General features: G+C 61.1%; 53 protein-coding genes and 3 pseudogenes (1 of these 56 cut by a window edge). 34 read left to right on the top strand and 22 right to left on the bottom strand.

The genetic code is table 11. The annotated features are described in order from the left end of the window. Positions 1-737, top strand: partial view of an aldehyde dehydrogenase gene (locus AC1RAC_RS09465; protein ID WP_003195472.1) — the 3' portion only. It extends 757 nt beyond the left edge of the window; the window shows 737 of its 1,494 coding nt (coding positions 758-1,494); its start codon lies off the left edge, out of view; it ends in the stop codon at positions 735-737. 158 nt (positions 738-895) lie between these two features. Continuing rightward, positions 896-2,038 (top strand): MFS transporter, encoded by a 1,143-nt coding sequence (locus AC1RAC_RS09460; protein ID WP_019819806.1) that lies wholly within the window; start codon positions 896-898, stop codon positions 2,036-2,038. A 127-nt stretch (positions 2,039-2,165) separates the two neighbouring features. On the opposite strand, the gene AC1RAC_RS09455 is transcribed toward AC1RAC_RS09460, so the two are convergent. Continuing rightward, on the bottom strand, positions 2,166-3,734 hold the full coding sequence (locus AC1RAC_RS09455; protein ID WP_492616517.1) for a phospholipase D family protein: 1,569 nt from the start codon (positions 3,732-3,734) through the stop codon (positions 2,166-2,168). 61 nt (positions 3,735-3,795) lie between these two features. Next, positions 3,796-5,220: an aminotransferase-like domain-containing protein gene (locus tag AC1RAC_RS09450; protein ID WP_054896025.1), complete on the bottom strand. Its 1,425-nt coding sequence runs from the start codon at positions 5,218-5,220 to the stop codon at positions 3,796-3,798. 166 nt (positions 5,221-5,386) lie between these two features. On the opposite strand from AC1RAC_RS09450, the gene AC1RAC_RS09445 reads away from it, so the two are divergent. Next, complete coding sequence (locus AC1RAC_RS09445) at positions 5,387-5,611, top strand: DUF1127 domain-containing protein (RefSeq protein ID WP_034129086.1); 225 nt, start codon at positions 5,387-5,389, stop codon at positions 5,609-5,611. On the opposite strand, the gene AC1RAC_RS09440 is transcribed toward AC1RAC_RS09445, so the two are convergent. Then, positions 5,612-6,904 carry an NAD(P)/FAD-dependent oxidoreductase gene (locus tag AC1RAC_RS09440; RefSeq protein ID WP_492616516.1) on the bottom strand — a complete coding sequence of 431 codons (1,293 nt, stop codon included), beginning with the start codon at positions 6,902-6,904 and terminating at the stop codon, positions 5,612-5,614. 115 nt (positions 6,905-7,019) lie between these two features. Between AC1RAC_RS09440 and AC1RAC_RS09435 the strand changes: the two genes are divergently transcribed. After that, complete coding sequence (locus tag AC1RAC_RS09435; RefSeq protein WP_060763902.1) at positions 7,020-7,373, top strand: YkgJ family cysteine cluster protein; 354 nt, start codon at positions 7,020-7,022, stop codon at positions 7,371-7,373. A 71-nt stretch (positions 7,374-7,444) separates the two neighbouring features. On the opposite strand, the gene AC1RAC_RS09430 is transcribed toward AC1RAC_RS09435, so the two are convergent. Beyond that, positions 7,445-7,933: an Lrp/AsnC ligand binding domain-containing protein gene (locus AC1RAC_RS09430; protein ID WP_003176896.1), complete on the bottom strand. Its 489-nt coding sequence runs from the start codon at positions 7,931-7,933 to the stop codon at positions 7,445-7,447. A gap of 156 nt (positions 7,934-8,089) precedes the next feature. Here AC1RAC_RS09430 and dadA point away from each other — a divergent pair, with 156 nt between their 5' ends. From dadA to AC1RAC_RS09400, 6 genes are all read left to right on the top strand, one after another. Further along, positions 8,090-9,391 carry a D-amino acid dehydrogenase gene (gene dadA, locus AC1RAC_RS09425; RefSeq protein WP_054896021.1) on the top strand — a complete coding sequence of 434 codons (1,302 nt, stop codon included), beginning with the start codon at positions 8,090-8,092 and terminating at the stop codon, positions 9,389-9,391. Then, a complete protein-coding gene (locus AC1RAC_RS09420; RefSeq protein ID WP_003195456.1) occupies positions 9,363-9,716 on the top strand; it encodes a RidA family protein in 354 nt (117 codons plus the stop codon). The genes dadA and AC1RAC_RS09420 overlap by 29 nt, the downstream gene beginning before the upstream one ends. Positions 9,717-9,795: 79 nt before the next feature. After that, entirely contained in the window at positions 9,796-10,869 is a 1,074-nt protein-coding gene (alr, locus tag AC1RAC_RS09415) for an alanine racemase (protein WP_034129082.1), read from the top strand. A gap of 116 nt (positions 10,870-10,985) precedes the next feature. Continuing rightward, positions 10,986-11,534: a cupin domain-containing protein gene (locus tag AC1RAC_RS09410; protein WP_014720470.1), complete on the top strand. Its 549-nt coding sequence runs from the start codon at positions 10,986-10,988 to the stop codon at positions 11,532-11,534. A gap of 182 nt (positions 11,535-11,716) precedes the next feature. Then, positions 11,717-12,127 (top strand): c-type cytochrome, encoded by a 411-nt coding sequence (locus tag AC1RAC_RS09405; RefSeq protein WP_034129081.1) that lies wholly within the window; start codon positions 11,717-11,719, stop codon positions 12,125-12,127. A gap of 138 nt (positions 12,128-12,265) precedes the next feature. Further along, complete coding sequence (locus AC1RAC_RS09400) at positions 12,266-14,188, top strand: acetyl-CoA hydrolase/transferase C-terminal domain-containing protein (protein WP_252949221.1); 1,923 nt, start codon at positions 12,266-12,268, stop codon at positions 14,186-14,188. A 54-nt stretch (positions 14,189-14,242) separates the two neighbouring features. Here the strand turns inward: AC1RAC_RS09400 and AC1RAC_RS09395 are convergent, their stop codons facing one another. Together AC1RAC_RS09395 and rep are read right to left on the bottom strand one after the other, a co-directional pair. Further along, positions 14,243-14,815 carry a xanthine phosphoribosyltransferase gene (locus AC1RAC_RS09395; protein ID WP_003195447.1) on the bottom strand — a complete coding sequence of 191 codons (573 nt, stop codon included), beginning with the start codon at positions 14,813-14,815 and terminating at the stop codon, positions 14,243-14,245. Positions 14,816-14,873: 58 nt separating this feature from the next. Beyond that, positions 14,874-16,883 carry a DNA helicase Rep gene (gene rep / locus AC1RAC_RS09390; protein ID WP_492616515.1) on the bottom strand — a complete coding sequence of 670 codons (2,010 nt, stop codon included), beginning with the start codon at positions 16,881-16,883 and terminating at the stop codon, positions 14,874-14,876. 266 nt (positions 16,884-17,149) lie between these two features. On the opposite strand from rep, the gene AC1RAC_RS09385 reads away from it, so the two are divergent. Then, positions 17,150-18,814, top strand: coding sequence for a putative bifunctional diguanylate cyclase/phosphodiesterase (locus tag AC1RAC_RS09385; RefSeq protein WP_054896019.1), 1,665 nt, complete (start codon positions 17,150-17,152; stop codon positions 18,812-18,814). A gap of 125 nt (positions 18,815-18,939) precedes the next feature. Here AC1RAC_RS09385 and AC1RAC_RS09380 read toward each other — a convergent pair whose 3' ends face one another. Further along, entirely contained in the window at positions 18,940-20,343 is a 1,404-nt protein-coding gene (locus tag AC1RAC_RS09380; protein ID WP_054917116.1) for a NorM family multidrug efflux MATE transporter, read from the bottom strand. 152 nt (positions 20,344-20,495) lie between these two features. Between AC1RAC_RS09380 and AC1RAC_RS09375 the strand changes: the two genes are divergently transcribed. From AC1RAC_RS09375 to AC1RAC_RS09365, 3 genes and pseudogenes are all read left to right on the top strand, one after another. Next, the gene (locus AC1RAC_RS09375) at positions 20,496-21,416 is read left to right on the top strand and encodes a LysR substrate-binding domain-containing protein (RefSeq protein WP_014720465.1); all 921 of its coding nucleotides are present in this window, start codon (positions 20,496-20,498) and stop codon (positions 21,414-21,416) included. Between the two features lie 176 nt (positions 21,417-21,592). Next, positions 21,593-22,666: pseudogene (locus AC1RAC_RS09370) on the top strand (Cache 3/Cache 2 fusion domain-containing protein); the annotation flags it as partial. 42 nt (positions 22,667-22,708) lie between these two features. Next, positions 22,709-23,569 carry a methyl-accepting chemotaxis protein gene (locus AC1RAC_RS09365; protein WP_430459260.1) on the top strand — a complete coding sequence of 287 codons (861 nt, stop codon included), beginning with the start codon at positions 22,709-22,711 and terminating at the stop codon, positions 23,567-23,569. A 3-nt stretch (positions 23,570-23,572) separates the two neighbouring features. Here the strand turns inward: AC1RAC_RS09365 and AC1RAC_RS09360 are convergent, their stop codons facing one another. Further along, positions 23,573-24,487, bottom strand: coding sequence for an ABC transporter six-transmembrane domain-containing protein (locus AC1RAC_RS09360; RefSeq protein WP_034129060.1), 915 nt, complete (start codon positions 24,485-24,487; stop codon positions 23,573-23,575). 112 nt (positions 24,488-24,599) lie between these two features. Between AC1RAC_RS09360 and AC1RAC_RS09355 the strand changes: the two genes are divergently transcribed. Beyond that, complete coding sequence (locus AC1RAC_RS09355; protein ID WP_034129059.1) at positions 24,600-25,175, top strand: TetR/AcrR family transcriptional regulator; 576 nt, start codon at positions 24,600-24,602, stop codon at positions 25,173-25,175. A 6-nt stretch (positions 25,176-25,181) separates the two neighbouring features. On the opposite strand, the gene AC1RAC_RS09350 is transcribed toward AC1RAC_RS09355, so the two are convergent. Both AC1RAC_RS09350 and AC1RAC_RS09345 read right to left on the bottom strand, forming a co-directional pair. Beyond that, the gene (locus tag AC1RAC_RS09350) at positions 25,182-26,678 is read right to left on the bottom strand and encodes a YifB family Mg chelatase-like AAA ATPase (protein ID WP_034129058.1); all 1,497 of its coding nucleotides are present in this window, start codon (positions 26,676-26,678) and stop codon (positions 25,182-25,184) included. A gap of 216 nt (positions 26,679-26,894) precedes the next feature. Beyond that, positions 26,895-27,158, bottom strand: a complete 264-nt coding sequence (locus AC1RAC_RS09345) for an accessory factor UbiK family protein (protein ID WP_003195432.1) — start codon at positions 27,156-27,158, stop codon at positions 26,895-26,897. Positions 27,159-27,581: 423 nt separating this feature from the next. Here AC1RAC_RS09345 and glnK point away from each other — a divergent pair, with 423 nt between their 5' ends. From glnK to sutA, 4 genes are all read left to right on the top strand, one after another. Then, on the top strand, positions 27,582-27,920 hold the full coding sequence (glnK, locus tag AC1RAC_RS09340; protein ID WP_002555808.1) for a P-II family nitrogen regulator: 339 nt from the start codon (positions 27,582-27,584) through the stop codon (positions 27,918-27,920). Positions 27,921-27,954: 34 nt separating this feature from the next. After that, positions 27,955-29,292 (top strand): ammonium transporter, encoded by a 1,338-nt coding sequence (locus AC1RAC_RS09335; protein WP_020302863.1) that lies wholly within the window; start codon positions 27,955-27,957, stop codon positions 29,290-29,292. 209 nt (positions 29,293-29,501) lie between these two features. Continuing rightward, entirely contained in the window at positions 29,502-29,927 is a 426-nt protein-coding gene (locus AC1RAC_RS09330; protein ID WP_034129056.1) for a secondary thiamine-phosphate synthase enzyme YjbQ, read from the top strand. Positions 29,928-30,029: 102 nt separating this feature from the next. Further along, a complete protein-coding gene (gene sutA, locus AC1RAC_RS09325) occupies positions 30,030-30,362 on the top strand; it encodes a dormancy-specific transcriptional regulator SutA (protein ID WP_014720461.1) in 333 nt (110 codons plus the stop codon). A 188-nt stretch (positions 30,363-30,550) separates the two neighbouring features. Here the strand turns inward: sutA and AC1RAC_RS09320 are convergent, their stop codons facing one another. From AC1RAC_RS09320 to lptM, 6 genes are read right to left on the bottom strand one after another with little or no spacing between them, the layout of a single operon-like run. Beyond that, positions 30,551-31,246 carry an HAD family hydrolase gene (locus AC1RAC_RS09320; RefSeq protein ID WP_014720460.1) on the bottom strand — a complete coding sequence of 232 codons (696 nt, stop codon included), beginning with the start codon at positions 31,244-31,246 and terminating at the stop codon, positions 30,551-30,553. Next, the gene (gene xerC, locus AC1RAC_RS09315) at positions 31,243-32,142 is read right to left on the bottom strand and encodes a tyrosine recombinase XerC (protein WP_034129054.1); all 900 of its coding nucleotides are present in this window, start codon (positions 32,140-32,142) and stop codon (positions 31,243-31,245) included. The genes AC1RAC_RS09320 and xerC overlap by 4 nt, the downstream gene beginning before the upstream one ends. 2 nt (positions 32,143-32,144) lie before the next feature. Beyond that, a complete protein-coding gene (locus AC1RAC_RS09310; RefSeq protein ID WP_014720458.1) occupies positions 32,145-32,861 on the bottom strand; it encodes a DUF484 family protein in 717 nt (238 codons plus the stop codon). Positions 32,862-32,874: 13 nt separating this feature from the next. Continuing rightward, the gene (dapF, locus tag AC1RAC_RS09305; protein ID WP_034129052.1) at positions 32,875-33,705 is read right to left on the bottom strand and encodes a diaminopimelate epimerase; all 831 of its coding nucleotides are present in this window, start codon (positions 33,703-33,705) and stop codon (positions 32,875-32,877) included. Positions 33,706-33,708: 3 nt separating this feature from the next. Beyond that, positions 33,709-34,956, bottom strand: coding sequence for a diaminopimelate decarboxylase (gene lysA / locus AC1RAC_RS09300; RefSeq protein ID WP_034129051.1), 1,248 nt, complete (start codon positions 34,954-34,956; stop codon positions 33,709-33,711). Between the two features lie 14 nt (positions 34,957-34,970). Next, complete coding sequence (gene lptM, locus AC1RAC_RS09295; RefSeq protein ID WP_003195417.1) at positions 34,971-35,138, bottom strand: LPS translocon maturation chaperone LptM; 168 nt, start codon at positions 35,136-35,138, stop codon at positions 34,971-34,973. A 238-nt stretch (positions 35,139-35,376) separates the two neighbouring features. On the opposite strand from lptM, the gene cyaY reads away from it, so the two are divergent. From cyaY to rnk, 3 genes are all read left to right on the top strand, one after another. Then, entirely contained in the window at positions 35,377-35,709 is a 333-nt protein-coding gene (gene cyaY, locus AC1RAC_RS09290; RefSeq protein WP_034129050.1) for an iron donor protein CyaY, read from the top strand. Next, a complete protein-coding gene (locus AC1RAC_RS09285; RefSeq protein ID WP_215908744.1) occupies positions 35,709-35,930 on the top strand; it encodes a DUF1289 domain-containing protein in 222 nt (73 codons plus the stop codon). The genes cyaY and AC1RAC_RS09285 overlap by 1 nt, the downstream gene beginning before the upstream one ends. Before the next feature lie 131 nt (positions 35,931-36,061). Next, positions 36,062-36,475, top strand: coding sequence for a nucleoside diphosphate kinase regulator (rnk, locus tag AC1RAC_RS09280; protein WP_034129049.1), 414 nt, complete (start codon positions 36,062-36,064; stop codon positions 36,473-36,475). Here the strand turns inward: rnk and AC1RAC_RS09275 are convergent. The 3 genes from AC1RAC_RS09275 to AC1RAC_RS09265 form a co-directional block, all read right to left on the bottom strand. Beyond that, a complete protein-coding gene (locus tag AC1RAC_RS09275) occupies positions 36,472-39,312 on the bottom strand; it encodes a class I adenylate cyclase (protein WP_314547578.1) in 2,841 nt (946 codons plus the stop codon). The genes rnk and AC1RAC_RS09275 overlap by 4 nt on opposite strands. 169 nt (positions 39,313-39,481) lie before the next feature. After that, positions 39,482-39,736, bottom strand: coding sequence for a TIGR02647 family protein (locus AC1RAC_RS09270; RefSeq protein WP_003195403.1), 255 nt, complete (start codon positions 39,734-39,736; stop codon positions 39,482-39,484). 95 nt (positions 39,737-39,831) lie between these two features. Continuing rightward, positions 39,832-40,116, bottom strand: coding sequence for a hypothetical protein (locus AC1RAC_RS09265; RefSeq protein WP_014720450.1), 285 nt, complete (start codon positions 40,114-40,116; stop codon positions 39,832-39,834). A gap of 125 nt (positions 40,117-40,241) precedes the next feature. On the opposite strand from AC1RAC_RS09265, the pseudogene AC1RAC_RS09260 reads away from it, so the two are divergent. Next, positions 40,242-40,900, top strand: a pseudogene (locus tag AC1RAC_RS09260) (glutathione S-transferase family protein). 106 nt (positions 40,901-41,006) lie between these two features. Here AC1RAC_RS09260 and argH read toward each other — a convergent pair. Continuing rightward, positions 41,007-42,401, bottom strand: a complete 1,395-nt coding sequence (gene argH, locus AC1RAC_RS09255) for an argininosuccinate lyase (RefSeq protein WP_003195396.1) — start codon at positions 42,399-42,401, stop codon at positions 41,007-41,009. 500 nt (positions 42,402-42,901) lie between these two features. On the opposite strand from argH, the gene AC1RAC_RS09250 reads away from it, so the two are divergent. The 7 genes from AC1RAC_RS09250 (at position 42,902) to AC1RAC_RS09220 (ending at position 49,290) form a co-directional block, all read left to right on the top strand. Further along, positions 42,902-43,648 (top strand): LytR/AlgR family response regulator transcription factor, encoded by a 747-nt coding sequence (locus AC1RAC_RS09250; RefSeq protein WP_034129045.1) that lies wholly within the window; start codon positions 42,902-42,904, stop codon positions 43,646-43,648. Between the two features lie 138 nt (positions 43,649-43,786). Then, a complete protein-coding gene (gene hemC / locus AC1RAC_RS09245) occupies positions 43,787-44,728 on the top strand; it encodes a hydroxymethylbilane synthase (protein WP_197900507.1) in 942 nt (313 codons plus the stop codon). Next, positions 44,725-45,483: a uroporphyrinogen-III synthase gene (locus AC1RAC_RS09240; RefSeq protein WP_054896010.1), complete on the top strand. Its 759-nt coding sequence runs from the start codon at positions 44,725-44,727 to the stop codon at positions 45,481-45,483. The genes hemC and AC1RAC_RS09240 overlap by 4 nt, the downstream gene beginning before the upstream one ends. A gap of 18 nt (positions 45,484-45,501) precedes the next feature. After that, on the top strand, positions 45,502-46,617 hold the full coding sequence (locus AC1RAC_RS09235) for a uroporphyrinogen-III C-methyltransferase (RefSeq protein WP_127880360.1): 1,116 nt from the start codon (positions 45,502-45,504) through the stop codon (positions 46,615-46,617). 5 nt (positions 46,618-46,622) lie between these two features. After that, a complete protein-coding gene (locus AC1RAC_RS09230; protein WP_034129041.1) occupies positions 46,623-47,864 on the top strand; it encodes a heme biosynthesis protein HemY in 1,242 nt (413 codons plus the stop codon). A 236-nt stretch (positions 47,865-48,100) separates the two neighbouring features. Further along, positions 48,101-48,622: a disulfide bond formation protein B gene (locus tag AC1RAC_RS09225; protein WP_034129040.1), complete on the top strand. Its 522-nt coding sequence runs from the start codon at positions 48,101-48,103 to the stop codon at positions 48,620-48,622. Between the two features lie 209 nt (positions 48,623-48,831). Next, positions 48,832-49,290: an Rsd/AlgQ family anti-sigma factor gene (locus AC1RAC_RS09220; protein ID WP_034129039.1), complete on the top strand. Its 459-nt coding sequence runs from the start codon at positions 48,832-48,834 to the stop codon at positions 49,288-49,290. A 53-nt stretch (positions 49,291-49,343) separates the two neighbouring features. On the opposite strand, the gene AC1RAC_RS09215 is transcribed toward AC1RAC_RS09220, so the two are convergent. Beyond that, the gene (locus AC1RAC_RS09215; protein WP_181124097.1) at positions 49,344-50,021 is read right to left on the bottom strand and encodes an FKBP-type peptidyl-prolyl cis-trans isomerase; all 678 of its coding nucleotides are present in this window, start codon (positions 50,019-50,021) and stop codon (positions 49,344-49,346) included. A 192-nt stretch (positions 50,022-50,213) separates the two neighbouring features. Between AC1RAC_RS09215 and AC1RAC_RS09210 the strand changes: the two are divergent. After that, positions 50,214-51,305, top strand: a pseudogene (locus tag AC1RAC_RS09210) (AlgP family protein); the annotation flags it as partial. 80 nt (positions 51,306-51,385) lie between these two features. On the opposite strand, the gene AC1RAC_RS09205 reads toward AC1RAC_RS09210, so the two are convergent. Continuing rightward, positions 51,386-51,850, bottom strand: a complete 465-nt coding sequence (locus AC1RAC_RS09205; RefSeq protein ID WP_034129036.1) for a TIGR02444 family protein — start codon at positions 51,848-51,850, stop codon at positions 51,386-51,388. A 50-nt stretch (positions 51,851-51,900) separates the two neighbouring features. Here AC1RAC_RS09205 and abc-f point away from each other — a divergent pair, with 50 nt between their 5' ends. The 3 genes from abc-f to AC1RAC_RS09190 all read left to right on the top strand — a co-directional run bounded on the left by abc-f (position 51,901) and on the right by AC1RAC_RS09190 (position 55,179). Continuing rightward, the gene (abc-f, locus tag AC1RAC_RS09200; protein WP_014720438.1) at positions 51,901-53,811 is read left to right on the top strand and encodes a ribosomal protection-like ABC-F family protein; all 1,911 of its coding nucleotides are present in this window, start codon (positions 51,901-51,903) and stop codon (positions 53,809-53,811) included. After that, positions 53,811-54,377 (top strand): mechanosensitive ion channel family protein, encoded by a 567-nt coding sequence (locus tag AC1RAC_RS09195; RefSeq protein ID WP_034129034.1) that lies wholly within the window; start codon positions 53,811-53,813, stop codon positions 54,375-54,377. Before abc-f ends, AC1RAC_RS09195 begins: the two co-directional genes overlap by 1 nt. 169 nt (positions 54,378-54,546) lie before the next feature. Then, a complete protein-coding gene (locus AC1RAC_RS09190; protein ID WP_005792425.1) occupies positions 54,547-55,179 on the top strand; it encodes a LysE family transporter in 633 nt (210 codons plus the stop codon). Positions 55,180-55,273 lie beyond the last annotated feature (94 nt).

Genomic DNA, 55,273 nt, shown 5'->3' with positions numbered 1-55,273 from the left:
TGATCCGCTCCGGCGAGTCGAACATGAAGCGTGTATGGCTGGAAGCCGGTGGCAAGAGCCCGAACATCGTGTTTGCCGACGCGCCGAACCTGCAAGCGGCGGCCGAATCCGCCGCCAGCGCCATTGCCTTCAACCAGGGCGAAGTCTGCACTGCCGGCTCGCGCCTGCTGGTCGAGCGTTCGATCAAAGACACCTTCCTGCCGCTGGTGATCGAGGCCCTCAAGGGCTGGAAACCCGGCAATCCACTGGACCCAGCCACCACTGTGGGTGCATTGGTGGATACGCAGCAGATGAACACCGTGCTTTCGTACATTGAAGCCGGCCACGCCGACGGCGCCAAGCTGGTCGCGGGTGGCAAGCGCACCCTGGAAGAGTCCGGCGGCACCTACGTCGAGCCGACGATTTTCGACGGCGTGACCAATGCCATGAAGATCGCCCAGGAAGAGATCTTTGGCCCGGTCCTGTCGGTGATCACTTTCGACAGCGCCGAAGAAGCCATCGCCATCGCCAACGACACCCAATACGGCCTGGCTGCGGCGGTGTGGACGGCGGACATCTCCAAGGCACACCTGACGGCCAAGGCGCTGCGCGCCGGCAGCGTGTGGGTTAACCAGTACGACGGCGGCGACATGACTGCACCGTTCGGTGGTTTCAAGCAGTCGGGTAATGGCCGCGACAAGTCGCTGCATGCATTCGACAAGTACACCGAGCTGAAGGCGACCTGGATCAAGCTCTAAGCAACACTGCTGATCCCCCTGTAGGAGCGAGCTTGCTCGCGAAGAACCTGAAGGCGCCGCGTTTATCCAGCATGAACGCGTCATCGTTAACGTTTTTCGCGAGCAAGCTCGCTCCTACAGTCGTTTTGCGAAGCAGAATTATTCACAGGAGCGTGGCAATGCGTTGGGCGACATATTTCGCCGTGCTGGCGTCGGTACTCAGCGTTGGCCTGGCTCTGGGTGTCAGCATGCCGTTGGTATCCCTGCGTCTTGAAGGCTGGGGTTATGGCAGTTTCGCTATTGGCGTGATGGCGGCGATGCCGGCATTCGGCGTACTGCTAGGTGCCAAGGTCTCCAGCCGCATGGCGTCCTGGCTCGGCACTGCCAACCTGATGCGCCTGTGCCTGTGGGCCGGTGCGGTGTCCATCGGCTTGCTGGCGATCCTGCCCAGCTACCCGGTGTGGCTGGTGCTCAGGCTGATGATCGGGGTGATCCTGACCATCGTATTTATCCTGGGTGAAAGCTGGATCAACCAATTGGTGGTCGAGCAGTGGCGTGGCCGCCTGGTGGCGCTGTATGGCTGCAGCTATGCCTTGAGCCAGCTGTCGGGGCCGTTGCTGTTGGGCCTGATTGGCACCGACCATGACTACGGCTTCTGGGTCGGCGCGGGCCTTTTGGTGGTGGCGCCGCTGCTGTTGCTGGGACGTACCGGGGCGCCGACGGCGGATTCGTTCAGCGTGACCTTTGGCGACCTGTGGCGCTTTTGCCTGGGCCTGCCGGCGATTGCCTGGGCCGTGGCGTTGTTTGCTGCGTTCGAAGCGATGATCCTGACGCTGTTGCCGGTGTACTGCCTGCAACAGGGTTTTACTGCCGAGATCGCCTTGGCGATGGTCAGCACGGTGGTGGTGGGCGATGCGTTGCTGCAATTGCCCATTGGCGCGCTGGCCGACTATCTGCCGCGACGTACCCTGTTTCTGGCCTGTGCACTGCTGTTGCTGGCGTCGAGCCTTGCGGTGCCGTTATTGATGCACACGTTGCTGATCTGGCCGGTGTGGGTGCTGTTCGGTGCCAGTGCCGGTGGGTTGTTCACCTTGTCGCTGATTTTGATTGGCGAGCGCTACCGCGACGATGCGTTGGTGCGTGCCAACGCTCACGTGGCGCAGCTGTGGGGTATTGGCTGTCTGATCGGGCCGCTGGTGGCGGGGGCGGGCAGCCAGTGGATCAGTGGGCATGCGCTGCCGCTGTTGATGGCGGCCGGGGCGCTGGGGTTGGTGGTGCTGTTGCTGCGTCAGGGGGCTTTCGGCGCTACGCAGCCGGCCTGACCTCGAAATGCAATCAATTGTGGGAGCCGGGCTTGCCTGCGATAACGGTTTGCCAGTCGCTTATGTGTTGCCTGGCACACCGTTATCGCGGGCAAGCCCGGCTCCCACAGGTGATGTGCAGTGTTTTTTAGAGCATGCGTTCCAGGCCAACACTGGTGGCGAACCAGGCATTGAACCGTCGCCACCAACTGCCCGGTTCGCGGGTCAGGGTGTGCATCTGGCCGTTGTCTTCTGTCACCCACACCACCTGGCTGTCCTGCAGTTTGGCCTCATAGCTCAACGCCGGCGCCATACCTTCCAGCGCCAGGTTGCGCACGTGTTCGGCCAGCTCTGGGCTGTCCACCAGTACGCCGACTTCGGTATTCCACAACACTGAGCGCGGGTCGAAATTGAACGAGCCGATAAACGACTTTTCTCGGTCGAAGATCATCGCCTTGCTGTGCAGGCTGGAGTCCGAGCCGCGCCAGCTGCCATGCCGAAACAGGTGCGGGCCGCTGCTTGCGCTGGGGTCGCCCGGTTGCCGGCGCAGCTCATAGAGCTTTACCCCGTGCTCCAGCAGCGCCTTGCGATACGGCGCATAACCGCCGTGCACGGCCGGTACGTCGGTGGCTTCGAGGGCGTTGGTCAGCAGGCGCACCGAAACACCCGCATCGGCACGCCCTGTGAGGTAGACCAGCCCAGGTTGGCCCGGTACGAAGTAAGCCGAAATCATGATCAGCTCATGGCTGACACCCGCCAGCTCTGGCGCCAGCTGAGTGGTCAGCAGCAGTCGAGGGTCGGGGTCGGCCTTGGCCAGTACCTTGCTCGGCGCGTCCCACAGCGCCTGGTTCCAGGCCCAGATCAACTCGCGGCGCCAGATGTCCATGCGGGGCTGGGTCTGGTAAGTGCGCAGGCGGTTATACAGCGCGTGGTTCTGTTGACGGGACTGATCCAGGGAGGCTTCAAGGCGCCCGCGGGCGACGGCGAGGTCGACCTTGGAGGGTTTGTTCGAGACGAAGTCATCGATAGGCTTGCTCAAGGCGCTGTTCCAGTACTGGTCGAAGCTGTGACCCAATTGCTCGGCCACCGGCCCGACGCTGAGCATGTCGATATCGGTGAAATTCAGGTTCGGTTCGGCGTCGAAATACTCGTCGCCCAGATTGCGCCCGCCAACGATGGCCGCGCTGTTATCGGCCAGCCACAGCTTGTTATGCATGCGCCGGTGTTGCAGTGACAGGTTGAATACACGGCCCATGGCGCGCGTGACGCCGGTGCTACGGCCCAGATGCAGCGGGTTGAACAGGCGTATATGCACCTTGGGATGGGCGGCGAGGGTGGCGATGATCTGGTCGAGGCCATCGCTGGTGGTGTCGTCCAGCAAAATCCGCACGCGCACCCCGCGGTCGGCGGCCTTGAGCAGTTCGTCCACAAGCATGCGTGTACTGATGCCGTCGTGCACGATGTAGTACTGCAAGTCGAGGCTGGTCTGGGCGTTGCGGATCAACTCGGCACGTGCCATGAAGGCTTCACTGCTGTTGGGCAGCAAGCGGAAGCCCGAGCGTCCTTGGTAGGGGGCGGCCTGGGCCTGGATCGAGCGACCGAACGAGGAGTCCTTCGCCGGCAGGGCATCGCTGGGGATGCGCGGGGTGTCGACCGTGGCGCAGCCGCCCAGGGCCAGGGCGGCCAGCAGGCAAAACGGTAAAAGCCGTCGAATCATCAAGGAAACTGCTTCCAGGTCAGGGCGGTTGTGGCATATGACGGCATTTGCTCGGGAAAGGTCAGTCCGCCGTCTCTTGCAGCATCTTGCGTGCAGCGGCACCTACCTTGCGCACGGCCTCTTCAATCTGCGTCGTTGGCTTGGCAGCGTAGTTCATGCGCAAGCAGTTACGGTACTTGCCGGAGGCGGAGAAGATGCTGCCTACCGCCACCTGTACACCTTGTTCCACCAGCACGCGGTTGAGCTTCAAGGTGTCGAAGCCCTCCGGCAGCTCAATCCATAGCATGAAGCTGCCTTGGGGCCGGCTGGCGCGCGTGCCAGCGGGGAAATAACGGCTGACCCAATCGAGCATCAAGTCGCGATTACGCTGGTATTGGGTACGCATCCTACGTAAATGAGGCTCGAAATGACCGCCTTTGAGGAATTCGGCAATGGCAATCTGCGGCTGCGTGGCCGTAGAGCCGGTGCTGATGTATTTCATGTGCAGCACCCGCTCCAGATAGCGTCCCGGTGCGACCCAACCAATGCGCAGGCCGGGCGCCAGAGTTTTGGAGAACGAGCTGCACAGCAGCACACGGCCGTCTTCGTCGAAGGATTTGATGGTGCGCGGGCGTGGGTAGCTGTAGGCCAACTCGCCATACACATCGTCTTCGATAATCGCCACGTCAAAGCGCTGGGCCAGGGTCAGCAAGGCGCGTTTGCGCGCTTCCGGCATGATGTAGCCCAAGGGGTTGTTGCAGTTTGGGGTGAGCTGGATGACTTTGATCGGCCACTGTTCCAGCGCCAGCTCCAGGGCCTCCAGGCTGATGCCGGTGAGCGGGTCGGTGGGGATTTCCAGGGCTTTCATGCCCAGGCCCTTGAGGGTCTGCATGGCACCGTGGAAGCTGGGCGAATCCACCGCGACGATATCGCCGGGCTCACAAATCGCGTGAATGCTGGCGGAGAGGGCTTCGTGGCAACCGGTGGTGATCACGATGTCTTCGGCGCTCAGTTGGCAGCCGGAGTCCAATGACAGCCGGGCGATTTGCTCACGCAGTTCCATACAGCCGAGGATATTGTCGTAATACAGCCCCGGCAGGTCTTGGCGCCGGCTGACACGGGCGAGGCTACGCAGCAACGGCTTCAAGGTAGGCGACAATACATCCGGCATGCCTCGGCCCATCTGTATGACGTCTTTGCGCGGCACCGCACGAATCAGTTCCAGCACCAGGTCCCACTGGGAGATTTCCACTGGCCGTTGGGCCGGGCGGCCTATCTCGGGCAGTGCCGGCAGTTCACGGCCCACCGGAACAAAATAGCCCGACTTGGGCTTGGGCATCGCCAGGCCGTTGTCTTCGAGCAACCGATACGCCTGCTGCACGGTGCTCAGGCTCACCCCATGTTCCACACTCAAGGCCCGCACCGAGGGCAGTCGATCGCCCGGACGATAGAAGCCCTGTTCAATACGGGTGCCGAGCAATTCGGCGAGGTTGACGTAAAGGGTCATGGTGGTCGCTCCCGAGGGACCAGTACAGATAGGGGGAAAATACAGGATTCAGCCACGCAGAGGCAGCATCTGTATGTATTTATTAAAAGTTGGCTGAATCTGTAATGGTACTGGCCGCCCGCGCATGCTGATCACTCAAGACAACAGGCCAATGAGGGGCAGTCAAATGAGCGGCATGAGCGATGTACGGCTGGCGCTACGCAGTCAGGAACTGGACGTGGCGCAGGAGCAGGTGATCACTGCCTCGGCGCCTGGCCGCTGGAATCTGTTCTGGCGCCGTCGCCATACGCGCAAGGCCCTGCTGGACCTGAGCCGCGAGCAGTTACGCGACATCGGGCTGACCGCCGAGCAGGCGCGCCGTGAGGGTTTGAAACCCTTCTGGCGCGATTGATCAGAGCAGTTCTTTGAGGCGGTGCCAGAGCATCCCCAGGGCCAGCAACGGCGAACGCAGGTGTTTGCCGCCGGGGAAGGTGATGTGTGGCACCTGGGCGAACAGATCGAAGCGCCCCTGTTGCTGGCCGCTGATGGCCTCGGCCAGCAGCTTGCCCGCCAGGTGCGTGGCGTTGAGGCCATGGCCGGCATAGGCCTGGGCGTAATACACGTTGGGTTGATCGGCCAGGCGGCCGATCTGCGGCAGGCGGTTGGCGCCGATGCCGATCATGCCGCCCCATTGGTAGTCGATTTTCACGTCTGCCAATTGGGGGAATACCTGCAGCATCTTCGGTCGCATGTAGGCGCCGATGTCCTTGGGGTCTCGACCGGAGTAGTGGCAGGCGCCGCCGAACAACAGGCGGCGGTCGGCGGACAGGCGGAAGTAGTCCACCGTCACGCGCTGGTCACACACGGCCATGTTCTGCGGTAACAGGCGGGTGGCTTGCGCTTCGCTCAAGGGCTCGGTGGCAATGATGTAGCTGCCGGCGGGCAGCACCTTGCCGCTCAGTTGCGGGTTGAGCCCGTTCAGGTAGGCATTGCAGGCCAGTACCAGGGTCTTGGCGCGCACAGTGCCTTGGGCGGTATGCACCTTGACCTCAGGGCCATAGTCGATACGGGTCACTGGGGATTGCTCGTACAGCGCCACGCCCAACTGCTGGGCAACGGCAGCCTCACCCAGTGCCAGGTTCAGCGGGTGCAGATGGCCGGAACCCATGTCGATCATGCCGCCTACATAGCGATCAGAGCCGATTACGGTGCCCATCTCGCTGGCTTGCAACAGGCGCACTTCGTGGCGGTAGCCCAGGCTGCGCAGCTCTTCGGCATCCTCGGCCAGGCCCCGTAGGTCGCGGGGTTTGTTGGCCAGGTCGCAGTAGCCCCAGGTCAGGTCACAGGGGATCTGGAAGCGCTCCACACGCTCGCGCACGATCTCCACGGCTTCCAGGCCCATCAGCTTCATCTGGCGCACGCCGTCGCTGCCGATCACCTGGGTGAACTGACCCAGCCCGTGGCCGACACCGCGAATCAACTGGCCGCCATTGCGCCCGCTGGCGCCCCAACCGATTTTGCGCGCCTCCAGCAACACCACGCGAAAGCCGCGCTCGGCCAATTCCAGGGCGGTGTTGAGCCCAGAGAAACCCCCGCCGATCACACAGACATCGGCGTTCACCTCACCGGTCAGCGTCGGGTAATCCGGTTGCGGGACGCTGCTGGCGGCGTAGTAGGAAGCGGTGTGCCGGGCGCTGGCGGTCATGGGGAACCTCCCTGTCTGGAAAATTTGACGCAGGATACAGTGGTCGCACGACGCTGTCTGCGCGGGGCTTTTTGCGTCAGAATCCACGTCTATTCGCCGTTCGGTATGGGTTTCGATGAGTTGCAACAGTCAGAAAATCAGCGCGCTGCGTCGCCAGATTCCTTCGTTCGAGTGCGTCCCCGGTTGCCACGACTGCTGTGGGCCGGTGACCACCTCGCCCGAGGAAATGTCGCGCCTGCCGCGCAAGACCGCTGCCGAGCAAGAGGCGGCGATGGACGAGCTGAACTGCGTGCACCTTGGGCCCAAGGGTTGCACGGTGTATGACGAGCGGCCGCTGATCTGTCGCCTGTTCGGCACTACCAAGACCTTGCCGTGCCCTAATGGCCGCCGGCCAGTGGAGCTGATTCATCCGCAGGTGGAGAAGCAGATTCATGAGTACATGGCGAGTACCCGGCAGGTGTTGGTCTAGCGGATGTACTCGGTTAAAACCAAGGGAGCAGGCAAGCCAGCTCCCACATTTGGCCGTGTTGTGTCAGTGGGTCAGTCAGGGATCGGCAGGTTCAGGCTCTCTTTCACCTCTTCCATCACGATATAGCTCTTGGATTCCCGCACATGGGGGAGTTTGAGCAGGATATCGCCCAGCAATTTGCGGTACGAAGCCATCTCCGAGATCCGCGCTTTCACCAGGTAGTCGAAATCACCCGACACCAGATGGCACTCCAGCACGTGAGGCAGTTTCAGCACGGCTCGGCGAAATTCTTCAAAGGTGTCACCCGACTTGTAATCCAGGCTGATCTCGACAAATACCAGCAAACTTCCCTTCAAATGCTGGGGGTTGAGCCGTGCGTTGTAGCCCATGATGATCCCTTCGCGCTCCAGGCGCCGCACGCGCTCGGTGCAGGGCGTGGTGGACAGCCCGACCTTTTCCCCCAGCTCCGTGAACGAGATGCGCCCGTCGGTTTGCAGGATGCGCAGGATATTGCGGTCGATCTTGTCCAGCTCCCGCTTGGTCTGGGTGTTGGTACGCATAGGGGATACGCCTCTGTCAAAAGGGTTTTTGCCAAGAATTGTCGCCAAATATAGGCATTTATATAGTGAAATGCACTGCCGATTGTTTTTTACACTGCGCCCATCATTGCTCGAATAACACACGTCAGCGGCTGAGCCCGCGATGAGGATATAAAAATGCGCGTTCTGGTCTTGGGTAGCGGCGTCATTGGGGTGACCAGTGCCTACTATTTGGCGCGGGCCGGCTTCGACGTTGTGGTGGTTGATCGTCAGCCTGCCGCTGCCATGGAAACCAGTTTCGCTAATGCCGGTCAGGTGTCCCCTGGCTACGCGTCGCCATGGGCCGCGCCGGGTGTGCCGCTCAAGGCCATCAAATGGCTGCTTCAGCGCCACGCGCCGCTGGCGATCAAGGCCACCGCCGATATCGACCAATACCTGTGGATGGCGCAGATGCTGCGCAACTGCACGGCTAGCCGCTACGCGGTGAACAAGGAACGCATGGTGCGCCTGTCCGAGTACAGCCGCGACTGCCTTGACGAATTGCGCGCCGAGACCGGCATTGCCTACGAAGGGCGCAGCCTCGGGACTACCCAACTGTTCCGCACCCAGGCCCAGCTCGATGGCGCCGCCAAGGACATCGCCGTGCTGAAAGAGTCCGGCGTGCCATTCGAATTGCTCGACCGAGCCGGCATTGCCCGGGTTGAACCGGCCCTGGCCAGCGTCACCGATATCCTCGCGGGTGCCTTGCGCCTGCCCAACGACCAGACGGGCGATTGCCAGATGTTCACCACGCGCCTGGTCGAAATGTGCAAACAATTGGGCGTGGAATTCCGCTTCGAACAAGACATCCAGCGCCTGGACTACGCAGGCGACCGCATCAATGGTGTGCTGATCGACGGCAAGCTGGAAACCGCCGACCGTTATGTCCTGGCCCTCGGCAGTTACTCGCCCAAGTTGCTCAAGCCATTGGGGATCAAGGCGCCGGTGTACCCGCTCAAGGGTTATTCGCTGACTGTGCCGATCACTAACCCGGCAATGGCGCCGACCTCGACCATTCTCGATGAAACCTACAAAGTCGCGATCACGCGTTTCGACAACCGTATTCGCGTCGGTGGCATGGCTGAAATAGCCGGTTTTGACCTGTCGCTGAACCCGCGGCGACGTGAAACCCTGGAGATGATCGTCAACGACCTTTATCCTCAGGGCGGCGATCTGGCCCAGGCCAGTTTCTGGACCGGCCTGCGCCCGACCACCCCGGACGGTACACCGATTGTGGGTGCCACGCCGTTCAAGAACCTGTTCCTGAATACAGGCCACGGTACCCTCGGTTGGACCATGGCCTGTGGTTCGGGTCGCTTGCTGGCCGACCTGATGGCGAAGAAAACGCCGCAGATCAGCGCCGCAGGCCTCGATATTTCCCGTTATGGCAACCACCAGGAGTCCGCACAACATGTCAATCCAGCGCCAGCTCACCAATGAGCGCATGAGCCAGATCGTTGTCCACAGCGGTACCGTGTACCTGGCAGGGCAAGTTGGCGACGACATGAGCGCCGGGATTGAGCAGCAGACCCGTGAAACCCTGGTCAATATCGAGCGCTTGCTGGACCTTGCCGGTACCGACAAATCCAGGTTGCTGTCGGTAACGATCTACCTGAAGGACATCGACGCCGACTTCGCTTTGATGAACGCGGTATGGGACAAATGGCTGCCCAAAGGCGTCGCCCCGGCCCGCGCCACTGTGCAAGCCAAGCTGTGCGAACCCGAGATTCTGGTAGAGCTGTCTGTCGTGGCTGCGCTGCCTTAACAATGATCCCTCTCCCGGTGCCGGCGTTGTTGGTCGGCACCGGTTTTTTATTGACTTTGCTGCCTAGAAGCCTGCCGCCATGCGTCCAGCCCGTGCCCTGATCGATCTCCAAGCCCTGCGCCATAACTACCAATTGGCCCGAGAAGTCACCGGGGCCAAGGCCCTCGCCGTGATCAAGGCCGATGCCTACGGCCATGGCGCGGTGCCCGTGGCCCAGGCACTGGAGGCGCAAGCCGACGGGTTCGCGGTGGCGTGCATCGAGGAAGCGCTGGAACTGCGCGCCGCCGGCATTCGTGCGCCGGTGTTGCTGCTGGAAGGTTTTTTCGAAGCCGACGAGTTGCCGCTGATCATCGAGCAGGATTTGTGGTGCGTGGTGCATTCGCTGTGGCAGTTGGACGCCATCGAGCAAGCTCGTTTGAGCAAGCCGCTGACAGTGTGGCTGAAGCTGGACTCGGGCATGCACCGTGTGGGCCTGCACCCCAAGGATTACCAGGAGGCGTATCAGCGCCTGCTGGCGAGTGGCAAAGTGGCGAAAATCGTGCTGATGAGCCATTTTGCCCGCGCCGATGAGCTCGATTGCGTCAGCAGCAACGAACAAGTAACGGTGTTTGAGGCGGCGCGCCAGGGGCTGGCGGCTGAGGTCAGCCTGCGCAACTCACCGTCTGTATTGGGCTGGCCAAGCGTGTCCAGCGACTGGGTGCGCCCCGGTATCATGCTTTACGGCGCAACGCCCTTTGGCGAAGACCAGGCCCTCGCCGCGCGCTTGCAGCCTGTGATGACCCTGGAGTCCAAAGTCATCTGCGTGCGCGAGTTGCCGGCCGGTGAGCCGGTGGGCTACGGCGCCAGGTTCGTCACGCCCAAGCCGATGCGCATCGGCGTGGTTGCCATGGGTTATGCCGACGGTTACCCACGTCATGCGCCGACCGGTACCCCGGTGCTGGTCGCTGGCCAGCGCAGCCGGCTGCTGGGGCGCGTGTCCATGGACATGCTGTGTGTCGACCTCACCGACTTGCCCCAGGCGGGCCTTGGTTCCACCGTAGAGTTGTGGGGCAAGCACATCCTCGCCAGTGATGTTGCCGTGGCCGCCGAGACCATCCCCTATCAGATTTTCTGCAATCTGCGCCGAGTGCCAAGGCTCTATAGCGGCGCTTAGCCGCCGGCAACGAACCGAGCACACCGGGATTTAGGCCCAAGTGTTGTAAATACTGAACGCTGTCGCCATGATAACGCTCAATTACAACAAAGCCTGAATCCTAGGAGGCTCCTGCATTGGACGTCGGCGAACGACTGCAATCCATCCGTAAACTCAAAGGTCTTTCCCAGCGTGAGCTCGCCAAGCGTGCGGGCGTCACCAACAGCACCATTTCGATGATCGAGAAAAACAGCGTCAGCCCCTCGATCAGCTCCCTGCGCAAGGTGTTGGGCGGTATTCCCATGTCCATGGTCGAGTTCTTCTCCGAAGAAGTGCTCCAGGAAATACCGACGCAGATCGTCTATAAAGCCAATGAGCTGATCGACATCTCTGACGGTGCCGTCACCATGAAACTGGTGGGCCGGGCGCGCCCAAGCCGGGCCATCGCATTTCTCAATGAAATCTACCCTCCGGGTGCCGACACGGGCGAAGAAATGCTCACCCATGAAGGCGAAGAAACCGGAATTCTGGTGGAAGGGCGCCTGGAATTGGTGGTCGGTCTTGAAACTTTTGTGCTCGAAGCGGGCGATAGCTACTACTTTGAAAGCACCAGGCCTCATCGTTTTCGCAATCCGTTCGACGTGCCGGCGCGACTAATCAGCGCAGCCACACCCGCGAACTTTTAAGAATAGAGGCGCCCTGCCAGCGTTGCAGAGGTTCCCGCAGCTGTACACCGTGAGGCCGAATCTCCCTTTATTTAATAGGGTTGTTTCGGCCAGGCGGGCTAACCGTTATACTTTCGCCGCCTGCGAAACCGTGGCCGCAGGCGTGAATAGCCACCATTGAGGGTGAACGCGTGAACCTAATTATGAAAATGCTGGCTGCACCAGCAACCGTACTGGCCCTATGGGCTGTCAGCGCTCAAGCTGCGACCAATGATGACATTGCCAAGCGCCTGGAGCCTGTGGGCCAGGTTTGCGTCCAGGGCCAGGAATGCAAGGGCATGGAAGTTGCCGTGGCAGCCGGCGGCGGCGGCGCGAAAACCCCCGATGAGATCATCGCCAAGCACTGTAATGCGTGCCACGGCAGCGGCCTTTTGGGTGCGCCAAAAATTGGCGACACCGCCGCATGGAAAGAACGCGCCGACCATCAAGGTGGCCTCGATGGCATCCTGGCCAAGGCCATCACCGGTATCAACGCCATGCCGCCCAAAGGCACCTGCGCTGATTGTTCGGATGACGACCTCAAGGGGGCGATCAAGAAGATGTCCGGGCTGTAATCGGCCGATCTTCGTCAAAAATGCCGCTTACCAGCGGCTTTTTTGTGCCCGCGATTTGGTATTCAGGCTGTTCATTGCAGCAAAGACCCGGCAAGCTCGGTCCAACCCCTAATTCATGGAATGTTCGGGAGCAGTCGGATGGTGCAGTTGTGTTCAATCGAGCAAGCAGTTGACGACGTACTGGAGCGCCTGCCGGCGCATATCCACATGGGCATGCCGCTGGGGCTGGGCAAGCCCAATCTGTTCGTCAACGCGCTATACCGGCGCATCGCAAAATTGCCCGAACGGGCGCTGACGCTCTATACGGCCTTGAGCCTGGGCCGTCCTACGCAGGGTGACGGTCTTCAAAAGCGCTTTATCGAACCTTTCATCGAACGAGTGTTTGGTGACTACCCCGAGCTGGATTTCCTCGCGGACCTGCACAAGGGCAGCCTGCCGAAGAATATCCGTGTGCAGCAATTCTTTATGCAGCCCGGCAGCTTGCTCCACAGCGCCGCGGCGCAACAGGATTACGTCAGCAGCAACTACAGCCATGCGGCCCGCGACATCAATGCCGCCGGCCTGAACCTGGTGGCGCAATTGGTTGCCAGTAGCAGCGAGCATCCCGACCGCCTGAGCCTGAGCTGCAACCCGGATATCACCCTCGACCTGATGCCCATGATCGCCAAGCGCCGCGCGGCTGGGGAGACCATCCTGGTCGTCGGCCAGGTCCATAGCGATTTGCCCTACATGCCTGGCGATGCCGAGTTGGGCATGGATGAGTTCGACTACCTGCTGGATGAAAAAGACAGCACCACGCTGTTCTCCACTCCGAACATGCCGGTGGGCATTCAGGATCATTTTATCGGCCTGCATGCCAGCACCCTGGTGCGTGATGGCGGTACGTTGCAGATTGGCATCGGCTCCATGGGCGATGCACTGACGGCTGCCTTGCTGGCGCGCCAGGCCGACAACGAAGCCTATCGCCTGTTGCTCACCGACTTGGATGTGTACCAGTGGGCGCCGTTGATCAGCCGCGAAGGCGGCGTCGAGCCGTTTGCCCGTGGCCTTTACGGTTGCAGCGAGATGTTCGTCAACGGCCTGCTGGTATTGGCGGATGCCGGGATCGTGCGGCGCAAGGTCTACCCGGATGTGGCGACCCAGATGCAGGCCAACGCGGGCACCCTGGACGACGCGGCGCAACCCGATGGCGTGTCGATCCATGGCGGTTTCTTCCTGGGGCCTCGCAGTTTTTACCAGCGCTTGCAGGAAATGACCCATGCCAAGCGCCAGGCATTCAACATGACCCGCATCAGCTACATCAACGAGCTGTACGGCCAGGAAGAACTCAAGCGCTTGCAGCGCCTGGATGCGCGGTTTATCAACAGCGCCATCATGGTCACCTTGCTCGGCGCGGGCGTGGCCGATCAGTTGGAAGACGGTCGCGTGCTCAGTGGCGTGGGTGGGCAATACAATTTCGTGGCCCAGGGGCATGCGCTGGAAGGTGCACGCTCAATCCTGATTTTGCGCAGCTGGCGCGAGTCGGCGGGTGAGGTCAGTTCCAATATCGTCTGGGAGTACGGCCACTGCACCATTCCCCGGCACCTGCGGGATATCGTCATTACCGAATACGGTATTGCCGACTTGCGCGGTCAGACGGATGCCAAGGTGATCGAAGCGTTGCTGAACATCACTGACTCAAGGTTCCAGCACGACTTGATTGAGCAGGCGCAAAAGGCCGGCAAACTGCCCAAGGATTTCCAGTTGGATCCGCGTTTTGCCGACAACACGCCGCAGCGGCTCCAGGCGATTCAGGCCAGGCACCGTCGCTTGTTTCCCGAATACCCCCTGGGCAGTGACTTCACGGATGAGGAGCGGGACTTGTTGCGGGCGCTGAACTGGCTCAAGAGCAAATTCAAGCTCACGGAAATTCTGGAGTTGGGCAAGGCGGCACTCGACGCGCCGGAGCCGGAGGCGTTTCCCGAGCATTTGCAGCGGATGCGCTTGGATAAGCCGGAGGGCATCAAGGAAGACCTGTATCAACGCTTGCTGCTGGCCGGACTGCAGGCCACCGCCCACTGACAGCGCAACGCAAAACCTAATGTGGGAGCAGGCAAGCCAGCTCCCACACAGTGATTACTCGATAAAGGTCACGACACCACCGGCCAGCGACTTCACCCGCGCCAGCGACTCAACCCGATAACCCTGTGCATCCAGTTCTGCACGCCCACCCTGGAACGACTTCTCGATCACAATGCCCAAGCCGGCTACGGTCGCGCCGGCCTGCTTGATGATCGAGATCAGCGCCTGGGACGCCTTGCCGTTGGCCAAAAAGTCATCGATCACCAGCACGCGGTCGCTGCTGGTCAGGTGGCGCGGGGAGATCGCCACGGTGCTTTCGGTTTTCTTGGTGAAGGAATACACCGTGGCCGACAGCAGGTTTTCCGTGAGCGTCAAGGATTGCTGCTTGCGGGCGAAGATCACCGGCACACCCAGGTTCAGCCCGGTCATGATCGCCGGGGCAATGCCCGACGCTTCGATGGTGACGATCTTGGTGATGCCCGAATCCTTGAACAGTGCGGCGAACTCGTCGCCGATCAGTTTCATCAGTGCCGGGTCGATCTGGTGGTTCAGAAAGGCGTCAACCTTGAGGACCTGATCGGAAAGCACGATGCCTTCTTCGCGAATTTTCTTGTGCAGTGCTTCCACGGAAAGCTTCCTCTAATGGCGCGTTGTGCGCCGAAAGTAGATTAAAAAGTAGTCGATTCTAGCGCTTTAACATCGCGCGTATATCCGCCAAGGCGGTGTTGCCGCGAACGGCCTTCACCTCGGTGGGAGTGTCGTCATTGCCTTCCCAGGCCAGGTCGTCCGGCGGCAGTTCATCCAGGAACCGGCTGGGGGCACAATCGATGATTTCACCGTATTGCTTGCGCTTGGCTGCAAAGGTGAAGGCCAGGGTCTGACGTGCGCGGGTAATGCCCACGTAGGCCAGGCGGCGTTCTTCCTCGATGGTGTCGGCTTCGATGCTGGAGCGGTGCGGGAGGATTTCCTCTTCCATGCCCATGATGAACACGTAGGGAAATTCCAGGCCCTTGGACGCATGCAAGGTCATCATCTGCACGCCTTCGGCACCGTCTTCCTCTTCTTGCTGGCGCTCGAGCATGTCGCGCAACACCAGCTTGCCGATGGCGTCCTCGACGGTCATCTCGCCGTCTTCGTCTTTTTCCAGGGTGTTCTTCAGCGCCTCGATCAGGAACCAGACGTTGCCCATGCGGTAATCGGCGGCCTTGTCGCTAGAGCTGTTGGTGCGCAGCCAGTTTTCATAGTCGATGTCCATGACCATGCTGCGCAGGGCGCTGATCGGGTCTTCGCCGGCGCACTGCTCGCGGACCTTGTCCATGAAGCGCTTGAAGCGTGACAGGCGATCAGTGAAGCGCGTGTCCAGGTGTTCGCCCAGGCCGATTTCGTCGGTGGCGGCGTACATCGAGATCTTGCGTTCGGTGGCGTAGTTGCCGAGCTTTTCCAGGGTGGTGGAGCCGATTTCCCGGCGCGGCACGTTGATCACGCGCAGGAAGGCGTTGTCGTCGTCCGGGTTCACGATCAGCCGGAAGTAGGCCATCAGGTCTTTGACTTCCTGGCGTCCGAAAAAGCTGTTGCCGCCCGACAGGCGATACGGCACCTGGTGATGCTGCAGCTTCAGCTCAATCAGTTTGGCCTGGTAGTTGCCGCGATACAGGATCGCAAAGTCGCTGTAGGGCCGGTCGGTGCGCAAGTGCAGGCTGAGGATTTCCACGGCGACGCGCTCGGCTTCGGCGTCTTCGTTGCGGCAGCGGATCACACGGATCTCGTCGCCATGGCCCATCTCGCTCCACAGTTGTTTTTCGAACTCGTGGGGGTTGTTGGAGATCAGCACGTTGGCGCAACGCAGGATGCGGCTGGTGGAGCGGTAGTTCTGCTCCAGCATCACCACTTTCAAGGAGGGGTAGTCTTCCTTGAGCAGCATCAGGTTTTCCGGGCGGGCGCCGCGCCAGGCGTAGATCGACTGGTCGTCGTCGCCCACCACGGTGAACTGGTTGCGCGTGCCGATCAGTAATTTCACCAGCAGGTATTGGCTGGCGTTGGTGTCCTGATATTCGTCCACCAGCAGGTAGCGCACCTTGTTTTGCCACTTCTCAAGGATGTCCTTGTGCTTCTGGAACAGCTTGACCGGCAGCAGGATCAGGTCGTCGAAGTCCACCGCGTTGAACGCCTTGAGCGTGCGCTGGTAGTGGGTGTAGACGATGGCAGCGGTCTGCTCCTTGGGGTTGCGTGCAGCTTCCAGGGCTTCGGCGGGCAGGATCAGGTCGTTTTTCCACGAGCCGATCATGTTCTTGATTTCGTCGACGCCGTCGTCGCCCGCGTATTCCTTCTGCATGATGTCGGTCATCAGGGCCTTGACGTCGGTCTCGTCGAAGATCGAGAAGCCGGGCTTGTAGCCCAGTCGCACATGCTCCTTGCGGATGATGTTCAGGCCCAGGTTGTGGAAGGTGCACACGGTGAGGCCGCGGCCTTCGCCGCCTTTGAGCAGGGTGCCGACCCGCTCTTTCATTTCCCGTGCCGCCTTGTTGGTGAAGGTCATGGCGACGATGTACTGGGCGCGGATGCCGCAGTTCTGGATCAAGTGCGCGATCTTGCGCGTGATCACGCTGGTCTTGCCGGAGCCTGCACCGGCGAGCACCAATAGAGGGCCGCCGACGTAGTTCACGGCTTCTTGCTGCCGGGGATTGAGTCGGGACATACGGAATTTCAGGGGTCGTTGTTCAAAAGGGCGGGCATTTTAACAGGCTGGAAAGATTCTGCTGCCATAGAACGACGGTGTGACGTACCACTCGATCTAAATTTGCCGGTTTTGCTACTTTGCCGCAGGATGTTAAGGATTATTCGAGACTAATATTTACAGTCTGCGTGTTTGATAACACCTATCATTTGTCATCCTTTGTCATTGTCAGGCCGCACGTCATAATGGCACCGCTAATGAAATTTTGCAGAGTCTAGGGAGTTAGCGTGTCTACGCCTGTCGAACCCTTGCGTTTGCTGCTGCTGGCCGATGAGCCCGAGTGGGCAGCGTTGTTGCGCGAGTGCCTGGAGCCGATGGGCGAAGGGGCTGTGCTGATCAGTGCGCCCAACTGGGACTCGGTAAGCCGCCTGTTCGATGACGACCAGGGTGCTGTGTTATTGACCACGCCCAGCCTGCAGCCCGGCCCCGGCCGGTGCAGCCTGCCGTGTGTATTGCTGCTGGAGCAGGAGCCACTGGTGTCGCCGCTGGGTGTCAGCGATTGGTTGGTGTCGGATGCATTGGACGCCGACACCTTGCGCCGCTGCCTGCGCCATGTGCGCGAGCGCGGCGTGCTGGAAAACACCTTGCAGCGCCTGGCCGAGCAAGACCCGCTCACCGGTATTGCCAACCGTCAGGGCTTCCAGACCTTGCTGGCCGCCCGGCTGGCAGAAAACGAAGGCCGTGGCCTGGCCCTCGGCCATCTGGACCTGGACAATTTTCGTCATGCCAACGATGCCCTCGGCCATCAGGCGGGCGACCGTTTGATCCTGCAAGTGGTGTCGCGGCTCAAGAGTCAGCTCGAAGCCGGGGACCAACTGGCGCGCCTGGGCAGCGATGAGTTTGCCTTGTTGATCGATACCCGCCGGGCGCCCCAGCGCGCCGAATGGATGGCCGAGCGCATCACCGAAGTGATGGCCGAACCCTATTGGGTGGATGGCGAAAGCCTGTTGATCGGTTGCAGCCTGGGCATGGCCCATGCTCGAGCCCGCGCTGGCGCCGACCCGTTGATGTGGCATGCCCATATCGCCATGCAGCAGGCCAAAAGCACCCAAGGCTGTACCTTTCATATCTTCAATGAACGCATCAACCGCAACGCGCGCAGCCTGGCCGACCTGGAAAGTGAACTGCGCCGGGCTTTGCGTCGCGATGAGTTGGAGCTGCATTACCAGCCGCGACTGGACCTGGACGATGGTCATATCGTTGGCCTCGAAGCTCTGGTGCGCTGGCGCCACGGTGAACGCGGCTTGTTGCCGCCTAGCGAATTCGTGCCGCTGGCCGAACAGAGTGGTCTGATCGTGCCATTGGGCTACTGGGTGATCTCCCGAGCTCTGCGCGACATGCAAGACCTGCGTGAACGCGGCCTGCCGCCGCTGCACATGGCGGTCAACCTGTCGTTTCGCCAGTTCCAGGACAGTCAGTTGCTGTCTACCCTCAGCCGCCTGATTGCCGAGCGCGGCGTGGAAGCGCAATGGCTGGAGTTCGAATTGACCGAAACCGCCGTGATGCGCCGCAGCGACCTGGTCAAGCAGACCATGGACGCCCTTGGCCGGCTGGGTGTGCGGTTTTCCCTGGATGATTTCGGCACCGGTTTTTCGTCGTTTGTGCACCTCAACAGCCTGCCGATTGCCTTGTTGAAGATCGACAAGAGCTTTGTCGGCGGCATGGAAGAGCGCGAAGAAAACCGCAAGCTGGTGCACGCCATGATCAACCTGGCCCACAACCTCAACCTGGAAGTGGTCGCCGAAGGCGTGGAAACCCCTGAGCAGCTTGAGCTTTTGCGCTTGTTTGGGTGCGACCAGGTCCAGGGTTACCTGATCAGCAAGCCGTTGCCGCTGCCCGAGCTGGTGGAATACCTGATGTTCGGGCAAAGCCAGCAGGCGCTGTTGGGTTAAGCCTTCAAAGTGGTTCAAATGTGGGAGCTGGCTTGCCTGCGATAGCGGTCGTTCAGCTAATAATGATTAGCCTGACACACCGCTATCGCAGGCAAGCCAGCTCCCACATGTGCCGCGTGTACTCGCTAGTCAGGCAGGGCCGCTCGGAATCCAACAGGAGCATCCGGCTCCTGCCGAATCATCCGCTTCATTTTCGCCTCAAATGCCCAGGTCAGGCTCACCGCCGCACACGCCAGGCCCAGTGCCAGGCCCCACCAGACGCCTGTTGGCCCCCAGCCCAGGGTGAACGCCATCAACCAGGCTGACGGTGCGCCAATCAGCCAATAGCAACCCAGGCCCACCAGGAAGGTGGTCTTGGCGTCCTTCAGGCCACGGATACAACCCATGGCGATGGTCTGCACGCCATCGAACAATTCAAACCAGGCGGCGACGGCCAGCAGGCTCACCGCCAGCACGATGACGTCATGGAACGCCGGGTCGTCATGGTCGAGGAACAGTCCGATCAGCGGGTCGGAAAACAGCCACAGTACCGCCGCAAACCCCAACATCACCATGGCGCCGAATCCTATGCCCACTCGTCCGGCCAGGCGTGCCTGCAGCAACTGCCCGGCGCCGTAATGCTGGCCGATGCGCATGGTCACCGCGTAGGACATCCCCGCCGGCACCATGAAGGCCACCGAGACAATCTGCAGGGCGATCTGGTGTGCCGCCAACTGCGTGCTGCCCATGGTGCCCATGCACAACGCCGCAAAGGCAAACAACCCGACCTCTACCGCATAGGTGCCGCCAATCGGCAGGCCCAGGCGCCACAGCTCGCGCAGGTAGTGGGTATTCAGGCGCAGCAGGCCTGTGCCCAGCGGGTAGGCGGCGTAGGTGCGGTTGCTGCGGATGTACCACATCAGTGCCAGCGCCATGCCATTGGCGACGATGGCGGTCACCAGGCCGATGCCCATCAGGCCCAGTTTCGGCAGGCCGAACATGCCTTCGATCAGCGCATGGTTGAGCAGGTAGTTGACCACGGTGCCGCACAGGCTGATCACCATCACCGGGGTGGCCTTGCCGATGGCGCTGGTAAAGCCGCGCAGGGCCATGAAGCTCAGGTAGCCGGGCAGGGCAAAGGGCAGGATCGTCAGGAATTGCCCGGCCGCATGCACGTTGGTTTCGGTCTGGCCGAACATCAGCAGCACCGGCTTCAAGTTCCATAACAGCAACGCCGCCGCCAGGGCCATCAGCCACGCCAGCCACAGCCCGGCCTGGGTCAGGCGAGTGGCGCCGTCGATATCGCCCGCGCCATGGCGAATGGCGACCAGGGTGCCCACGGCTGCGATCACGCCGATGCAGAAGATCGCCACGAACGAATAGCTCGCCGCGCCCAGGCCTCCGCCGGCCAGTGCCTCGGGGCTCAAGCGCGCCATCATCAAGGTGTCGGTCAGCACCATCAGCATGTGCGCCAACTGTGAGGCAATCAACGGCCCCGATAGCCGCAGAATGGCCCAGAGTTCGGTACGTGCCGGATGTTGCATGATCATCACACTCGAATGGTCAGGAAGGTGGGGAAGGGTTGATTCTCGGCGCATTCAGCGCATTGCACAAAAGGATAAAAGCGATCGTTGGCATGATTAAAACTCATGCATGAGCGATTCTGGTAGGGTTTCCAGATTGCGCAGTCGGAGCTTTCAGCATGTCTCGTCGTCTTCCTCCTCTTTATGCCTTGCGGGCATTTGAAGCCGCCTCCCGTCACCACTCGTTTACCCGTGCGGCTGAGGAATTGTCGATTACCCAGAGTGCGATCAGCCGGCATATCCGTACGCTCGAAGATTATTTCGCCTGCCGATTGTTCCAGCGCAGCGGGCGCACGTTGCAGCTCACGGAAGCGGCGCGTTTGTTGCTGCCAGGCGTACGGGAAGGCTTCGCTGCCCTGGAGCGTGCTTGCCATACTTTGAATGCCGAAGATGACATCCTGCGTATGAAGGCGCCGTCCACCTTGACCATGCGCTGGCTGCTGGCGCGGTTGAGTCGCTTCCGCGCGTTGCAGCCAGGCAATGAGGTGCAACTCACCAGTGCGTGGATGAGCATTGATGAAGTGGACTTCAACCAAGAGCCATTCGACTGCGCGGTGTTGCTCAGCAACGGGCACTTTCCGGCGGACTGGGAGGCCAGTTATCTGTTTGCGGAAATGCTTATCCCGGTGGGAGCGCCGAATCTGTTGGACGACGGTCCCTGGGACGTGACGCGGCTGGCAACCGCCGAACTGCTGCACCCGACGCCTGACCGCCGCGACTGGCGTTACTGGCTGCAGCGCATGGGGTTGTCATCTCACGTTTCACTCAAGGGTGGGCAGGTGTTCGACACGCTTGAATTGGGCATGATAGCCGCCGCCCGAGGCTATGGCGTCTCCATGGGGGATTTGCTGATGGTGGCCGAAGACGTGGCGCAGGGACGCTTGAGCCTGCCGTGGCCTACGGCCGTGGCCAGTGGGGAAAGCTACTACCTCGTGTGGCCGAAAACCCGTCCGGGTGGCGAACGTTTGCGACGGCTGGCGGAATTTCTTCAGGGTGAAGTCAAGGCGATGGAATTGCCTCAGGTTGAACGCCTCGATTGAGTAGGGCCGGACCGTTTGTGCAATCGTTTGCGGGATACCCCTGTGATTCGCTCAAGTATTGCCAAATGCCGCCGAAGAAAGGTGTTGGAACCCTCGTGCACTACCGTTTCCCACTAGATAATTTGCCGAGCAGCGCTATGAGATCAGGATGATCCTGGCCTCGGCCAGGAGCTGTCATGTCTCAACCTCGTGCCCGGATTGCCTCCCAGTTAGGCCTTGCACTCGCCGTGATTCTGGCTGTCGTGATCAGCGGCAGTACGGTCTTTGCCCTGCGTACCCTCGACTCCGCCAACCTCGCCACCCGCGAGGAACACTTGGCCAGCGAGGCGCGTTTGCTCGCCGACCAACTCAACACCTTCCACAGCACCTTGCGTGAAAGCACCCAGCGTTTGAGCGGGCTGTTTGAAAAGCGCTTCGGCGCCGGCTTGAGTGTGCGTGCGGACCAGCCCGTGGCCGTGGCCGGCGTGCAGACGCCGAGCCTCTACTTGGGCAATGAGGTGCTGAACAATAACTTCGAAGAGGTGGATGAGTTCAAGCAGATGTCCGGTGGCGTGGCCACGGTGTTCGTGCGCAGCGGCGACGACTTTATCCGCGTCAGCACCTCCCTGACCAAGCAGGACGGCAATCGCGCCATTGGCACCGTGCTCGACCGTCAGGGCGCGGCCTACCAGCGCGTTGTGAGCGGCCAGACCTACATCGGCCGTGCCGTGTTGTTCGACCGCTCCTACATGACCCAATACAGCCCCGTACGTGACAGCAGTGGGCAGGTCATCGCCGTGCTGTTCATCGGTTTCGATTACACCGATGCCCAGAACGCCCAGTTTGAAAACCTCAAGCGCTTCCGTATCGGCCAGACCGGCTCCCTCGCGCTGCTGGATGAGCAAAAGCACTGGCTGGTGCCGCCGGCTGGCGTGCAAGCGCCGGATCAGGCGATTGCCGTGATGCTCGACCTGGCGAAAAAGCCGGGTGCTGGCCGTTTCTGGAGCGACAAAAACGAAGATTTCTATAGTGTCTCGGTGCCGTTTGAAGGCGGCCCTTGGGCGGTGGTAGCGAGCATGCCCAAGGCTGAGATTCGCGCAGTGACCTGGGAAGTCGGCATCCGCCTGGTGATCGGCAGTGTGCTGGCGATGTTGCTGGCAGTGGGCGCCACGGTGTGGCTGTTGCGCAGCAAGCTGGCGCCATTGAGCGAGCTGGTGCGCCAGGCCCAGGCCCTGGGCGCGGGCGATTTGAGTGCGCGGCTCAATGTGTCCAGCCATGACGAAATCGGCCAGCTGGCGCGTAGTTTCAACCAGATGGGTGAGGCGCTGTCGACCATGGTGTCGCATATCCGTACCGCCGCCGAACAGGTCAACAGCCGCGCCCAGGCGCTGTCGGGCTTGTCCGGCGGTGCCTATGAAGGCATGGAGCAGCAGTCCGGCGAGATCACCAGCATGGCCGGTGCGGTGGAAGAGTTCAGTGCTACCTCGCTGAACATTGCCGACAACATGGGCAACACCGAGCGCCTGGCTCAAGAGAATGCCCAGCAAACCCGTATCGGCCGCAGTTCGATGCAAGAGGCGTCATCGTCCCTGGAACATATCGCCACTGCGCTGAACAGCACCGCTGCCGTGATCAACACCCTGGGCCAGCGTTCCCAGGAAATCGGCGGGATCGTCGGCGTGATTACCGCCATCGCAGAACAGACCAACCTGCTGGCGCTCAACGCTGCCATCGAGGCCGCGCGCGCCGGCGAGCAAGGCCGTGGCTTCGCCGTGGTCGCCGACGAAGTGCGCAACCTGGCTTCGCGCACCCGCCAGGCCACCGATGAAATCTCCGGCATGATCCAGAGCATCCAGCAGGAAACCGGTAACGCCATCAGCACCATGGAGCACGGCAATGCGCTGATGCAGGAAGGCCTGTCGCGCAACGCCGATGTGGCCTCGGCCCTGGCGCGTATCGACGAGCAAAGCCGCTCGGCCGGCCAGCAATTTGCTGCGATCACCACCGCCACCCAGGAACAGAGCAGCACCGCGACCTTGCTCAGCAGCAACCTGCAGAGCATTGCGCTGGCCAACAGCGAGCAGCGTGAAGTGGTGTCCAACCTGGCGGTTACCGCCAAGGAACTGGAGACCTTGGCGGCAGGCTTGCGTCATGAGGTGGATCGGTTTCGTTGAGGCTCAGGCCTCCCCAAGCCCTGGGTCTACGCGCTTGCCAATGTCCTTGAGCCGCGCCAGTTGGTCGACCATGCCTGGCGCTTCGTCCAGGCTGGTGACGAAGGTCCACAGATAGGTCATGACGGCGTAGATGTGGCCGGCCTTCACCGCTGGGGACATGGCCAATTGGCTGATCGCAACCACGAACAGTAAGGCCGCGGTCATGCCGATAAACAGGAACGCCGCAGCCTCGCGGTCTGACAGCCAGATGCGCAGGCGTGACAGCACCTGGTAGTGGCGTCGCAGGGTCGGCGCGCCGACCTTTTCGACCAGGCCGATTTCTTTTTCCAGGCGGTTGTTCAGACGTTCGTGCAGCGCCTGATTGCGCTGGGCAAAACGCGGCAACAAGGTGATGCACAGCAGCAGGGCCGCCAGGCACGCCATGCCTACCCATGGCTCAATCACGATCAGCATCACTGCCGCGCCCACAATCGACACCAACGCCGTGGCGATGATAGGCACGTGCTTTTCAAAGAAGTCGACAAACTCCCGAGCAAGTACTACCCGTGCCGCCGATTTCGAGGTGCTGTGGTTCTGTTGGCGCTGGTTGAGAATGACCGGCACCGCAAGGTCCGCGTAGATGCGCGTGAACGTACGGGTGTCCAGCGCCCGTCTCGCCGCCCCAACGGCCCAGAACGCCATGACCACGGCGGCATACAGCAACGCACTGGTGGTATCGCCACGGATAATCGAATCCACCGCGAACCCGGCAAACAGTGGGTAAGCCAACAACAGCGCGTTCTCCAGCGCCACCAGCGACAAGGTGCAAGACAGCTTGCCGGGATAGGCTCTGGCAATAGCCTTGAGGGTCTGGCTGGCAGACTGCTGGCCGATTTTCTTGCTTTCTTCGATCAGAATTTGTGGGGTGACGGATGTCATGGGTGCACCAGAGGAGTAATAGACGCTATTATTGAGCGACTGCTCAAGTATCCTTGAGCGATCGCTCAAAAAGCAAGCGCCGCTTATCTGCTCGTGCTCGAAGGAATTGCCCATGTCGCGTACCGACCGTAAAGACCAGATCATCGCCGCCGCCCTGGAGCTGTTTCGCAGCAAGGGTTTCGCCGATGTATCCACCCGTGACCTCGCCGAACATGCCGGCTTGTCGCGCAGTCATGTCTATCACTACTTCAGCGACTGGAATGAACTGCGCCGCGAAGCCTTCGTACGCTTTGCCAATGAGCAACTGGATGAAGTGCGCGAGCCGTTGGCCGATGCGCCACCCCTGGAGGCGCTCGTGGGTTTTTTGCGCGACTGCCTGCCCAGCACCGCTGACGCCGGCTGGGCGCTGTGGCTCGACGCCTGGGACGAGGCCATGCATGACGCGCAAATGACCCAGGCTTATCTGGTAATCAACGCCCAATGGCAAAGCATGCTTGCCGAGGTGATCGAGCGGGGCGTTGCCGATAGCGTCTTTCGCTGCGAGTCGGCTCAACGCGCTGCACGGCAGATCTTCGCCCTGGCGATGGGCTATGCCGATGACCTGATGCTCAAGCCTTCCGCAGAGTCCGCAGAAGCGGCGCTGCAAGAAGTGCTGGAAGTGGCGAGGCTGCTGCTGGATTTTGCCTGACAAGTGCTAGCCATTTGCGGCTGGTCGGTACTGCAACGCCTCCGCCAAATGATGGCGGGCGATGCCTTCCACTTGCTCAAGGTCCGCCAGGGTGCGAGCCACCTTGAGCAATCGATGGGCTGCGCGCAGTGATAATGTCAGCCGCTCACACGCGCTTTCCAGCCAGCTTTCATCGGCTTTGGCCAACTGGCAGTGTTCGCGCAGCCGGGGCAGATCGAGGAATGCATTGGCGCAACCCTGGCGCTGGTGCTGGCGTTCCCGGGCTTGCGCCACCTGAGCGGACGCTTGCGCGGTGGTATCACCGGCTTGTTGGGCGGGGTTCAGCGCAGTGACCTCCCGCGCGACTGTCAGGTGCAAATCAATCCGGTCCAGCAACGGCCCGGAGAGCTTGTTGCGATAGCGCTGGATCTGCTCCGGTGTACACCGACAACGCCCGCTGGGCTCGCCCATGTAGCCGCAAGGGCAGGGGTTCATCGCCGCGACCAGTTGAAAGCGCGCCGGGAAGCTCACACGGTCTCGGGCTCGGGAGATCACGATGTGCCCCGACTCCAATGGCTCGCGCAGCACCTCCAGTACCTTGCGATCGAACTCTGGCAGTTCATCCAGGAACAACACCCCGTGATGAGCCAGGGTGATTTCCCCCGGTTGTGGCTTCGAGCCGCCACCCACCAGCGCCGGCCCGGATGCCGAGTGGTGTGGCTGACGGAACGGGCGGTTGGGCCAATGGCTCAGAGGGGCCAGGCTGACCACGGATTGGATTGCGGCCACTTCCAGCGCTTCCTGCTCGCTCAATGGCGGCAGCAAGCCCGGTAGCCGGCTGGCCAATAAGGTCTTGCCGGTACCCGGTGGCCCGCTGAACAGCAGGTTATGCGCGCCCGCCGCCGCGATCAGCAATGCTCGCTTGGCCGCGAGTTGGCCCTGCACTTCACTCAGGTCTGGGTAAGGCTTGTTCAAGTACAGCAAACCGTCGGACCTGTAGGGCTCAATCGGCACATGTCCATTCAGGTGCGCCACCACTTGCAGCAGGTGATCCACCGCAATCACCTTCAACCCCGACGCCAGGCACGCCTCCTCGGCATTGGCGCGCGGCACTATCACGGTGCGCCCGGCCTTGCGCGCCGCCAGCGCGGCCGGCAACACCCCCTTCACCGCGCGCACCTCGCCGGACAGCGCCAATTCCCCAAGGCATTCCACGTCATCGAGCATCAACGCCGGCACTTGCACACTGGCTGCCAGGATGCCCAGGGCAATCGCCAGATCAAAACGCCCGCCGTCCTTGGGCAGGTCGGCGGGCGCGAGATTGAGCGTGATGCGGCGGGCCGGATATTGCAGCGCCGAGTTGAGGATGGCGCTGCGCACGCGATCCTTGCTTTCCTTCACTGCAGTTTCGGGCAAACCCACGAGAGTGAGAGACGGCAGACCATTGGCCATGTGCACCTCGACGGTGACGGCGGGGGCTTCTACACCGACCTGGGCGCGGCTGTGGACGATGGCGAGGGACATGCTCGTTCCTTGAATGGGAGGGCCGCTTCCTGCGGTTTTTTCAAGGGTAGACGAGGTGGGATGGAGCGGGGCGGGGGAGGTTTTACAGAACGTATCCGGACGGCAACGCAAAACAGAATGTGGGAGCTGGCTTGCCTGCGATGGCGGTGTGTCAGCAAAGAATCATCCGCTGATGCACCGCCATCGCAGGCAAGCCAGCTCCCACACTCACCGTGTTTATTCAGCAGAGGGTGGCGTCAACCGTGCTTCAAGTTCAGCCACCTTCGCCTCCAGGCTCTCCAGCCGCGCACGTGTGCGGGCCAGCACCACCATCTGGCTGTCAAACTCTTCCCGGCTGACCAGGTCGAGCTTGCTGAAACCGCTCTGTAGCAAAGCCTTGAACTGGCTTTCGATTTCATTGCGGGGCAGCGGAGTGTCGCCGCTGAACAGGCGAGAGGCGTGGCCGCTCAGGGCGTCGAGGAAGTCTTTGGGCGCGAGCATTGGACATATTCCGGAAAACAGTTGGCCGGCAGTGTACCACGCAGCGTCTATAGTCATTTTCACGCCCCGCTGCGCACGGTTTTCGCGCATTGGGGCGGGCGGCTGCGCACTGTTTTGATGCGCATTGCGGCCGCGCAGGCGCCCCGTAGGTGGGCATAAGCGGGCAAAGGATTGATTTCGGTGGTTTTTACGGAGCTGGCAAGGTTTCTGCTTAGACGATCATGACCCATGCACTGATGCAGTCGCTGTGACGAATGCAGTGCGCCGACGGATCCGGGGTACAGGGCTCGTCACCAGTGGTTCGCTGGCGTCGCGACGGCAAATGCCGAGGCGACGATGCGTTACAAAGCCAGGCACTGCGCTTAGACTTGAGACGGGTTTGTTTTCCTGGGGCAAGTCCACCAAATTCGGGAGAGAGTTTTCATGAAGCTAGTCACTGCCATCATCAAGCCGTTCAAGTTGGACGATGTACGCGAGTCACTGTCCGAGATCGGCGTGCAGGGCATTACCGTTACTGAGGTCAAGGGCTTCGGTCGGCAGAAGGGTCATACCGAGCTGTATCGCGGCGCGGAATACGTGGTCGATTTCCTGCCGAAGGTGAAGATCGATGTCGCCATTGACGACAAGGATCTTGACCGGGTTATCGAGGCGATAACCAAGGCGGCCAACACCGGCAAGATCGGTGACGGCAAGATCTTCGTGGTCAATCTGGAACAGGCTATTCGCATCCGTACCGGCGAAACCGATACCGACGCAATCTAAGCCGCCAAACCCCAACGCCCCAGGAGAAAACAATATGACTCTGCGTAAATTCGCAGGGCTCGGAGCCCTGCTGTCCATCGTAATGCCAAGCCTGGCCATGGCGGCAGATGAAGTGGCTGCTCCAGTCCTCAATTCCGGCGACACCGCCTGGATGCTTACCGCCACCGCGCTGGTGCTGTTCATGACCATCCCTGGCCTGGCGCTGTTCTACGGCGGCATGGTCCGCTCCAAGAATATTCTGTCGGTGATGATGCAGTGCTTCGCCATCACTGGCCTGATCAGCATCCTGTGGGTTGTCTACGGCTACAGCATCGCGTTCGATACCACCGGTATGGAACAAGGTGTGGTCAACTTCAATTCCTTCTTCGGCGGCATGGGCAAGGCGTTCCTGGCGGGTGTCACCCCAGCCAGCATCACCGGGCCGGCGGCGCTGTTTCCGGAAGCCGTGTTCATCACCTTCCAGATGACCTTTGCCATCATTACTCCGGCGCTGATCGTCGGTGCTTTCGCTGAGCGTATGAAGTTCTCCGCGATGCTGATCTTCATGGCTATCTGGTTCACCCTGGTCTATGCGCCGATTGCGCACATGGTCTGGAGCGGCAATGGCGGCCTGATGTGGGACTGGGGCGTGCTGGACTTCGCCGGCGGCACCGTTGTGCACATCAACGCGGGTGTGGCTGGCCTGGTGGCGTGCATCGTGCTCGGCAAGCGCAAAGGCTTCCCCACCACCCCGATGGCCCCGCATAACCTGGGCTATACCCTGGTGGGCGCGGCCATGCTGTGGATCGGCTGGTTTGGCTTCAACGCCGGTTCCGCTGCGGCGGCCAACGGCACCGCGGGCATGGCGATGCTGGTAACTCAAATCGCTACCGCAGCTGCGGCCCTGGGCTGGATGTTTGCCGAGTGGATCACCCACGGCAAGCCAAGCGCACTGGGTATCGCCTCGGGCGTGGTCGCCGGCCTCGTCGCCGTGACACCAGCGGCTGGCACCGTGGGCCCGATGGGCGCCCTGGTGATTGGTCTGGTCGCCGGTGTGGTGTGCTTCTTCTGCGCGACCAGCCTCAAGCGCAAACTGGGTTATGACGACTCCCTGGACGCCTTCGGCGTGCACGGTATTGGCGGTATCGTCGGTGCGATCCTCACCGGTGTGTTCGCAGCTCCTGCTCTGGGCGGCTTCGGCACCGTGACCGACATCGCGGCCCAGGTCTGGATCCAGTGCAAAGGCGTGGGCTTCACCGTGATCTACACGGCGATTGTGACCTACGTCATCCTCAAGGTGCTCGACATGGTCATGGGCCTGCGTGTCACCGAAGAAGAAGAGGCGGTCGGCCTCGACCTGGCGCAACACAACGAGCGCGGCTACAACTTGTAACTACGCGAAAAAAACATGCCCGGCTTGCCGGGCATTTTTTTGCCCGGCGTTTGTCTGTGGCTAAAGGTGCATGGGTTTTTTATCGACTTTGTGATGGGATCCACACTGCACTTTTAAGGGTGCAAATGTCTTACAGGCATGAAGGCGTATTAGGCACTTTGTTTTTTCCCAGAGCGCGCTAGAATGCGCGCCGATGGGCGGAGAACTGTATGTGGCAACAGACCCTGATTACCCTGCGGGCCAAGCCCCGGGGCTTTCACTTGGTAACGGACGAGTTGCTTGCCGGCTTGCCTGAATTGAGGGCGTGTCGTGTGGGCCTGTTGCATCTGTGGCTGCAGCACACCTCGGCCTCGTTGACCGTCAACGAGAATGCCGACCCGGCGGTTCGCCGTGACTTCGAGCGTTTTTTCAACCTGCTGGTGCCACAAGGTCGCGCAGGGTTTGAACATAACGACGAAGGTCCGGATGATCTGCCGGCGCACTTCAAGGCCAGTCTGCTGGGCTGCCAGCTGAGTTTGCCGGTCAAGGCCGGCCGCTTGGCGATAGGGACCTGGCAAGGTGTTTATCTGGGCGAGCACCGTGATCATGGCGGTGCTCGTAAAGTCCTCGCCACCTTGCATGGTGAAGGGGCATAAGCCACTGGTGATCCAGTGGATGTTGATTTTTTTCCGGCAACCTCGACAGAGGGTGAAGCTGGGCTATAACTAATCTGCTTTTCGCAAGTCATGAGGTAGAACATGAGCGACGATGATCTGGAACAAGACGACCTCGAAGTAGGTGATGAAGACGACACCGAAGACGGTCTTGAAGTTGCGGCCGAAGACGTTGCTGAGGACGTCGATGACAGTGTTGGCGATGACGCGGCTCCCAAAGCCAAAGGCAAAGCCAAGGCGGCTGTGTCGGTAGACGAGTTGCCGAGCGTTGAAGCCAAGAACAAAGAGCGCGATGCCCTGGCGCGTGCGATGGAAGAGTTCCTCGCTAAAGGCGGCAAAGTGCAGGAAGTCGAGGCCAACGTGGTGGCTGATCCACCGAAGAAGCCGGATAACAAGTACGGCAGCCGACCTATCTGAGGTCTGCCTCCTGCTTGTAAGAAAAAGCCCGCCGTCGCTGCGGGCTTTTTCATGCCTGGAGCAATTTACCGGTTTGCTGCAATACCCTGTGGGAGCTGGCTTGCCTGCGATAGCGGTCTATCTGCGAGCCCTGTGTTGACTGATCCACCGCTATCGCAGGCAAGCCAGCTCCCACATTGGGGTCAGTGTTAGCTCCAGCGACTCAGCAGTGGCGGTAACTCCGTCAGGCTGCGAATCTGCGCATCCGGGCGCTTGTCACCCTCCCAGGCCTTGCCCGTGGGGTTGAACCACACCGCCCGCAGTCCCGCCTGCTGCGCGCCGGCGATGTCATCCCCAGGATGATCGCCCACATGCACTGCCGCGCTGGCGTCCACACCGCCACGTTGCAGTGCTTCATGAAACAGCCGTGCATCCGGCTTGGCGATGCCGATATCTTCAGCGCGCAGGGCAAAGTGAAAGTAGTCCGCCAGGCCCACACGCTGCACATCGGCATTGCCATTGGTGATCACGCCGAGCAGGAAGTGCTGGCGCAGCGCCTTGAGCATCGGCTCGGCTTCCGGAAACACGGTGAGTTGGTGGCGTGCGTGGATGAACGCTTCGAAGCAGACATCCGCCATCTCTGTGGCCTCAGGCTGGGGATAACCGGCCTCCTCGAACGCATGCATCAACACGCGATGACGCAGCAGGCTGATACGGTGTTTGAGTTCGGGATGACGCTGCAGCACCTGCTGGCGCAGGCTGGCAAAATGCTCAAGGGGCAGGTCGCCGACCTTGGACGCGTGGGTCGCCAGCCATTCGCGCATCGACGCTTCGGCGCTGATGATGACGGGTACGTTGTCCCAGAGGGTATCGTCCAGGTCGAAGGTAATCAGCTTGATACTCATGAGTCGCCGCCCTTGATGCGTTTGGCCCGTGGATGGGCGCTGTCGTACACCGTTGCCAGGTGCTGGAAGTCGAGGTGGGTGTAGATTTGCGTGGTCTTGATATCCGAGTGCCCGAGCAGCTCCTGCACGGCGCGCAGGTCCTGGGAGGATTCGAGCAGGTGGCTGGCAAAGGAATGACGCAACATGTGCGGGTGCAGATTCTGCCCCAGCTCGCGCTCGCCGGCAGCCTTGACCCGCAGTTGAATCGCGCGCGGCCCCAGGCGCCGGCCTTGCTGGCTGACAAACACGGCATCGTCTGCAGGGTTGGTCAGAAGGCGTAGCGGCAGCCATAGCTGCAAGGCTTCGCGGGCTTTCCTGCCCACAGGCAGTACGCGCGTCTTGCTGCCTTTGCCGAGCACTTGCACCAGGCCATCGGCGAGGTCTAACTGATCGAGGTTCAGGCCCGTCAGCTCCGACAGGCGCAGGCCCGAGGAGTAGAACAGCTCCAGGATTGCCTGGTCGCGATGGGCCAGGAAGTCATCCTCGACGGCACCGTCGAGCAATTGCAGGGCGCGGTCTGTGTCCAGGGTCTTGGGCAGGCGCCGTTCGCCTTTGGGCGGTGACAGGCCATTGGCCGGGTCGTGGTCGCACAGGCCTTCGCGATTGAGGTAGTGATAGAGGCCGCGCACCGCCGATAGCAGGCGAGACAGGCTGCGGGAGGATTGGCCCTGTTGGTGCAACCGGGCGACCAGGCTGCGCAGGGCCTGGATATCCAGGGCCTTCCAACTGCTGACGTGCTGTTTTTCGCAATAGGCCAGGACCTTGTTCAAGTCCCGCCGATAAGCTTCCAGCGTGTGGGACGACACCTGGCGCTCATTGCGCAGGTGAGCGCAGTAAGCGTCCAGTTGCCGCTCCATGATCAGCGCACCGCGCGCAGGGTGGTGGTGTGGCGTGGCAGGACGCGGCCCAGCACTTCGGCGATATAGGTCAGGAACAACGTGCCCACCGAGCTTTTGTAGTGCGCCGGGTCGCGGCTGGCGATGGCCAGTACCCCGTGCAAGCCTTGATGGCTGAGGGCGATAACGGCCGTAGAGCCGATCTGCTTGCGCTGTTCGGCGCCAAACAGGAAGTCCAGCTCATGCTCGCGCAAGGTGCCGCTGACGGTCTTGCCTTCGGACAGCAGGCCACCGATGGCCGTCTGCGCTTCGCCGCCTGTGACCCAGCGGCCCACCGGCATCGGGTTGTCGCTGAACAGGATCAGGCTGACGAAGGGCACCTGGAAATCCTCACGCAGGCTGTCTTCCACGGCGATCACCGTTTCTTCCAGGCTGGTGGCATCCATCAGGGTCAGAATCAGGCGGCGCGTCTTGTCGAACAAGCGGTCGTTGTCGCGGGCCACGTCCATCAGATGAGAGAGTCGGTGGCGCATTTCAATGTTGCGCTCGCGCAGGATCTTCATCTGCCGCTCCACCAGCGACACGGTATCGCCGCGCTGGTGGGGGATGCGCAGGGCCGGCAGCAGTTCTTCGTGCTCGACGAAGAAGTCCGGGTTAGCCTCAAGGTACGCCGCGACAGCAGCGGCCTCCAGGCTTTCACTCGGGGTAGCGTGTGCGGGTACTTGAGGCTTATCGGTCATTAGCTTGGCTCACTCATAGACGGACCTGTCCTTCGTATACACGCGTGGCTGGCCCGGTCATCATCACCGGGTGGCCAGGGCCTGCCCATTCGATGGACAAACGTCCGCCGGGCAGGTCGATCAACAGTGGCGAATCCATCCACCCCTGGCTGATCGCGGCCACGGCAGCGGCGCAAGCACCGGTGCCGCAAGCCTGGGTTTCGCCGGCGCCGCGTTCCCATACGCGCAATTGCGCACGGTTACGGTCGATCACCTGCAGGAAGCCCACATTGACCCGTGCCGGAAAGCGCGGGTGATGTTCGATCTTCGGCCCCAGTTCATGCACGGGGGCGTTATTGATGTCGGTGACCCGCAGCACCGCATGGGGGTTGCCCATGGACACGGCGGCGACCTCCACGGTTTTGCCCTCCACATCCAGTGGGTAACTGAGGGCCTGCTCGGTGGCCTGGAACGGAATATCCGCCGGCACCAGGCGTGGGGCGCCCATGTTGACGCTGATCTGGCCATCATTGCGGATGTCCAGTTCGATCACGCCACCCTTGGTTTCGACGCGAATCTGGCGTTTGGCAGTCAGGCGTTTGTCGAGCACAAAGCGCGCAAAGCAGCGCGCGCCGTTGCCACACTGTTCCACTTCGGAACCGTCGGAGTTGAAGATCCGGTAACGGAAATCCACCTCCGGGTTGCTCGGCGCCTCGACCAGCAGCAACTGGTCGAAACCGATCCCGGTGTGGCGATCGCCCCACTGTTTGGCGTGCTTGGGCAGGATGTGCGCGTGCTGGCTGACCAGGTCGAGGACCATGAAATCATTACCCAGCCCGTGCATCTTGGTAAAACGCAGCAGCATGGCTTACTCCGGCAGCAGGCTTTCGCCAGCATACAACTCGGCTACCGTCTCGCGGCGACGCACTTCAAATGCTTGATCACCGTCCACCAGCACCTCGGCGGTGCGCCCGCGGGTGTTGTAGTTGGAACTCATGACAAACCCGTAGGCACCGGCCGAATGCACGGCCAGCAGATCACCTTCTTCAAGCGCAAGCTGACGGTCCTTGGCCAGGAAGTCGCCGGTCTCGCAGATGGGCCCGACGATGTCATAGGCGCGGGCGTCGCTTGCGCGCGGCGTCACGGCGGTGACGTCCATCCAGGCCTGGTACAGCGCCGGGCGGATCAGGTCGTTCATCGCCGCATCGACGATGGCGAAATCCTTGTGCTCAGTGTGCTTGAGGTACTCGACCTGGGTCAGCAGCACGCCAGCGTTGGCGACGATGTAGCGGCCTGGCTCGAACATCAGCGTCAGGTCGCGGCCTTCGATGCGTTCGCGCACGGCCTGGATATAATCGGCAATCAGCGGCGGCTCTTCATCGCGATAACGCACGCCCACGCCACCACCGAGGTCGATGTGGTGCAGGTAGATGCCGCACTCGCCCAGGCGGTCGATCAAGGCCAGCAGGCGGTCGAGGGCATCCAGGAACGGTGGCAGGGTGGTAAGTTGCGAGCCGATATGGCAGTCGACACCCAGCACTTCCAGGTTCGGCAGTTGGGCGGCGCGGATGTACACGTCCTCGGCGTCGGCGATGGCAATGCCGAACTTGTTCTCTTTGAGACCGGTGGAGATGTACGGGTGGGTGCCGGCGTCGACATCCGGATTGACGCGCAGGGAGATCGGCGCACGCACGCCCATCTCGGCGGCGACCATTTGCAGGCGCTCCAGCTCGTCGGTGGATTCGACGTTGAAGCAATGCACGCCGACTTCCAGGGCGCGGCGCATGTCTTCGCGGCTCTTGCCGACGCCAGAGAAGACAATTTTGTCCGCCTGGCCGCCGGCGGCCAGTACGCGTTCCAGCTCGCCACGGGATACGATGTCAAAACCAGCGCCAAGACGCGCCAGGACATTGAGTACACCCAGGTTGGAGTTGGCCTTGACTGCGTAGCACACCAGGTGCGGCACGCCGTCGAGGGCGTCGGTGAACGAGCGGTATTGAGCTTCGATATGCGCACGCGAGTACACATAGGTCGGGGTGCCGAAGCGCTGGGCAATCGCGGACAATGCCACGCCTTCCGCGAACAGCTCGCCGTCCCGGTAGTTAAAAGCGTCCATAAGTTTCCCTTAACTTAGTAGGTGTCGTGCTTATGGGCTTTTGACGGCTTTTGCGACGATTGCGCCTGTTCGTTTGGATCTTTGCTGTCATCCGGCAGGTACAACGGGCCTTTCTGGCCACAGGCACTAACGAGGCAAGCGACCGCGACGAGCGCAGCAAGGGAAGAGATCAGGCGCTTCATGGCGAAATCCTTGAATATGCATTAATTGCGCCCGAGTATACCGACCACCCGCCAGCTTGCCTATGCGCCGCACCACCCGTCCGGCGGGGGTTTGCCGAGACAGTAGGGAAGCAGGCTACGATGCCTGGGGATATTTCGTACCGTCATCCGTGATGAAATCAGTATCCTTTGCAATCGGCGAAGCTCGCCCGTATCGTGCGGCGCTTGAGCAAAACCAGACACTTTTGAGGTTGCCACAATGAGTTTGACCGAAGCCCGTTTTCACGACCTGGTGGATGCCACCCAAGAGAAGCTGGAAGATATTTTCGACGACAGCGGCCTGGACGTGGACCTGGAAAGCTCGGCCGGTGTGCTGACGGTCAAGTTCGAGAGCGGCCAGCAATTGATCTTCAGTCGCCAGGAGCCGCTGCGTCAGTTGTGGCTGGCGGCGCGCTCCGGTGGCGTTCACTTCGACTACGATGAAGAAAGCGGCAAATGGCAGTGCGACAAGAGTGAAGAGTTGCTGGGTGAGATGCTTATGCGCCTGGTTCAGGAATACACCGGCGTCGAGCTGGATTTCGACGAGATCTGATGGTGAGTGAGCCTGTAGCCGTACGCCCGCCCAAGCCGCTGTTCAGCAATGTCAGCCCGGCGGTGCCGTCACCTTGTATCAGTTTGTGTCGCCTGGACGAGCGGAAAGTCTGCCTTGGCTGCTTTCGCCATGTGGAAGACATCCGGGAATGGCGCTCTGCCGACGATGCGCGGCGCCGGGTGATCTGCGCCGAGGCCGAGCAGCGCAAGGCGAGCGCCTGACGGCGTCTTGTTTATTTGTGTCGCTGTGGTAGTGTCCGGATACACCTCCATTCATCGAGGTCCGTGAGAACCCCGCCTTTTCCTGGCGGGGTTTTGCTTTTTTGTGCAGAAAAAAGGAGTCTGCCTGAATCATGACCACCGCACCGTCCATCATTCTTACCCGTCTTGACGTGCAGCGTCTGGAGCAACTGATCGACCGCTTGGGCGACGAGTTTCCCGGCGTCGAAGCGTTGCAAGCCGAACTCGACCGCGCCGAAGACGTGGTTGGTCACGATGAAGTGCCTGCGGGTGTCGTGACCATGAATTCCAGCGTGCATTGCCGTGAACAAAGCAGCGGAAAGGACTATCACCTGACGCTGGTCTACCCCAAGCACGCGAACGCCGACGAAGGCAAGATTTCGATCATGGCGCCCGTGGGCAGCGCATTGCTTGGCCTGCAAGTGGGCCAGCACATCGACTGGCCGGCGCCTGGCGGCAAGACCCTCAAGCTGGAATTGCTCAGCGTCGAAGGCCAGCCCAAAGATGGCGGCGCCTTCCCGCTCTAAACCTGATCCAAGGCCGCATTGAGTGACTGTTCCAGTTCGGCTTTATAGCGCAGGTACAGATTGCTTGGGCTTTGCACATCACCGAGCAGCCCCGACAGATCCAGATCAGTGATATAGCCGCGGTAACGCTCGGTTTCCCGACGTTGCCCGACGATCTCCCGGGCGACCACTGCAAACAGCTGGTCGCCAAATTCCAGTTCGGAAAACTCCCGCTGATTACAGTACAGGGTGATCCCTACCTGGCCTGGCGCGCCTTTACCGATGATGGCCTGCACGTCATAAAACGCCTTGTTGGGCGGGTCTTGCGGGGCCGGTCGTGGCTCCACGCCCCGCGCCCGGCCGTTGCCCGATGGCAACAGTTGGTAGTACAGGATCTGTACTTCGCCCGCAGGTTGCTGGGTGTCCAGGGACAATAGCGCTTCCCGGCGGTACAGGATCGATTGCAAAAAGCGTTGCAGTGGGGCCAAGAGGCTTTGCTCATCATGAAACGGCAAGCGCTGTTGCCAGAGCGCGTTGAATTCGTCGAGCACATAGACGTCGGCGAAGCCTTCATTGACCCGGTAGAACACCTGCACACACTCGGCTTGGCCCATGGGCAGCAGCAGCGCCAGGTCGTGGTCTTCCAAGGCCATGGCGTCCAGGTGCCACGGGCTGTAGCTGGCCAGCTCCTCGCTAAGGTAAGCGATCAGCGCGTCCTGAGTCGGCAGTGATACATGGGTGGCTTGGCCCGGTACCAGTTCCATGACGTGATAATGCTGTTGCACCTGGAGCAGGTAGCGATGATTGCCCTGGCCGAGCAGCAGATGCTGCGCGGTGTCGAATACTTCTTCCACCCGCTGGGCAATGAACTGTGCCCGGTTGTGACAAAAACAACGCACTCGCAGGCGTGGCAGATGGTTCGATGGCAATTGGTTGAGATAGTCGCGCAGGCAGTCGAGCAGGGCGTGCGGGCCGTCATAGCGGCTGACCATTACTTCGTTCCAACTGTTGAGCGTGACTTGGTCCAGAGTCAGCACCAGGTTGTCGCGCACGCCGGCATAGCTCAGGGAGTCGGTGCGCTCCGTGGTCATCAGAATATTCAGGTCGCGATGATGCTTGAGCGGGTCAACCCCGACGTTGATCAGCAGCAGCACCTCTTCTGGCACTGCCGGGCGCAGCAAGCGGACCTCGTCGACACTGGCCAGGGGCAGGGTGATGGTCTGTTGCAGGCTGCCCAGCAGGTTGAACAGCTCGAACTCGGTCATGTCACTGGTGCCGGGGTGCAGCGCCAGGCGGGTGCTGCTGTCGATCACGCCGTTGCGATGGCACCAGGTGAGCATTTCCAGCAGGTCGCGGCTGCGTTTGATCGGTGCAAAGTGTTCCCATTCGAGAGCGGTAAGGTTGCCGTTATACAGGCCCCAATGGTATTGGCCCGGCTCCTTGCGGTTGGGCGACTGCACCAGAGTCAAGGTATCTTCGGCCAGGTCAGGGGCGATGCCGGGGTTGATGAACTCGACCTTGCCGGCCTTGCGCTCGAACGCCGCGTACAAGCGGCGGCCCAGTACATTGAGTTCGCGCTTATTGACCGCGCTGGCGGTCTGTTCGCTGCGGGTGAACTGCGTGAGGAAGCGGTAGCTGTAGTTCAACTCATTGACCAGAGCACGGCGCTCGGAGGCGACCTGGCGCACTTTCCATTGGCTGCGGCTGTCCAGCAGGGCCAGTTGGCGCGTGTCCCAGCTCCACTCCTGCGCCAGGCGTTCCAGCAGTTGCCGTTGCCAACCGGCGGTGCGCTGGCCGGCGCTGAGCTTGCGGTTGACCTTCAGGTACAGGCTGCGCCGCACCAATTCCAGGCGCTCCAGCTCGTTGCGGGCCTTGAGGTACTCCTCGATACGGCGGTAGACCATGATGTACGGGTCCAACTCATCCAGGTCTACCTGATGGCTGAACACCGCCTGTTTGAAGCGCAGGCTCAGGCAGCGCACGTTCGGGTGTTCGCTGGCGTAGACCTCGGTCAGCAGCAGCTTGAGCACCGACTTGTAGGGCGACTCGATGCCCTTGAACAGTTGCCACAGCCCGGCCCCGATAAACTCCCCTGGAGGAATATGAGCCAGATGGCCGAGGTCGAGGGTTTCATCGGTGCGGATAAAACGCTTGGACACCAGGGTGTGAGTAAATTCGGCGTAGCGGCTTTCTTCGTAGACCGGCACCAGCCACCAGATGGGCGTGCGCCCGGCCAGCCAGATCGCGGTGCGATAGAACTCATCCAACAACAGGTAGTGCTGGGTGGTGCCGCAGTCGTCGGAACTCAGTTGCGTATCGCGATCACCCAACACAAAGCGCGTCGGGTCGATCAGGAAGAAATGCGCTTCGGCGCCCATGCCCAAGGCCCAGGTTTCCAGCAGTTGGCACTTTTTGCGCAGCTCGGCCAGCTCGGTTTCGCTCAAGTCGGGAGCGTGGCACACCCACACGTCCATATCGCTTTGATCGGCCTGGGCCAGGGTGCCAAGGCTGCCCATCAGGAACAAGCCGTGGATCGGCGTAGGCGGGTTGCCGTGGCGCGGTTTATAGGAGAACGAACGGGTCAGGCGCTGGGCATCGGCCAGGGCCTGGGCGTCCGGTTCGAAATTCGACAGCCCGGCCGGCGTGCTGCTAGAGACATAGCCCGGCAAGAGCGGGTGATTGACGTGGAAAAACAGCGGCAACAAGGCCAGCACGCTTTGCTGACGTGGCGTCAGCCCCTCGACGGCCCGGGCCATGCGGCCTTGATTGAGGGTCATGAAACGCGCGCGCAGTTGGGTCAGCACCTTGCGGTCGATGCCTTCGTCCAGATCGGGGCGGATTTCATGGGTGCGGGTCATGTCGAACTCGTTGGCTCGCAGGGCCCGACGCGGGCGGCCATGCAGGAGTTTACAGACAGTAGCGTAGGAGTTTTAGAGGGAAATGGCTTTTTGGCGTCAGAATTCTGTATGCCGCGCAGCAGTGCCCGCGGAATCCGCAGGCGGCGGACTCCATGGGCAGTATCAGGTATCAGGCGGCTTCTTTGGTGCTGGCAGTGGTGAGGATGGTCAGCAGGGTTTGGGCTTGCTCGGCAGCGTCCCGGCCAAGACTCGTCAGGTAGCCCCCGTCCGGTTGGTCGATCAGCCCTTTGGCATGGAGGCGCTTGGCAGCGGCGATGGCAGTGGGGGCGGCAGTCTGATGGACTTTCAAGCCTTCCTTGGTGCTGTCCAAGGGGAAGAGTACAAGGATTTCCAGTTCGGCAACCAACTCAGGGGTATACGACATAAGGACTCCAGACTTTCTAAAATTTATTAGAGGCTAGCAGGCCATAAGGTGAACGCACTTTGCCGAACTGTCCAGCGTGTTGCTGCGTGCCGGGGTTATTCCTTTTCCGGCGGCAGCTCGGGCAGTGCCCGCAGTGCCGTTTCATACCACTCGGTATTGAAGGCGCGGTCATCTTCGAGCATGGCATCGATCTCGAACGCCAGCACGTGAGCCATCAGATTCAGGATATCTTCGCGCTCGTAACCCACCAGGGTCAGTTTGTTGAACGTAGCCTTGGCCGCTGGCGGGTTATCGCTCTCGATCTGGTTCTCGATGGCTTCGATCAGCGTGGTCTCGGTGAATTCTTCTTCGTCGTTGTCGATATCGGTCGGCTCGCTCATGGCAGGCTCCTCAAGGAAAGGGCGTCAGTCTACCCCCATTCAGGTGGGTGATGCTGCTGGTCAGGGTGCCCTCAAGGATCTATAACTCTTGCAGCCAACCCCACACCCGGCCTGGAGGCTTTGCGATGCTCAAGCTTTACGGATTTCGGTCAGCAACTACTACAACATGGTCAAGCTGGCGCTGTTGGAGAAAGGACTGCCCTTCGAAGAAGTGCCTTTTTACGCCGGGCAAACCCCCGAAGCTTTGGCGGTCAGCCCCCGCGGCAAAGTGCCGGTGCTGGGTGTGAAGCAGGGGTTCATCAACGAAACCAGCGTCATCCTCGAATACCTCGAGCAGAGCCAGGAAGGCCCGGCGCTGTTGCCCGCCGACCCGTTTGCGCGGGCTCAGGTGTTGGCGTTGTGCCGTGAGATCGAGCTGTACATCGAACTGCCTGCGCGGGCGTGTTACGCCGAGGCTTTTTTCGGCATGACGGTGCCGGAGGCGATCAAGGAAAAATCCAGGGCCGAGCTGCTGCTTGGGATGGGTACGTTAGGCCGGCACGGTAAGTTTGCGCCTTATGTGGCAGGTGAGAGCTTCACCCTCGCGGACCTGTATTTCATGTACAGCCTCAGCCTGGCCTGCGGTGTGGGCGAAAAGCTGTTTGGGCTGGACCTGCTGGAGCAGTTGCCGAAGGCGAAGGCATTGTTGGCGCGCCTGAATGAGATGCCCAATGCGCAGAAGGTAGAGGCGGACAGGCAGGCGGCGATGCCGGCGTTCATGGCGATGATTGCGGCCAAGAAATAGAGTCGCTTTTGTGGCGAGGGAGCTTGCTCCCGCTGGAGTGCGAAGCGCTCCCAAGATTTTGGGGCCGCTGCGCAGCCCAGCGGGAGCAAGCTCCCTCGCCACAGTTTTAGCGGCTGGCGAGCAATTCTTTGCCGCGCACGACCGCTGCCTTGACCTGTGCCGGCGCAGTGCCGCCCACATGGTTACGGGCATTCACCGAGCCTTCCAGGGTCAGCACGGCAAACACATCCTGCTCGATCTGGTCGCTGAACTGGCGCAGTTCTTCCAGGCTCATTTCCGCAAGGTCCTTGCCGGTGTCCACACCGTACTTCACGGCGTGGCCAACGATTTCGTGGCAGTCACGGAACGGCAGGCCACGGCGCACCAGGTAGTCCGCCAGGTCGGTCGCGGTGGAGAATCCGCGCAGTGCCGCTTCACGCATGATCGCGTGCTTGGGCTTGATCGCCGGGATCATGTCGGCAAAGGCGCGCAGCGAGTCGCGCAGGGTGTCGGCGGCGTCGAAGAGCGGTTCCTTGTCTTCCTGGTTGTCCTTGTTGTAGGCCAGTGGTTGGCCTTTCATCAGGGTCAGCAGGCCCATCAGCGCGCCAAACACACGGCCGCTCTTGCCACGCACCAGCTCTGGCACGTCGGGGTTTTTCTTTTGCGGCATGATCGAGCTGCCGGTGCAGAAGCGGTCTGGCAGGTCGATGAACTGGAATTGCGCGCTGGTCCATAGCACCAGCTCTTCGGAGAAGCGCGACAGGTGCATCATCGCGATGCTGGCTGCGGCGCAGAATTCAATGGCGAAGTCACGGTCCGACACGCCGTCCAAAGAATTGCCGCCCACGGCGTCAAAGCCCAGCAGTTGTGCGGTGTACTCACGGTCGATCGGGTAGGTGGTGCCGGCCAGTGCAGCGCTGCCCAGCGGCATGCGGTTGGCGCGCTTGCGGCAATCGACCAGGCGTTCGTAGTCGCGGCTGAGCATTTCGAACCAGGCCAGCAGGTGGTGGCCGAAGGTCACGGGTTGTGCGGTCTGCAGGTGGGTGAAGCCGGGCATGATGGTGTCCGATTCACGCTCGGCCTGCTCCAGCAAGCCTTTTTGCAGGCGGGTGATTTCGCCCAGGATCAGGTCGATCTCATCGCGCAGCCATAGGCGGATATCGGTGGCGACCTGGTCGTTACGGCTACGGCCGGTGTGCAGTTTTTTGCCGGTCACGCCGATGCGATCAGTGAGGCGTGCCTCGATGTTCATGTGCACGTCTTCGAGGTCTACGCGCCAGTCGAACGTCCCTGCCTCGATCTCACCGCGGATGGTGGTCAGGCCGTCGATAATGCTGTCACGCTCGGCGTCGGTCAGCACGCCGACCTTGGCCAGCATCGTAGCGTGGGCGATGGAGCCCATGATGTCGTGGCGGTACAGGCGTTGATCGAAGGTGACGGAGGCGGTGAAGCGCGCGACGAAGGCGTCGACGGGTTCACTGAAGCGGCCGCCCCAGGACTGGTTGGTCTTGTCGGTGCTCATGGATTCGCTCGTGATCTGCTTAAAAGAGGCATGAAGGTGTGCAGGCGATCATAACAGGGTTGCCCGTGGAGGCGGTGCTGCGGGTGGTCGGCAATTTTTTTGTGTAAGAGATGGCTAAGTGCCTTGCCGCCGACCGCATCCAGGACGAGACTGGTGACAGGTACTTATTGAAACGATATTTGACGATTGAGCAATGTCGCCTCACTGAGCGTCTACAGTTGGACTGATAGTGTGTGAATGCACCAAAGTCGGGTGATGCGGTCATAACCAGACTATCCATTAAACAGGGGGGTATTCGGATTGTTTATCAGTGAACCCTACGACGATGCCCGAATGCAGCGGGTCTTGGGCGCTATTGAACAGGTCCGGGTAAATTTGGGTGCCATTCTCAGGGCACTTTTTGCCGCTCGCGCTAGTCTTAGCGTGGATCGCTGTGACGTCAGTCACCGCACCTGTCTACGCTATCCTTGTGCGAGACTCACGCAGGAATCCAGCGCAATATGAATGTCCTGATCGTTGATGACGAACCCCAAGCCCGCGAGCGACTGAGCCGTCTGGTCAGTGAACTTGAGGGTTATTCAGTCCTTGAACCGAGTGCCACCAGTGGCGAGGAGGCGTTGACGCTGATCGACAGCCACAAGCCCGATGTAGTGCTGCTCGATATCCGGATGCCGGGCTTTGATGGCCTGCAGGTCGCCGCCCGCCTGAGCGAACGCGAATCGCCGCCTGCCGTGGTGTTGTGTGCGGCGCAGGATGAGTTTTCTGCACAGGCGCTGGAAGACAGCGGTGTCAGTTTTCTCGTCAAGCCGGCCACTGCTGAAGCCTTGCTCAAAGCTTTGAAAAAAGCCGAGCGTCCCAGCCGCGCCCAACTGGCTGCCTTGACGCAACCGGCTGCGCAAAGTGGTAACGGGCCACGCAGCCATATCAGCGCGCGTACCCGCAAGGGCATCGAACTGATCCCACTCGGCCAGGTGGTCTACTTTATTGCCGATCACAAATACGTGACCTTGCGCCACGAGACCGGTGAAGTGTTGCTCGATGAGCCGCTCAAGGCGCTTGAAGACGAGTTTGGCGAGCGTTTCGTGCGCATTCATCGCAACGCGCTGGTCGCCCGTGAACGCATCGAGCGGCTGCAGCGCACGCCCCTGGGGCACTTTCAGCTATTCCTGAAGGGGCTCAATGGCGATGCGTTGATCGTCAGCCGACGCCATGTCGCTGGCGTGCGCAAAATGATGCAGCAGCTTTAGCCCAAGGGCTGCGGCGCGGTCTGCATTCCTTATCCCGGTGCGACGTGGCCAGGGAGGCCCCGCACTTGCTGATTCAAATCAAAGCGTATTTGCCTGAGCTGTTATTATCCGCCGTATCTATTCAGTACGGATTGATCCATGTCCTCTCGCGAAATCCGCATCGCCACCCGTAAAAGCGCCTTGGCCTTGTGGCAGGCCGAATACGTCAAAGCACGCCTTGAGCAGGCCCATCCCGGCCTCAAGGTCTCCCTGGTGCCCATGGTCAGTCGCGGCGACAAGCTGCTGGACTCGCCGCTGTCGAAAATCGGCGGCAAGGGCCTGTTCGTCAAGGAATTGGAAACTGCGCTGCTGGAGAACGAAGCCGACATCGCCGTGCATTCGATGAAAGACGTGCCCATGGACTTCCCTGAAGGCCTGGGCCTTTTTTGTATCTGCGAGCGCGAAGACCCGCGCGACGCCTTCGTTTCCAACACCTTCGCGTCTCTGGACGAATTGCCGCCAGGCAGTATCGTCGGCACCTCCAGCCTGCGTCGCCAGGCCCAGTTGCTAACGCGGCGTCCCGACCTGCAGATCCGCTTTTTGCGTGGCAACGTCAACACGCGCCTGGCCAAGCTGGACGCCGGGGAATACGACGCGATCATCCTCGCCGCTGCCGGCCTGATCCGCCTGGGCTTTGAAGACCGCATCACCTCGGCCATCAGCGTCGAAGACAGCCTGCCAGCTGGCGGGCAGGGTGCAGTCGGCATCGAATGTCGCACCGCCGACAGCGAAATTCACGCACTGCTCAAGCCTCTCGATCACGCGGACACCGAAGTGCGTGTTACCGCCGAGCGTGCCTTGAACAAACACCTCAACGGTGGCTGCCAAGTGCCCATCGCCTGCTATGCCGTACTCGAAGGTGAGAACCTGTGGCTGCGTGGCCTGGTCGGTGATCCGGACGGCGGTAACCTGCTGACCGCCGAGGTGCGTGGGCCGCAGCGTGATGCCACGGCACTGGGGATTCAGGTTGCCGAGGAACTGCTGGAAAAAGGCGCGGGTGCCATTTTGCAAAAAGTCTATGGCGAGGCCGGCCCGCAGTGACCAAATGGCGAGTGCTGCTGACGCGGCCTGCCGAGGAGTCGACGGCCGTGGCGGCGTTATTGGCCAAGAGCGGCATTCACAGCAGCTGCCTGCCTTTGCTGGAGACCGAAGCCTTGCCGGTGACTGCTGAGCAACGCGCGGTATTCGGCGCGCTGCCGCGCTATTGCGCCGTCATCGTGGTGAGCAAGCCGGCTGCACGCCTGGCGTTGCAGCGGTTGGGGGACAGTGTGCCGCCAATGCCCTGGTTCAGTGTCGGCGCGGCGACGGCACAGATACTGGCCGATCATGGCCTCAAGGTTCACTATCCCGCCACTGGCGACGATAGCGAGGCCTTGCTTGAACTGCCCGCCTTGCGCGAGGCTATTGCACTGCCGGGCGGCCGGGTGTTGATCCTGCGCGGCGAGGGCGGGCGTGAGTTGCTGGCAGAGCGTTTACGCGAGCAAGGTGCTAGTGTCGATTACCTGGAATTGTATCGGCGTTTTCTTCCGGTGTATGAAAAGGGCGCGTTGATGCAACGCATCCAGTTGGAACGCTTGAACGGCCTGGTGGTCAGCAGTGGGCAGGGTTTTTTACACCTGCACGCTTCAGCCGGCCCCGATTGGCCAGAGGTGGCACAGCTGCCGTTGTTCGTGCCCAGCCCGCGTGTATATGAAATGGCGCGGGCGGCGGGTGCAGAAAAAGTTGTGGATTGTCGCGGCGCGAGTGCCGCGGCTTTGTTAGTGGCGTTAGGGAGCTATCCCGTTCCCACTCTCTGATACGCAAAGGACGGATACGTGAGCGAAACAGCCTTGCCTAAAGATGAAGCTCAGCCCGCGCTTGATGCGCCGGTCGAGACACCGGTCAGCGCGCCACGCCGTGGCAATGGCCTGGCCGTCGTCGCCTTGCTGTTGGGCGCTGCGGGCGTAGCCGCCGGCGGCTGGGGGATCTGGCAGGTCCGTGCCCTGCAAGCCAGCAGCCAGCACCAACTGGGCCAGGTGCAGATCCTGGATGACCAGTCCCAGAGCCTCAAGCAAGGCCAGCAACAGCTGGCCGCCCGCCTGGCGCAGTTGCCGGGTGCGGATGAGCTGGAAGAGCGTCGCCGCCTGGTCACGCAGTTGCAGGGAGATCAGCAGCGCCTCAACCAGCGTCTGGAAACCGTGTTGGGTGCCAGCCGCAAGGACTGGCGCCTGGCCGAGGCCGAGCATCTGATCCGTCTGGCCAGCTTGCGTTTGTCCGCCTTGCAAGACATTAACAGCGCCCAGTCGCTGGTCCAGGGTGCCGACGAGATTCTTCGCGAACAGAGCGACCCAGGGGCTTTCGCGGCACGGGAGCAATTGGCCAAGAGCCTGGCCGCGCTGCGCAGCACCGAGCAACCGGACCGTACCGGCCTGTACCTGCAATTGGCTGCCTTGCGTGACCAGGTGGTGCAACTGGCGGCGATTGCCCCGGAGTATCAGCTCACGGAGCCTGCTTCTCAGGGGCGCCCCACCAGCGATACGCAGAACCAGTTGAGCCAGTGGTGGGAGCAGATCTCCCGTTATTTCCGCATTGACTTCAACCCGGATGACAACATCCGTCCCTTGCTGGCAGGCCAAGGCCTGAACCAAGTGCGCCTGGCCTTGAGCCTGGCACTGGAGCAAGCCCAATGGGCTGCGCTTAACGGCGAGGCGGCCGTCTACAGCCGCTCGTTGGGGGAAGCGCGCAGCGTGTTGCAGGACAACTTCAACCAGGACAACCCGCAGAGCAAGGCGATGCTGGCGCGCATTGCCGAGCTTGAGCCCAAGGCCGTGTCCGTGGTCACGCCTGACCTGGCCGCGAGCCTGGCCGCTGTGCAGGCGTACCTTGAGCGTCGTCATCTGTCGGCCGACGAAGCCAAGGCCGCGGCTGGCAAACCGGCGACCCAGGAGTAGAGCTGATGAAGCGTTTCTATGTGATCCTGGTGCTCGCAATTGCGCTCGCCCTGGCCCTGGGTGTAGGCATTTCGAAGCACACCGGCTACGTGTTGATTACCTATCCTCACCTGCTGCATTACGAATCAAGCCTGTGGGCGACATTGGTGGCGGTGTTTGCCATCGGCCTGGCGATTTATCTGGTCCGCGTGTTGTGGAGCCTGGTCACCACATCCGGTGGCGTGGTCAACCCCTGGTCACGGCGCAATCGCAGCCGCCGTGTTCAGATCGCTATCGAGCAAGGCCAGATGGACCTCGCCGAGGGACGTTGGGCCAGTGCGGAGCGCCACTTGCACCGCGCCGCCGAAGCAGAGCGTCAGCCGCTGCTGTATTACATCGGTGCCGCCCGTGCGGCTAATGAACAGGGCCGTTATGAGGAATCCGACGGCTTGCTGGAGCGCGCTCTGGAGCGCCAGCCCCAGGCCGAACTGGCCATTGCCTTGAGCCACGCGCAATTGCAGATGGATCGAGGTGATACGGAAGGCGCGCTGGTCACTCTTCAGGCGATGCATGAGCGTCACCCGCATAACGCGCAAGTGCTGCGACAACTGCAACGCCTGCATCAACAGCGTGGCGATTGGTCGTCTGTGATTCGCCTGCTGCCTGAGCTGCGCAAGGACAAAGTCTTGCCCGCCAATGAACTGGCCGAGCTGGAGCGTCGCGCCTGGGGCGAGAACCTGAGCCTGGCGGCCCAGCGTGAAGAGCAAGGCGAAGCAGGGTTGCAGTCCTTGGAACGCGCATGGGAGCAACTGACCACTGCCCAGCGCCAACAGCCACAACTGGTGTTGGCGTATGCCGACCAACTGCGTCGATTGGGCGCGGATGCCAAGGCCGAAGAAGTGCTGCGTGGTGCTCTCAAGCGCGGTTATGACAGCCACTTGATCCGGTTGTACGGCCTGTTGCGCGGCAGTGATCCTGCGCGCCAATTGAAGTTTGCCGAAGGCTGGCTCAAGGACCACCCAGGCGATGCCAGCCTGTTGCTGACGCTGGGCCGTCTGTGCCTGCAAAACAGTCTGTGGGGCAAGGCGCGGGATTATCTGGAAAGCAGCCTGCAAGTGCAGCGCAATCCCGAAGCCTGCGCCGAATTGGCTCGCCTGCTGGCCCAATTGGGCGACACCGAGCGCAGCAACCAGCTGTTTCAGGAAGGCTTGGGATTGCTCGACAATCGCCTGCTGTCTTCGCCGCTGCCGGTGCCTGCGCGAGCTTGAAGTAGGAAAGGGTGAGTGGGTTGGCTCGGACCGATCCGACACCCGCTCCTTCAACGCTTGAAAACACTCGGTTTAACTGGCCTTGTTACTAATTCCTACTTGTTGTAACTGAATTTCCTCGGGCCCGTGGCGGGATGTCCTTATGTTTTCGAGGAAATGTCTGCTCTAGGGCGTATTGAAAGGGGTCGGGCCTTTCCTCTACCGTAGCGACCTATCTCTTGCAGTGCGGATAAACAATGTCTTTGGCCCCTTTACGCTCTTTGTTTTTCCTGGCGTTCATGGCGGGTGCGCTGACGTTGGGCGCGTCTTTCTACCTTCAATACGGCGCGCTGCTACGACCTTGTTTTCTATGCCAGGTACAGCGCCTGTTCCTCGCGTCTTTTGCCTTGATCAACCTGATTGCCGCACTTCACAGACCTGGGCGTTCCGGCCATTGCCTCTACGGGCTGGCGAGCATGGCCTGTGCGTTGCTGGGCGCCATCACCGCAGGCAGGCAAGTGCTGTTGCAGAACAGGCCGGCAAGTCAGGTCGGGGATTGCTGGCCCAGCGTGCAGCACATGCTTGAAAACCTGTCTGTCTGGCAGGCAATGCGCTCGGTGTTCAATGGCACGGTCGATTGTGTCGAAATCAACTGGACGCTGTTTGACCTGAGCCTGCCTGAGTGGAGTCTGTTGTTCTTCGTGGCGATGCTGATCCTGGGGTTCATGCAGGTGTCACGGTTGTTGTTCGACAGGCATTTGCGCCTCGCAACGCCTTGAAAACAAGACTCAGGTTGTAGGAGCGGATTAAACACTTGTATGAACATTCTCTCCTGCGTACCTTGAAGCCATAGTCATGCGGGCATAATCTGGCCCGCACGCGTTATCCAAACCGCTTGTCAGACACGGCCTTGTCCGTCTGCTGCTTCATCCTTGAAGTGTTGCGCAGGTACAGAGCTGCGGCGCCCCAATAGGGAAGAGAGATCATCATGTTGGAAAGTTGTCAGAATGCTCAGGAACGCTGGGGTGGGGTGCATAAGCTGATCGATAGATGGCTGTTGGAGCGCCACGAACTGATTCAGGCCTATGACACTCTTGGTGCCCATCCCGATGCATTGGCTGAGAAGCAAAAGCCTCTGCAAGAATTCTGCGGGTCTTTGGTGGACTACGTGTCTGCGGGTCATTTTGAGGTTTATGAGCAACTGACCGGCGAAGCGAAAGCCTTCAATGACAAGCGCGGATTGGAATTGGCCGAAACCCTTTACCCGCGCATTGATGTGATCACCGAGAAGCTGCTGGCCTTCAATGATCTGTGTGATGAAGGCAAGTGTGTTGCTGAAAAATTCAAGGAGCTCGGCGGTCTGCTCCATGAGCGTTTCGAGTTGGAAGATTGCCTGATCGAAGTGTTGCACACGGCCCACAAACAAAAGGCTGCTGTCCAGGCCTGACCCTCGGCGGGGAGATACAAAACGGTGCGCATGTCGCACCGTTTTTTTATGGGTCAGTGGCGAGTGCCGAGTAGTTCGATCTCGAACACCAGCGGCGTATAGGGGGGGATCAACTCACCTGCGCCGTCTGCGCCATAGGCCTGGGCTGAAGGAATCACCAGACGCCATTTCGCACCCACCGGCATCTGTTGCAATGCACTGCTCCAACCGCTGATCACGCTGTTGAGGCGAAACCATTGCGGTTGCGTACTTTTGTCGAAGACAGTTCCATCAGGCAGTCGGCCCACGTATTTAACCTGCACTTCATCGCTGGCCAACGGCTTGTCGCCAGTGCCCGCTACCAGCTCGGTGAGCAGGATCCCATCGGCCAACTGACGAACCCCGACGGTGGCTTTTTCCTTTGAGAGAAATTGCTGCTCGGCAGCGAGTGCTTTTTCGCTTTGAGGTCGTTGGGCGTCGGCGGCGTTCTGCGCTTCGTGCTGTGCGAGGATCTGTTCGATGCGCGCGTTATCCAGCGCCAGTGGTTTGCCCTGGTAGGCTTGCTTGAGTCCGTCGAGCAGAGCCTGTATCTGCAGGTCGGGGACTTCCTGGCGCAACCGTTCGCCAAGGCTTGCGCCCAGGCTATAGGCAAGATCGTGTGGGGTTGCGGCGGTGGTGTTTGAAGAGGGTTGCTCGCTTGCATCGGCCACGCAGATCGCCAAGCCGAACACTAGAAAAAGGTAACGCGACATGGGCATTCTCCCGGCGAAAGTGCGACGGATTATGCCAGTGCGGCTGCGTAAAAAGTGACGTGGTTTTCCGTTATATCGATAAGAATTTTCGCACGTTGCAACGCAACGCAAACGATACTGTCAACATGCCCTAGCGGCGGTAAGAGCAGAGGGCTAGTATGAGCCGCACCCACGTCAGCCAGGAGGTAAACCATGTCGGCCAAACAGAAGCCTGTAAATACCCCGTTGCACTTGCTCCAACAACTTTCGGGCAGCCTGCTCGAACATCTGGAAAGCGCGTGCTCCCAAGCCTTGGCTGATGCAGAAAAACTGCTCGCCAAACTGGAAAAGCAACGCGGTAAAGCGCAAGAAAAACTGCACAAGTCCCGCACCAAACTGCAAGACGCCGCCACTGCCGGCAAGTCCAAGGCGCAAGCCAAAGCCAAAGGCGCGGTCAAAGAACTTGAAGAGCTGCTGGATGCTCTCAAGGATCGCCAAGCCGAAACCCGCAGCTACATTTCCCAACTCAAAAAAGACGCTCAAGAAAGCCTGAAATTGGCCCAAGGCGTTGGCCGTGTGAAGGAAGCCGTAGCTAAGGCACTGGGTGCTCGTACGCCTGCAAAAGTAGCCGCGAAGCCAGCCGCTAAAACTGCTGCCAAACCAGCCGCTAAAACCGCTGCTTCCAAACCAGCCGCCAAGCCAGCCGCTAAAACCGCTGCTTCCAAACCAGCCGCCAAACCAGCCGCCAAGCCGGCTGCTAAAACTGCTGCTGCCAAACCAGCCGCTAAGCCAACTGCTAAAACTGCTGCTGCCAAACCAGCCGCTAAGCCAACTGCTAAAACTGCTGCTGCCAAACCAGCCGCGAAGCCAGCCGCTAAAACTGCTGCTGCCAAACCAGCCGCCAAGCCAGCTGCTAAAACTGCTGCTGCCAAACCAGCCGCGAAGCCAGCCGCTAAAACTGCTGCTGCCAAACCAGCCGCTAAGCCAGCTGCTAAAACTGCTGCTGCCAAACCAGCCGCTAAGCCAGCTGCTAAAACTACTGCTGCCAAACCAGCCGCTAAGCCAGCCGCTAAAACTGCTGCTGCCAAGCCAGCCGCGAAGCCAGCTGCTAAACCTGCTGCTGCCAAACCAGCTGCCAAGCCAGTCGCTAAAACGGCAGTTGCCAAACCGGCCGCTAAACCCGCTGCTGCCAAACCAGCCGCTAAGCCAACTGCTAAACCTGCTGCCGCCAAACCGGCCGCGAAGCCCGCTGCCAAGCCAGCGCCCGCAAAGCCAGCTACTCCAGCAGCACCCACTGCTACTCCGGCAGCAGCCACCGCTCCAACTGCATCGGCCAGCAGCACCCCTGCACCGGTAGCGCCAAGCACCACCCCAACCAGCGCTTCCTAAGTATTGGTGGCCATGGCGCGCAATTGCAGCAGCGCGTCGTGGTCAAGGTTGGCGGCTTCGGTCGCCAGGCCTTCAAGCCATTCTTGCTGACCCGGCACCTCATTGATCGGCCACGCCTGCGCCAGCGCTTCCAAGCGCGCCAGCAGCGTTCTTTCGGCCTCCAGTTCCAGCGTCTTGACCTGCTCTCGTAGCAATGCCAATTGCGCATCCTGCTGGGCCAAGGCTCGCCATTGCCCGCGCATTTGTCGCAAGGGTTCGACAACCTGCACCCGCCACGGCTGGGCAATCTGCTGCAGTGCCTGAACGCGTTCGGGCTTATATGCCACACCTCGCCATTCCAGCCACGCACCACACAACAACAGGCACACGTCTGCCCCTTGCTCCTGCAAGCGCAGGCAAGCGGCCTCCACGCCCGGGCGGGCGTAGGTCGAAAGGGCGAAGCTCCACAGGTCAGCGCACATATTCACACCCAAGCCAGCGGCCAACGAAGCTGGTAGACTCCGCCGCCATTATGATCCGACTTCAAAGCCTAACATTACAGCGTGGCCCGCAACGTCTTCTCGAAGACGCCGAGCTGACCCTGCACGCCGGTCACAAAGCCGGCCTGATCGGAGCCAATGGCGCCGGCAAATCCACGTTGTTCGCCTTGTTGCTGGGTGAGCTGACCCCGGATTCGGGGGACTGCCTGCTGCCGGCCGACTGGCGCATTGCTCATATGCGCCAGGAGATCGACACCCTGGACCGTATCGCCATCGACTACGTGCTCGATGGCGACCTGCGCCTGCGCCAGGTGCAGCACGACCTGGCTGAGGCCGAAAAAGCCCAGGACGGTGCCGCACAGGCGCGCCTGCACTCGGAGCTGGACAGCGCCGACGGCTATACCGCCGACGCCCGTGCTCGCAAGATGCTCGCCGGCCTTGGGTTTACCAACGAACAGATGGACCGTCCGGTCGCGGACTTCTCCGGTGGCTGGCGCATGCGCCTGAACCTGGCCCAAGCGCTGATGTGCCCCTCGGACCTGCTACTGCTCGACGAACCGACCAACCACTTGGATCTCGATGCGATCCTGTGGCTGGAAGACTTCCTCAAGAGTTACCAGGGCACCTTGCTGCTGATTTCCCACGACCGGGATTTCCTCGACGCCGTGGTCGATAACATCGCCCATGTCGAACAGAAGAAAATCACCCTTTACCGTGGCGGCTATACCGCGTTCGAACGCGCGCGTGCCGAACGCCTGGCCCAGCAGCAACAGGCCTTTGAAAAGCAACAGGCGCAACGTGCGCACATGGAAAGCTACATCGCAAGGTTCAAGGCCCAGGCTACCAAGGCCCGCCAGGCCCAGAGCCGGATCAAGGCCCTGGAACGCATGGAAGAGCTGTCGGCGGCCCACGTCGATTCGCCGTTCGACTTTGTCTTCCGTGAGTCGGTGAAGATCTCCAGCCCGCTGTTGGACCTCTCGGACGCTCGCCTTGGCTATGGCGACAAAACCATCCTTGAGAAGGTCAAGCTGCAGCTCACGCCGGGCGCACGCATCGGTTTGCTCGGCCCGAACGGTGCAGGCAAGTCGACACTGATCAAGAACCTCTCGGGTGAGCTTGAGCCGCTGGCCGGCCGCCTGACCCGTGGCGAGAACACGGTGGTGGGTTACTTCGCCCAGCACCAACTGGACTCGCTGGACGCCAAGGCAAGCCCGTTGTTGCACCTGCAACGTCTGGCGCCGACCGAGCGCGAGCAGACCCTGCGCGACTTCCTTGGCGGTTTCGACTTCCGTGGCGCGCGCATTGACGAACCTGTGCTGAATTTCTCCGGTGGCGAAAAAGCCCGACTGGCCCTGGCCCTGATCGCGTGGGATCGCCCGAACCTGTTGCTGCTCGACGAACCGACCAACCACCTGGACCTGGAAATGCGCCTGGCGCTGACCATGGCCCTGCAGGAGTTCAGCGGTGCAGTATTGGTGGTGTCTCACGACCGTCACCTGCTCAAGAGCACTACCGACAATTTCCTGCTGGTCGCCGACGGCAAGGTCGAAGAGTTCGACGGCGACCTGGACGACTACGCGCGCTGGCTGACGGAATACCGCCTGCGCAATGCGCCGGCCAGCAACACGCCGGTCAACCCGGACAAGACTGACAAGAAAGCCCAGCGCCAGGCCGCCGCCGCGCTGCGCCAGCAGTTGGCGCCGCACAAGCGTGAGGCCGACAAGCTGGAAGCCGAACTGGGCAAGGTGCATGAGCGCCTGGCCAAGATCGAGGCCAGCCTGGGCGACAGCGCCGTGTATGAGGCGGCGCGCAAGGACGAGCTGCGTGACCTGCTGGCCGAACAGGCCAAGCTCAAGGTGCGCGAGGGGCAACTGGAGGAAACCTGGATGGAGGCCCTCGAATTGCTCGAAACCCTGCAAGCGGAGCTGGAGGCGCTGTCCTGATGGAAGCGTTGCAATTGCCAGTCCCGGTGCAATGGATCGAGCCCATCTGGATTGGCGTGCAAATCCTGCTGATCCTGCTGGCCGGCTACCTGGCCCAGCGCTTTGTCGCCAAAGGCCTGACACGCCTGGGTGAGCGCTACCCGCTCCCGCCGCAATTGCTGATGCCCCTGCGCGGCGGCTTGCGCTGGCTGATCATGGGCAGTGCACTGATCTTTGTATTGGGCCGCCTGGGTGTGTCGGCCACGGTGTTGTGGACGGCCCTGTCCGGCTTTGTCGCGGTGGCGGCCGTGGCGTTCTTCGCCATGTGGTCGGTGCTGTCCAACTTGCTGTGCGCGATCCTGATCTTTACCGTCGGGCCGTTTCGCCTGGGTGATATCGTCGAGCTGGTGGACACCGTCGACAAGCCGGGCGTGAAGGGCCGGGTCGTGGCGATCAACTTGCTCTACACCACGCTGATCGAAGTCGAGGAAGCCGGGACCAACAGCGCGATGGTGCAGGTGCCCAATAGTCTGTTCTTCCAGCGTTCGGTACGACGTTGGCCCGGGTCTGGCACCAACATCCTGTAGGAGCGAGCTTGCTCGCGAAGACCGTCAACGATAACGCAGCGCTTGCAGTCAGCCCGCATCGCCTGTGCATTTTTCGCGAGCAAGCTCGCTCCTGCAGAAATCTGTAGCCAGCCTTTGGTCGCTGGAGTTAGCTTAAGGCACAACCGCTAACTCCCTTGCGAGGTGTGCAATGGCTCTCGATACATGGCTGGCCTTTTTCCTGGCCAGTTGGATCATCTCCCTTTCTCCTGGCGCCGGTGCCATCGCCTCGATGTCCAGCGGCCTGCAATACGGTTTTGTGCGTGGCTACTGGAACGCCATTGGCCTGCAACTGGGCCTGGCGATGCAGATTGCTGTGGTCGCCGGTGGTTTGGGGGCCATTCTGGCGGCCTCGTCTACTGCGTTCTATGCGATCAAATGGTTCGGCGTGGCCTACCTCGTGTACCTTGCCATCAAGCAATGGCGCGCTTTGCCCATGGACATGACCGATGACGCCGCCGTACGCCCGATCGGCAAACCGATGGCGATGATGTTCCGCGGCTTTCTGGTCAACGCCAGCAACCCCAAGGCGTTGGTGTTCATGCTGGCGGTGCTGCCGCAGTTCGTGAACCCGCAGGCGCCGTTGTTGATCCAGTACCTGATCCTTGGTGCGACCATGATCAGCGTCGATATGATCGTGATGGCGGGCTACACAGGGTTGGCCTCGAAAGTCTTGCGCCTGTTGCGTACGCCTAAACAACAGAAACGTGTGAACCGCACCTTTGCTGGCTTGTTTGTCGGCGCTGCCGGTTTCCTTGCCAGCCTGCATCGCGCCACGGCCTGACCAAGCGACTGGCTCAAAAATGTGGGAGCGGGGGGGGGGGGGGGGGGGGGGGGGGGGGGGGGGGGGGGGGGGGGGGGGGGGGGGGGGGGGGGGG

The sequence above is a fragment of the Pseudomonas sp. GW823-FHT02F05 genome (genome assembly GCF_058797315.1).
Note: the sequence above shows the minus strand (reverse complement) of the source record. Positions and strands in the feature narration are given on the sequence as shown.

Bases quoted from the DNA above. Each gene is read 5' to 3' on its own strand.
- AC1RAC_RS09460 (WP_019819806.1), top strand. From the start codon at position 896: ATGCGTTGGGCGACATATTTCGCCGTGCTGGCGTCGGTACTCAGCGTT.
- AC1RAC_RS09455 (WP_492616517.1), bottom strand. From the start codon at position 3,734: ATGATTCGACGGCTTTTACCGTTTTGCCTGCTGGCCGCCCTGGCCCTG.
- AC1RAC_RS09450 (WP_054896025.1), bottom strand. From the start codon at position 5,220: ATGACCCTTTACGTCAACCTCGCCGAATTGCTCGGCACCCGTATTGAA.
- AC1RAC_RS09445 (WP_034129086.1), top strand. From the start codon at position 5,387: ATGAGCGGCATGAGCGATGTACGGCTGGCGCTACGCAGTCAGGAACTG.
- AC1RAC_RS09440 (WP_492616516.1), bottom strand. From the start codon at position 6,904: ATGACCGCCAGCGCCCGGCACACCGCTTCCTACTACGCCGCCAGCAGC.
- AC1RAC_RS09435 (WP_060763902.1), top strand. From the start codon at position 7,020: ATGAGTTGCAACAGTCAGAAAATCAGCGCGCTGCGTCGCCAGATTCCT.
- AC1RAC_RS09430 (WP_003176896.1), bottom strand. From the start codon at position 7,933: ATGCGTACCAACACCCAGACCAAGCGGGAGCTGGACAAGATCGACCGC.
- dadA (WP_054896021.1), top strand. From the start codon at position 8,090: ATGCGCGTTCTGGTCTTGGGTAGCGGCGTCATTGGGGTGACCAGTGCC.
- AC1RAC_RS09420 (WP_003195456.1), top strand. From the start codon at position 9,363: ATGTCAATCCAGCGCCAGCTCACCAATGAGCGCATGAGCCAGATCGTT.
- alr (WP_034129082.1), top strand. From the start codon at position 9,796: ATGCGTCCAGCCCGTGCCCTGATCGATCTCCAAGCCCTGCGCCATAAC.
- AC1RAC_RS09405 (WP_034129081.1), top strand. From the start codon at position 11,717: ATGAAAATGCTGGCTGCACCAGCAACCGTACTGGCCCTATGGGCTGTC.
- AC1RAC_RS09400 (WP_252949221.1), top strand. From the start codon at position 12,266: ATGGTGCAGTTGTGTTCAATCGAGCAAGCAGTTGACGACGTACTGGAG.
- rep (WP_492616515.1), bottom strand. From the start codon at position 16,883: ATGTCCCGACTCAATCCCCGGCAGCAAGAAGCCGTGAACTACGTCGGC.
- AC1RAC_RS09380 (WP_054917116.1), bottom strand. From the start codon at position 20,343: ATGATCATGCAACATCCGGCACGTACCGAACTCTGGGCCATTCTGCGG.
- AC1RAC_RS09375 (WP_014720465.1), top strand. From the start codon at position 20,496: ATGTCTCGTCGTCTTCCTCCTCTTTATGCCTTGCGGGCATTTGAAGCC.
- AC1RAC_RS09365 (WP_430459260.1), top strand. From the start codon at position 22,709: ATGGGTGAGGCGCTGTCGACCATGGTGTCGCATATCCGTACCGCCGCC.
- AC1RAC_RS09360 (WP_034129060.1), bottom strand. From the start codon at position 24,487: ATGACATCCGTCACCCCACAAATTCTGATCGAAGAAAGCAAGAAAATC.
- AC1RAC_RS09355 (WP_034129059.1), top strand. From the start codon at position 24,600: ATGTCGCGTACCGACCGTAAAGACCAGATCATCGCCGCCGCCCTGGAG.
- AC1RAC_RS09350 (WP_034129058.1), bottom strand. From the start codon at position 26,678: ATGTCCCTCGCCATCGTCCACAGCCGCGCCCAGGTCGGTGTAGAAGCC.
- AC1RAC_RS09345 (WP_003195432.1), bottom strand. From the start codon at position 27,158: ATGCTCGCGCCCAAAGACTTCCTCGACGCCCTGAGCGGCCACGCCTCT.
- glnK (WP_002555808.1), top strand. From the start codon at position 27,582: ATGAAGCTAGTCACTGCCATCATCAAGCCGTTCAAGTTGGACGATGTA.
- AC1RAC_RS09335 (WP_020302863.1), top strand. From the start codon at position 27,955: ATGACTCTGCGTAAATTCGCAGGGCTCGGAGCCCTGCTGTCCATCGTA.
- AC1RAC_RS09330 (WP_034129056.1), top strand. From the start codon at position 29,502: ATGTGGCAACAGACCCTGATTACCCTGCGGGCCAAGCCCCGGGGCTTT.
- sutA (WP_014720461.1), top strand. From the start codon at position 30,030: ATGAGCGACGATGATCTGGAACAAGACGACCTCGAAGTAGGTGATGAA.
- AC1RAC_RS09320 (WP_014720460.1), bottom strand. From the start codon at position 31,246: ATGAGTATCAAGCTGATTACCTTCGACCTGGACGATACCCTCTGGGAC.
- xerC (WP_034129054.1), bottom strand. From the start codon at position 32,142: ATGGAGCGGCAACTGGACGCTTACTGCGCTCACCTGCGCAATGAGCGC.
- AC1RAC_RS09310 (WP_014720458.1), bottom strand. From the start codon at position 32,861: ATGACCGATAAGCCTCAAGTACCCGCACACGCTACCCCGAGTGAAAGC.
- dapF (WP_034129052.1), bottom strand. From the start codon at position 33,705: ATGCTGCTGCGTTTTACCAAGATGCACGGGCTGGGTAATGATTTCATG.
- lysA (WP_034129051.1), bottom strand. From the start codon at position 34,956: ATGGACGCTTTTAACTACCGGGACGGCGAGCTGTTCGCGGAAGGCGTG.
- lptM (WP_003195417.1), bottom strand. From the start codon at position 35,138: ATGAAGCGCCTGATCTCTTCCCTTGCTGCGCTCGTCGCGGTCGCTTGC.
- cyaY (WP_034129050.1), top strand. From the start codon at position 35,377: ATGAGTTTGACCGAAGCCCGTTTTCACGACCTGGTGGATGCCACCCAA.
- AC1RAC_RS09285 (WP_215908744.1), top strand. From the start codon at position 35,709: ATGGTGAGTGAGCCTGTAGCCGTACGCCCGCCCAAGCCGCTGTTCAGC.
- rnk (WP_034129049.1), top strand. From the start codon at position 36,062: ATGACCACCGCACCGTCCATCATTCTTACCCGTCTTGACGTGCAGCGT.
- AC1RAC_RS09275 (WP_314547578.1), bottom strand. From the start codon at position 39,312: ATGACCCGCACCCATGAAATCCGCCCCGATCTGGACGAAGGCATCGAC.
- AC1RAC_RS09270 (WP_003195403.1), bottom strand. From the start codon at position 39,736: ATGTCGTATACCCCTGAGTTGGTTGCCGAACTGGAAATCCTTGTACTC.
- AC1RAC_RS09265 (WP_014720450.1), bottom strand. From the start codon at position 40,116: ATGAGCGAGCCGACCGATATCGACAACGACGAAGAAGAATTCACCGAG.
- argH (WP_003195396.1), bottom strand. From the start codon at position 42,401: ATGAGCACCGACAAGACCAACCAGTCCTGGGGCGGCCGCTTCAGTGAA.
- AC1RAC_RS09250 (WP_034129045.1), top strand. From the start codon at position 42,902: ATGAATGTCCTGATCGTTGATGACGAACCCCAAGCCCGCGAGCGACTG.
- hemC (WP_197900507.1), top strand. From the start codon at position 43,787: ATGTCCTCTCGCGAAATCCGCATCGCCACCCGTAAAAGCGCCTTGGCC.
- AC1RAC_RS09230 (WP_034129041.1), top strand. From the start codon at position 46,623: ATGAAGCGTTTCTATGTGATCCTGGTGCTCGCAATTGCGCTCGCCCTG.
- AC1RAC_RS09225 (WP_034129040.1), top strand. From the start codon at position 48,101: ATGTCTTTGGCCCCTTTACGCTCTTTGTTTTTCCTGGCGTTCATGGCG.
- AC1RAC_RS09220 (WP_034129039.1), top strand. From the start codon at position 48,832: ATGTTGGAAAGTTGTCAGAATGCTCAGGAACGCTGGGGTGGGGTGCAT.
- AC1RAC_RS09215 (WP_181124097.1), bottom strand. From the start codon at position 50,021: ATGTCGCGTTACCTTTTTCTAGTGTTCGGCTTGGCGATCTGCGTGGCC.
- AC1RAC_RS09205 (WP_034129036.1), bottom strand. From the start codon at position 51,850: ATGTGCGCTGACCTGTGGAGCTTCGCCCTTTCGACCTACGCCCGCCCG.
- abc-f (WP_014720438.1), top strand. From the start codon at position 51,901: ATGATCCGACTTCAAAGCCTAACATTACAGCGTGGCCCGCAACGTCTT.
- AC1RAC_RS09195 (WP_034129034.1), top strand. From the start codon at position 53,811: ATGGAAGCGTTGCAATTGCCAGTCCCGGTGCAATGGATCGAGCCCATC.
- AC1RAC_RS09190 (WP_005792425.1), top strand. From the start codon at position 54,547: ATGGCTCTCGATACATGGCTGGCCTTTTTCCTGGCCAGTTGGATCATC.